This is a genomic window from Antrihabitans auranticaus, assembly GCF_016481275.1.
In the GTDB taxonomy this organism is placed as follows: domain Bacteria; phylum Actinomycetota; class Actinomycetes; order Mycobacteriales; family Mycobacteriaceae; genus Antrihabitans.
This window is the reverse complement of record NZ_JAEMNW010000014.1, coordinates 1-57,671: the sequence shown is the minus strand read 5'-3', so window position 1 is coordinate 57,671 and position 57,671 is coordinate 1. Positions and strand designations below refer to the sequence as shown.

Here is a 57,671-nt window from a genome sequence, read left to right as displayed (position 1 = left end):
GCGGGAGATTGTGCCGATTCGTGTGCCGGGCGGAGTTGTGGAGCGGGACGAGACAATTCGTCCCGGCACCAGCGCAGACTCGATCGGTGGGTTGCGGCCCTCTTTTCGGACTGACGACTATGCGGAACGGTTTCCAGAGCTTGACTGGCAGATCACGCCGGCGAACTCGTCGCAGTTGACGGACGGTGCGAGTGCCGTGCTGATCGCGAGTGAGCGGGCTGCTGACCGTATGGGATGGAAGGCGCGGGCGCGGTTTCGTGGGTTCTATGCGTGCGGCGACGACCCGTTGCTGATGCTGACGGCGCCGATCGCCGCGACACGAGAGATCCTGAAGCGCACTGGGTTGAGCATCGAGCAGATCGACCACTTCGAGGTCAACGAGGCGTTCGCGTCGGTTCCGCTGGCGTGGCAGATCGAGCTTGGAGCGGACAGCGAACGGCTGAACCCGCGTGGGGGAGCGATCGCGCTCGGGCATCCGCTGGGCGCGACGGGGTGCCGGCTGCTGACGACGATGCTGCATGCGATGGAGGACGCCGACCACCGGCTGGGGTTGCAGACGGTGTGCGAGGCCGGGGGAATGGCGAATGCCCTTGTGTTGGAGAGAGATCGGTAAGGAGTTGTGATGAGCGGGATGGTCCGTCTGGACAGCGTGGTGCGGGCGATCGCCGACATCGCTGCTGGTAAAGCAGTTGTCGTGGTCGACGATGAGAATCGCGAGAACGAAGGCGACATCATTTTCGCGGCGGAGATGGCGACGCCGGAGTTGATGGCGTTCACGATCCGGCATTCGAGTGGGGTGATTTGCGTACCGATGACGGGGGAGATCCTCGATCGGCTGGACATTCCACTGATGACGCCGCACAACCAGGACAAGTTGCGGACGGCGTACACCGTCTCGGTGGACGCCCGTGTCGGCGTGAGCACGGGAATTTCGGCGGCGGACCGGGCGCGGACGGCTCGGGTGCTCGCTGATGTTTGTGCAGTGCCAGGGGACCTGACCCGGCCAGGTCATGTGTTCCCGCTGCGGTATCGGGATGGCGGCGTGCTGGTGCGGCGTGGTCACACCGAGGCTGCGGTCGACTTGGCTCGGTTGGCAGGTCTACGGCCGGCGGGGGTGCTCGTCGAACTTGTCAACGACGACGGTTCGATGAAGCGCGCCCCAGAACTACGGCGGTTCGCCGATGAGCACGGGCTGGCGATGATTTCGATTGAGGCATTGGTGCAGTATCGGCAGCGGCACGAGGTTCTGGTCGAGCGGGTGGCCGAGACGTACTTGCCAACGAAGACATGCGATTTCAAGGCGTACGGGTATCGAGGTGCTGTTGATGGTGCGGAGCACATAGCACTAGTCCATGGCGATATCTCGGGTGGTGCGCCTGTGCTGACGCGGGTGCATTCGGAGTGCTTGACTGGCGACGTGTTCGGTTCGTGCCGGTGTGATTGCGGGGCGCAGTTGACCGAGGCGATGGAGCGGATCGCGATGGAGGGCAGGGGAGTGGTCATCTACCTGCGCGGCCACGAAGGTCGCGGGATCGGGTTGGCGGCGAAGCTGCAGGCGTACGGTTTGCAGGACGCCGGCCGTGACACGGTCGATGCGAATCTCGAGCTCGGATTACCTGTTGATTCGCGGCATTATGGTGCGGCGGCGCATATTTTGCGCGATCTCGGCGTCTCGGCGGTGCGGTTGTTGACGAACAATCCGGCGAAGGTTGGTTCGCTGGCGGACATGGGAATTCAGGTGGCCGCCCGCGTTGGGTTGACGCCCTTGCCCAACGGTCACAACGAGGGATATCTCCACACCAAGCGTGAACGCATGGGCCATGAGATTCCTGACCTGCGTTCGCGTATTACTGCCCGGTTTTGACCGGGCTCCCAAACCCCGGTGCGGCCAGGGGATCTGGCCGCACCGGGTTTCCACGTCAGAATCCGGTGCCTAGAGTCGTTCTGGACCGTTGTTGGGCAAAGGGACCGCGGGCTGTCCGAGTGCTATGGGCAGACTCGAAAATTGCGGGAGCCGCCAGTTGATCGGTTGCAATCTGTTGCGGCAGCTCACGGATGTTCGCCATTACGCGGTTCGCGTTGGCTAGGCTCAGCCTCACTGCCAGTCGATCAGTGCGGGAAATGGTGGCTATGGTTGCGGGTGAAATACTTTGACTGATGGGGACTTTGCTGTCCTTTTACTGATTTATCGACCACCGATCTGTATTTGGAGCGTCGTTATCTTGGTGGCATGACCGGCGAAATTAGGGACGATCCGTTGGCCAAACTGCTACCGGTCGGCAACCAGGGCGGGTTTCCGTACAGCGGATCACCATCGCGACGGAAATCAGGCGATTGTTCGACGTTATTGAAGCGTTCGCGTTAACGACTGACCGCAGTTTCGCACTGGAACTTGTCGACTATGTTTCCAAGTTGCCGCCATCGATCGTGCCCGACCCTCAGACGGCGTATGGGGTGTCTGCTCACTGGATCCCGAGTACGACCGTCCCGGCCCGTGTCGTTGATTGTTATCTCGGCACTCTCAGCAATCTCGACAGAGGCGACTACAGGTCCGGCGTCGAAGCTCTCCCCGCACCACCCGGGATGTCTGCCGATGACTTTCGTGATTACGTCGGGTTTGTTCTTCGGCAACGACTTCTTGGCAGGATCTACCGCGAATGTGAAGGGCAGCAGCAATGGCCGGCGATCGAGCACATGCGGCAACTATTGGCCGCTGCTCGGGTCTACACGGTCGAGGATCCACCCATGATCTGGAGCGGGATCAAGAACTGGTTCACGTACCTTCCTTCACGCGTCTGGCAGCCTGTATGGCGGACAGACCGCGGCTCGCTGATTCAACGCCACATCGCGAACGGCACTTCTTCACTGAGAGCTTTGGCTGCCCCTGGTACGGCGAGTTCCTCGATGCGGGGCTCCGGCCGGCCATGAGTTGGTGCGACATCGCCAAGCTGCGCCAGCGCGAGACGTGCCGACGGTAGAGAGGCTCCTGTATCGGCGTTGAGTGTGGCGAGCAATTTTCGCGCTATCTCACGAAAAGGGGCTTTGATCTCGCCGCCCGATGGAGCCCCGTGACCTAGCGAAAACAGTTGCCGAACCTTGCGGCGGGCCGTCCCTGTTCCACCACAGTTTGTGCCGCCAGCGTCAAGTCGTCGTTGTCGAATGGTTCCCCCACGACTGCAATCAAGTTGGCGAGTGGTTGCGGGTAGTACCTGGCCCACGTACCCTCCAGCTGCGTGCGCCTCGCGGCGCGGTCGTCCTTCATCTGATCTCCTCGCGTTCGGTGCGGCCGCCCGCTAGACCGATACTAGGATTCTCATTGGCATCGTTATGATTGCATGTGCCTAGTCAGGAGTTGGTTCGCCAGACGGGCCTGTCGGGCTCATATGCATTCTCGCGGATAACAACGTTAGGACCTAGCGGCGATCGTCACATGGCCCGAACGTGCGTGTCGGTGTTCGCACTCGATGTTGCAGTGAATAGGGTCAAGTCGTGACCGTGTACCTCGACAACAACGCGACAACGCGTCCTGCTCGTGCGGTGGTGGCTGCTGTCGTCGAGATGATGGGCAGCGGGTATGGCAACCCTGCGTCGAGCCACGTCGTGGGTCGCGCGGCACTTGGAGAAATTGATCAAGCGCGAGCCCGCGTGGCGAGTCTGATCGGCGTACGACCCTCCCGATTGGTATGGACGTCGGGCTCGACCGAAGCACTGAATACCGCATTACACGCGGTCGCACGGACGCATCGCCACCTCCTGGTACCGCGCACCGAGCACAAGGCCGTTTTGGATACCTCGGACCGTCTGGCCGCCGTAGGTGTTCCAGTGACATGGGTCGACGTTGATTCCTCTGGAGTCGTAACGACTGAGGCCGTGGAAGCTGCGATACCTGATCGTCCTTTCGCGCTCGCTGTGATGGCAGCAAATAACGAAACTGGAGTCTTGAACGACATTGCAACTCTGGCCGGGGTTGTCCACGAACGAGGCGGCGTAGTAGTTTGTGACGCCACCCAGCAGGTTGGAAAGATTGGGATCGATCTCGCCGCCTGGGACGTGGACTACGCGGCGATCTCGGCGCACAAGTTCTACGGCCCCCCTGGAATCGGCGCGTTAGTGGTTCCTACGGGCAGTTCGCCTGCGCCGCTCATCCACGGTGGAGGTCACCAGGGAGGGTGGCGTTCGGGCACACTGAACGCTCCCGGAATCGTTGGGTTCGGGGTGGCCAGCGCACTGGCAAGCGAGTCGTTGGCAAGCGGTTCCACACAAATTGCTGCCATGCGTGACCAACTTCGTCGTGATCTTGAAGGTTCATTGGGACCCTGCCCGGTGAATGGGGGAACGGCGCCGCGATTGCCGAACACGTTGAACATCCGTATCCCGGGCGTTGACGCCGACGCGTTGATCGTCAACTGCCCTTCTGTCGCGTTTTCGTCAGGATCCGCATGTACGTCTGCAGTTCCAACGCCGTCCCACGTTCTTACAGCCATGGGGCTTTCTCCTGTTCACGCCGAGGAATCGATTCGATTGTCGGTGGGCGCTGATACCACTTGGGATGACGTCAGATCGGCAGCGAAAGACCTTGTCGCGGCGGCTGTCCGAGTGCGCGACCTCACCGACTGGAGCGTTTAGCTATGGCGATTGCGATCAAGGACAGCATCGAGGCTGCGTTCGGCCGTCACGAAACGTTCACAATCCGATACGGGTGGTTGAAACGCGGCTTCGATCATTCGGTTGTAGATCCGCGGCTCTTTTATCTCGACGACGCGCATCATCGCCTCGGTGTTGGCAAGAACATGGCGAAGTCGATACGTTTCTGGTTATCCGCTACGCGGCTAATGGCCGAAGTCCCGGATCCGGAGAACTCGCGGCGAACCATGATGCGTCCGACTCGGTTTGGAATGGCGTTGCTATCCGGTCTGCCTACGGTCGGCGAGCAGAGTTACTCCGACAGCCTGCACGCGTTCATGCCGGCATTCGCTGACGTAGAAGGTCTCGACCCTTACCTTGAGCAACTCGATTCCTGGTGGTTAATACACTGGATGATGTTGTCTCCCAAGGGAAAGCTCCCCGTTTGGTGGACGGCTTTCAATACGTTCTCGCCGGTCGTCTTCACTGTGGAGTCGTTGACAGACCACGTGATGGCGCAGATCGAAGCGACGGCGGCCTGGAATAACCCCACGGCGCCTGCTGCTACGACCGTCAAGAAGGACGTACTCGCGCTGTTGCGGGCATACGCAGGCGCCGCGGGAATTAGAAAAGCAGACAAGTCAGAGGACGACGTCGATGCCCCGATGGTTCCGTTGACTCTGATCAGCGATGTAGGCGGGCGCTACCGGTTTGCTGTTGGACGAAAACCCGGTTTGACGGCTGCCGTTGTCGCATTCGCGAGTCTCGATTTCCTGTCGACAACTAGCGCAACAGCGAAGACTGCGCTGGTGTCCACCCTTGCCTCCGAGGTCGGTGGTCCTGGTCGGGCGTTCAAGCTGTCTGAGCGTGAATTTGGGGAACTACTTGAGGCCGCTGCCTCCGCGTACCCGGATTTGATCCAAATGCGGACTGCGGGTTCATCGCCGGTACTCGCTATTCGGTCCGAGATGCCTATGCGAGAGATCGCGTCGGAGATCCTCTTTCGTCACTATGAGAGTGGCCGGGCTGCAGGCGCCGCTACTCGAAGGTTCGACATTAGCTCCCAAGTAATTACTGAATGCGAGGGTATTAGCGATGGCAGTTCCGACACAGGTGCGGGGTCGGTTCGCTCGGTCAGTCAGACTTGATTCGTCTGGGCCGTCAGCGCTCGATGGCTATCTGCCGACGGCCAGAGCACTCGACGTAGTGCGCCGTGTCGTCCGTGGCATGGAATCAGGGGACGGTTCGCGAGCGTTTTCAATCACCGGGCCGTATGGCTCGGGCAAGTCTTCGCTCGCTGTTTTTCTGGATGCTCTCTGCTCTGGTTCCAGTTCCCCAACGTACAAGGCCGCAGTCAGGCTTCTTCGCGAGCATGATCCGGAAACGGCAGATGGTCTCAAGGCTGCGCGCGCAGCTGCTCACGCCGGGCGCGATGGGTTCGTGCGGGGAATCGTCACAACTCCGCAGCGGGAGGCGATAGCGACCACGGTGCTGCGTGCGCTCCGAACGGCTGCAGAATACTTGGCACAGAAACCACTCACGGAAGAGGTCGAGGCTGCTCTAGACCGGGCCCTTGACCCGAGGTTGGCCACTCCGTCGTATCACGAGATACGCGAACTTATCCGAAAAATCACGTCGATCCGCCCGCTCCTGCTCGTGATAGACGAGTTTGGCAAGAACCTTGAGGCATACGGTGCATCCGGCTCAGACACAGACATTTATTTGTTACAGGAGCTTGCGGAGTGGGCCAGCGACAGATCGAACCACTCCACATTAATTGTGGTGACTATTCAGCACCTTGCCTTTGAGGCGTATGCCGCTTCCGCCAGTCTTGCGCAACGACGTGAGTGGGCGAAGGTGCAGGGAAGGTTCGAAGACATCCCTTATGTTGACTCGGCGAGTGCCACAAGAAGTTTGATTGCATCGGCTTTGAATCAAGGCGATGACGAGAATTTCGACGAGGCGAGAATTCTTGCGGCCGCGCGTGCTGCGGCGGACGCTGCCTCAGTCGGATTGCCAGAGGTCGCATCTGAGACGCTGCTTGGACACTGCTGGCCTCTGCATCCTGTGGTTCTGTTGGCGCTACCAGAGCTATGCGCGCGATATGGGCAAAACGAGCGGACCCTATTCTCATTTCTGGCGTCGGCCGAACCACTTTCAGTGAAGACGTGGCTGAGCCATGTCGATTCGATTGAAGACTTACCCTGGGTGAGGGTCGACCAGATATACGACTACTTCGTGGAGTCAGCCGGAAACTTCCTTGCCACGTCTGCCGAGTCAGGGCGGTGGACAGAGGTATCCACTGCTATTCGAGATGCGTCTGGCTTGACGGATGCACAGATGCGTGTGCTCAAGACAGTGGGAACGCTGAATCTGGTGTCGGCAACTGGCATGCTTCGCGCGTCAGAGGAACTTGTCGGCTTTGCGTCAGCGGATGGCCAAGCCGGAACGGAGAATGTGGTTGCGGTAGCGACGCGATTAGCAGAGTTGAGTTCGATGAGCTTGATCACACATCGCGACTACGCGCACGAGTACCGCATTTGGCGCGGCTCAGACTTCGATATTAACCGTGCGCTTGAAGGGGCGCGGCGGTCAGTTGCAGGTCGTTCGTTGGCCTCTCTGCTCGCCGATGTTCGTCCAATGAAACCGGTCGTCGCAGCCCGCCATTCGACGAAGACGGGAACAATCCGAGCGTTCGAGTGCACATATGGTGACTTTGAGACGCATCGTATAGCGGCGCCGAGCCCCAGGTCTGTTTGCGATGCAGTTCTTGTTTATCGCCTTGAGCCGGCTGACCTTCAGGTCGACGGTGATCAACGTGTCCCGGTCGTTGTGATTGATCCCGTTGATCTCGGGGCCACCATTGCCGCGTCGGTGGAGCTCGGAGCGCTTCTAGAAGTCGCGGAAGATGTAAGACTAGCGCGCGATGATGCCGCGGCGAAGCGAGAGCTCGCCGAAAGAATCGCCTATGCGCGCATCAGCCTTGACCACGCGATATCAGTCGCATTCGACGTAACTGCGAGCTGGACTTGGCTCAACCCCGCTGAGGGTCCAAAAGTTCCTCTCATCGATGGCGTATCAACGTCAAGACTGTCTGAGGTTTTGGATCAGGCATATTCAGCCGGACCCTCCACCGTTTCATACGAAGCAATCAATCGATCGGAGTTGACTAGTACTGGTGCGCGTGCGCGCAGGCTGGTAATTGAAGGATTAGTGGATGTGAGCCGACATTCCACGCCCCAATTTGGGATGGTAGGTGATGGCCCAGAGGCGGCGATGTACCGTGCCGTGATCCTCGACTCTGGGATTCACGATATGAATCGTGGACAGATTCAAGCGCCGTCTGTCAGCGACTGGAGACGAGTTTGGGACGAGACACTAGCAGAGCTGACAAACCTTGAGTCTGCCGTCACCGCCGAGCACCTACTCACGATAATGATGTCACCGCCATTCGGCCTTCGAGAAGGCACGGCCTCACTACTACTTACCGCGATGCTGGTGGTTGAGGCTCCAAATCTTGCGATCTACGAACACGGCACTTTCGTGTCGCGGATCACGGCGCCAGTCATCGAGCGACTTGTGCGTAATCCGCGAAATTACTCAGTCAAGTCAATCGGAATCACGCGTCGCGGAGTGCGATGGCAATTCATCCGCGCACTGCACCGAGTATTGGATGAGAGAGGGATGGGGGAGCCCCCTTCGCAAGTGACGCTACTTTCAGCTGTTCAGCGCATCGCGGCGCTGTATCGCGGTGCACACTCTCGTTACGTGGAGAAGACCCGAACCTTTGCCGCTTCTGCGCAAGATGCTGATTCTGTCCGGCGGGACGCTGTCGCAGTTCGAGACGTTGTCGTGAATGCACGCGAGCCCGACGTCCTCTTGTTCGACGCTCTCCCAGCGGCGTTTGGATTACCGCCGTTGGAAGCTGGAAATAGCCAACTTCCGCAAAGCGTCATCGACGAATTGGTTGGCCGGTTCATCGATGCGCTTGTGGTCATAACATCCGCAAACGACACACTCTCACGCAGGGTTTTCGATTGTGCGGCCGCGGCCGTAGTTCCACTCGCATCCAACGGACAGAAGGTGTCCGACAAGGCTGAATTACGGTCCATGGAGTCAATCGCTGAATCGCTCGCGATGATCGACGCGGTTCCGCAGTCGGTGAGGTCGTTTATTCAGGCATGTCTAATGAATCCGTCCAACCCAGTGGAACTGGGACTGCAGATCGCGACGTCTGTTACCGGGTACTCTCCATTGGATTGGGACGACAACGCGGTCCATCGCTATCTGGCGGAGATAGAGGAAACTGCACGTGCATTTCGACGTATCGCCGACCTGGCACGTGCCAAGGCTTCCTACGCCATGGGCGACCAGAGTTTCTCCGCTTTTGCTGTAACACTGACGTCCGCGGATGGTGTGACGACTGACCGCACTGTCACCCTCAGCTCTGAGCAACAACGATCTGTCAGTGTCGTAGTGCACAATGCGATAGAGGCATTGTCCGAGCTCGCAGGAGATCCCGTACAGCTTCTGCTTGCCGGCATTGCTGCCCGCGAACTTGGGAGCGACCAAGCTTCTGAGTCGAAGGCGCCGAAGCAAGAAAAGGGGAAGGCATATGGCTGATCAGACGAGGCACATCTGCGGGATCTCTGGAGGCAAAGACTCGTCGGCTCTGGCGGTGTACCTTCGGCAGACTCGCCCCGATCTCGACATCGAATACTTCTTCTGCGACACAGGCGCTGAACTTCCTGAGACTTACACCTACTTGAACAAGCTCGAAGGCGTGCTCGGACGAAAGGTCACCCGCCTAAACGCTGAGCGCGGTTTTGATCACTGGTTCGAGGTGTTTCGAGGTGCGCTTCCGTCTCCCCAGATGCGTTGGTGCACCAAGAACTTGAAGATCAAACCGCTTGAGCAGTGGATCGGAGACGACCCAGCGGTGTCCTATGTGGCGATTCGTGCAGACGAGGCGAATCGTAAGGGTTATATCTCCACGAAGCCAAACATAACGACGGAGTTCCCGTTCATTCACGCCGGGATTGATATCGATGGAGTGAACAAGATACTCGACGATGCTGGAATTGGTCTCCCCGAATATTATGAATGGCGGACTCGATCTGGATGTTACTTCTGCTTTTATCAAAGGAAAGCGGAATGGGTAGGGCTTGCGGACCGGCACCCCGAGTTGTTCGATCGAGCACGTCAGATTGAAATGAAAGTCCTCTCCGAGGCGGGTGTCGATGGCGACGCATCATATGTAGATTTCGGAATGAAGGGCAGGGCATACACGTGGTCGCAGGGCGAGACGCTCGACGAGCTGCTAGCGAGGCGTAGTGAAATTATGACGCAACACAACGCTGCTCTCGAGCGAGCAAAGAAATCCCGGCGAAATCTGCCGCTTTTTGTGGCTTTGGACGAAGACGACGACACGATGCCTTGCGCTGTGTGTGCTTTATGAGTCAACCGTGCCGGTTGCGCCGGTCGCCGAGTCGGCTCTGACTAACCGGGCCCCTTTGAAACTCCAGCTCCTCTCTGCGAGGCGAGCCTGCCATTGCTTGCGAGTTCCTATTAAGTGAGATTCATCGAGTAAGCCATGTCGTTCTTCTTGATCGCTGAGTCGCTTGAATCGTTGATGGCGCGGATCGTCGGAAGCGACAAATAGCTCCTTGCGGTGGAGGATCGGTGGATTGTCTCTTTCGCGGTAGTCACATGGACGAACGTCAAGGTGTCGGAAGTCGACGACCCATGATTCAGCCAGCGCCGGGTGAGGATCTCGGTCAAAGTCGGGATACTTCAGCCACGAGACCCTTGGTTTGTCGAAATGAACTTTTACTAGGGTTGCGTCCTGGACTTCACCGATCAGGGTTTCCGCGGCGCCGATGAATACGCGCAATATTGGTGGTAGCAGTTCGATTGCGGTCACGTGCGCGTAGAAGGCATCGGGCGTGCGCTTACCAATGGTACTAACAGCTGCGGCCGACCTTACGGTCTCGGGCGACCCTAAGGAGAATAGAAGACCTTCGGCTTCTGCAACGGCGGCTTTATAGCTGCCGAATAGTTCTTTCACATCAATTCGCAAGTCTACCGGGAGAGCACCGAATTTTGGCATGCGACGTATCCGCTGCAGTGCGAATCGCACCAAAAGCTCCTGGCGCCGATCCTCCGCTGCGTCCTCCCACCATGTGTCATTTGCCACGTGCCGAATGATTTGAAATGCCTTCGCGGTAGAGCCAAAGGAATTGAGAAGTGACTCCTGCCAATCTACTTCGCCGGGCGATGGCAACCTTCCTCGAATCGCAACAAACTCTTCGAGAGGACGCAAAATGTCGCGGTGAGTTTCGTAAGCCTTGTCACGAATCGACATCTTCGGTTCGGTGATCCTGCGCAGTCGTCGAACCCGCCGGCTAATCATCGAACGCTGGTCGAGCCACTCCTGCTCGGCGCCCTCATCGCGAAAGACAACAAAGACTCCTGGTGCAAGCGGAGTGCACTGAGTGGTTAGGGTGTCTTCGATAAGCGTCCTTGCCTCTGCCTGGCTGAAGAATCGCTGGAAAGTGTCGGTACCAGTGAGGATCCCATCTTCGTGAACGGTGGCACTGGCTAAGAACTTCGCCTCGTGAGTGGTTCTAACGGAGACTACGAGCGCGCGCTTAGCCAGTTCAAATGCCTTTTTCAGTGTGCTGACTCGTTCGCTGGGTAGTTCGATGACATTGATGACGTATCCAAGATTGACGACCGCCGCCTCACAAAGCTCGGCGCCCGGACGATGGTGCGGATCCCAGCCATCTGCTGTGTATCCCATGAGTCTGAGGAAGTCGATGTCGCTACCGCGGCCACAGCCGTAATCAAAAACGTCGTCAAAGTCACGAATAACGTCCGACTCGATCGCGAGCTTCATAGGCCTAGATAGCTCGACCCGCCGGATGGCGGTCATTGCGGACCGTGAGGGGGCACCGACGGGCATTCTGGGATTGTAGATCGAGCAGTCAACTGTGTCGCGGTGCCGCGCATGTTCGACATGCCATAGACTCGCCATGCGGATCCAACTGGCGACACAGGTGGCTCGGCGAACCGTGACAATCGGCAAGGGTGAGTATGTATGCGGGGGTAATTTCGCGGTGACTGACTCGAAGTTTCGTACGGCCGTTGGGTTCGCGGAACAACGAAAGCAATTGGATCAGATGATGTCCCTAGTGCCAGAGCGATGACAACGTATCGGTGGCACGAGATTGGTGACGTACCTTCTGAGCCCGGCGTGTACGCGTGGTACTACGTCCCTGAGGTAACAGCATTCGACCTGGACCGCGTTGTTACAACGGTCGAGGCTTTGAAGGCTGGTGGACACTTGGGCGAGGCGAAAGAGGCGCTACGCGCATTCTTAGACACAAGCATATTTCAGTACTTCAGAGAACGGTCCTACGATGCATCGCTTAGCGGGCCTCTGAAGCCCCGGTACAGGGGTCTGGTGGAACATGTGCCCACGCTGTCGGAGTCCCTTCTCGATCGCCTGATCGAGGATACAGGTCGGCTGGCCGTCATCCGCACTGTCCTGGAGACATCCGCGCCGGACTTCGCGAGCCCCATCTATATCGGAATGTCCGAACGACTGAGCACTCGCCTTAAACAGCACAAGTCGCTAATCGAAAAGTACGGAGAGCAAGACGCCGGTCCGAGCACTGAAAATCGAGATCGTAGCTTCGCTCGTGAAATACGGATGAGAAAAATTCCTCCGCAACGCCTCTTCGTAAAAGTGAAGGTCGTCCCGGGCGCCTTCGTCGACATTGAAAACATACTGAACCGAATTCACTATCCGCTTCTCGGGAGGAATTAATATGGTCTTTCAATTGGCTCCAGACTCCGCACTAGACCTCACTTTGCAGGGCACAGTGGGTTCCTTCAGAGTGGGAACGGGCCAAGTTGATGCAAAGTCGCTTGAGGTAAAATATCTCCTCACGCATGTCGGTCTGAACTTTGCAGCGGCCACCAACGATAAATTGCTCAGCGCGCTTGCGCCAGTCCGCGAGATCTTCGATTCGAACAGCCTTGAATTCGACGAAATTATGCAGCGTGATATTGATGATGCACGCGTATCTGCCGATCTTGTGCCGTACCTTCTGGACGACCAAGCGAGGGACATGATCAAGCTCTTCCCTCCTATCGTAATCGTGGTACTTCCGATCAAACAGAACCGGGTACAACCCGATGCATTTTACCCGAAAGTAACAATCGAGGTACTGGAACCGCTTCCAAATCAGGCTCACAACCGCCTAGTCACAAGGTCCGGTTCAGTCGGCAGTGAAGTGTTCGAGTTCGAGCAGCCATTCGTGCAAGACGTATCCTATCAGCACGATTTAGTACGACTTCGACTGAATACATCTCGAACCCGCCTCGTGATTGTGGATGGCCAGCACCGGGCAATGGCTCTGTTAGCGATCTACCGCAATCTCAAGGACGAGTGGTCTGATTCTCGCCGCGCGCCGTTCAGGGAATACTATTCGTCTTGGACAAAGAACTATATCGAGCAGTTTGCTCTCGATGAAATTAACTTGCCCGTGCTTATATGCACTGTCCCCGAATTGGACGCTGCTTACGCTGGAGATTTTGACATGAAGAAGGCGGCGCGGTCAATATTCTTGACACTCAATAAGACTGCTCGAAAAGTTTCCGACTCAAGAAATAAACTACTGGACGATAACGACATCATTAGCGTGATGATGAGGCGGACTCTCTCGCAGATCAAAGCCAAGGATGAGCGTTCGCAGTATTCGCTGCGGATGGAGAATATCGAGCTTGATCAGGAGGGTAGTCGCCAGAAGATTCAAACTCCAGTTGCGATCAGTGGAGTGCCGCATATTTACTACATGACCGAACACATGATGCTCGATAGTGGAACCGATATCCGCGGTGTAAAGCCCCGGTCGGGTACTTTTGCGAATCGCAGGCGTCTCGACGACCTCCTCGATCGGCTTGATGGACGCAATCTGCTTGGCGCAACAGGTGCAGACGCGATTCGACGTGATCTATTTACGGCCTCCGCCGCGAGAGACCTCGGCCGCCAATTCGACCTAAAATATGGCACTCTCATTACCGGGGCTCTCGAAAAGTTTGGTCCCTTCGAACGTCATAATCTTGCAGTGCTTAAAATCGGCCAGGAGTTGGAACGTAATCAGGACCGACAGCTTAAGCCGATTCTTTTGGAGGGGCAAGGAATCGGTCGTGTGTTTGAATCACACCGAGCCGCGTTACGGCAGAGGATTAACGAAGGATACTTTAAGGTCGACGTACCTGAGATTCGGGCGATTCTTGCGAGGTTAGATGCAACGGCCGGTCGAATTGAGGACGCGGTTAAGCAACTGAGGGCTGAACGTGCAACGAATCTTCTGGGCGACATTAGTGATAAACGCGCGCTCCGCGACAAAAACGGCGAACTTCATTCAAAAATGGTCGACTGGTGTAATAAGCTGTACGAGGACGTACTCACAACCGTGGCATTCCAGGTTGCGTTAGTTTGCGGTTTTGTTGGTTTGGTCGAGAAGGCGGAGCTTCGAATAAAGAGTGATCCTGACCCCGAAGCCGTAAATCGCGATGATGCGTACGAAGACTACATCGCCCAGCTTAACGCCTTTTTCACACCGAAGACGACGGCGCAGCTAAAGAAGATGATCCGCGTTTTTAGTGGCGAGCCAGAATCCGATAACATTTGGTCGGTCCGAGTGAACAATCAGACTTTCAGGAGCGTGGTCTTCCGCGCCGAAATGCAACCCGACCAGTGGCCAAAGTATCGCTATCTCCTGTTAGAGGTTTGGGATCCGGCTCATTCTGTCCTCAGCGCAGTTGTGAGAGAAGAGCGAGATCTTTGTCGAAGCGAAGTTTTCTCTGCGCTACACGATCACTACGAGACGATGTTCTGCCGAGAGAATAACAAATCAAAGGAAGACCTTAAGGATAAAGAAAGGGCCGCAATCTTCGATCAGTCATTTCGAGCTCACGATGCCCTTGTGCGTAATCTGGGTGGTTCTGCATTAGACCAGAAAGTAATGCGTGCGGCGATATCGACCGTTTCTGCTGCAGCAGCCACCGAGCCGGACGAAGAGTCTGCGGAACAGGTGAGCGATGAGGCTTGACTTGCGATCGTTGTGGCGTGGATGCATGCTACGGATCGCCGGGGGTGTCTAGAGGCCTGGTGACGAGAATGGACCACGGGGATAGTAGCGGTAATATGGGTCCTGCTCTACGTGACCAAATGCGATTTAATAAACGCTCACGAGGGACGCGAGGGCGACACGGAGGTACCCAATTATGACCTACATCGCTTGGGTCGCGAGTGGTCCAGAGGATTTCGACGTGCGACTTCGACGCGAAGCGATGCAGTTCCTGGCGATTCGTACACACGACGGATCTTCATCAATCACACGAGAAGAGCTGATGGACTTCTCCATCGACGGCGAAGGGTTTCGCCTCATGGATCCGACCCGAGGCATACGAAAACCCCGTCAACCCAAATAACATGGATAATCGCGGGCTTCGCGCTGCCATGGCAGAACGTGTACCACTTATCTGGTTCTATGGAGTTGGGCCAAGTCGGTATCAGCCGATATTCCCGGTGTACATACTGGCCGAAGAACCGGCGGACCATCAGTTCGTGGTGGCTACGGATGTTGGAAGAGATCTCATCGACCAGACACGCCAGTCGAAGCGCAACTAAGACGCTATCTGGTGGCGGAAGCGAAGCAGCGATTACATCAACCAGTGTTTCGTGCGACCGTCATTCGGGCATATGGGATGCGATGCGCGGTCTGTGCCTTGGGGCATGGAGAACTGCTCGACGCAGCGCACATCGTGCCCGATTCACATGAGGCGGGAATTGCTTCCGTGAGAAACGGTCTCGCGCTTTGCAAGATCCATCATGCTGCTTTCGATACTCACATCCTCGGAATAACACCGGATTTGGTTGTCGAAATACGTCAAGATCTACTTGCAGAGATTGACGGGTCAATGCTTCAGCACGGACTCAAGGAACGACACGGAGAAATGCTGATGGTGCCGCCCGGTTTGCGGAACGAACAGCCTGATCGGAAATTGCTCGAAATGACCTACCAGCGCTTTCTATCAGCAGGATAGTTTGCATCGATCGCTGCAGAACGCCTCGTCATCATGCGCGAGGGCGTTATGGCGTTATCGCAAAGGCTGTGTGCACCGTGCCGCGAAGTCGTGGAGCCTGCGAAGCGCAGGACACTCCCACGGCTTAACCGGCGTCGACGAGATGCCGGCCAGCATCTGCGACGGGCAGCAGCGTCACTTAGTGAGCACACGCCGCGGCGCAGAGCGCGCGTTTGGCGAGCGCGGCATCGCTATCCTCGGCCACGGCTTGATGGTGTTGATGTCCTAAGGCCGCTGACTCCGTTGGACACCGCCAGGATGTCAGCCGATTGAGCCACGGAAGCGTTGGAGGTCATCGATTCACAGGTTTCGTGTCGGTGACGTCGCTTACGATTCGGGTTCGGGCAAAACGGGGAGGACGTCATGAGCTCTGTCGAGAAGCCGCTGGTAGAAGTAGTTTTCGACCTCGCGGACGGCGACGCCAGTCTGGACGACGAGGCGAAGTACGCCGTTCTGGCCGCTTTGGACGGCCGACAGGCTCTGCGTGACCACCTCGATCTGCCGCCCACTGGCCGCACGGGCGTGACGGCTCTTCCGACTTTCTCGACCAAGGAACCTGCTGGCGCGTTCCTGACGTCGATAGGCGTCGCAGGGTTTCGCGGCATTGGTCAGAACGCGACGTTGCCTCTACACCCTGGACCTGGCCTGACCGTCGTTAGTGGCCGGAATGGCTCCGGTAAATCCAGCTTTGCGGAGTCTCTCGAGTTCGCGATCACGGGCGGGAGCTATCGCTGGCGCAAGAAGTCGACCCAGTGGACGGGGAACTGGCGAAACCTGCACCACGACAACCCGTGCCAGGTCCGGATCGGCCTCGCAGTAGAAGGTGGCGAGCCAACTGTGCTCGGCGTCGACTGGGCTGCAGACGCGGGGCTCGAAGCCGCCGAAGCCTGGGTTCAGGTCGGTAATAGCAAGCGCCAACCCGGTTGGGATGGTCTCGGTTGGCGGGGCTCGGTCGAAAGTCACCGTCCGTTGCTCTCATACGACGAGGTTGGCGGGCTATTCGAGGAAGGCCCGTCCGCCCTCTATGACGCGCTCGCGAAGTTGTTGGGACTCGAGGCAATCTATGACGCCGAGAAGCTCCTCGCCGATGAACTGTTGATCCGCAAGAAGCCCCGCAAGTTGGCGACCGATGCGCTGAAGGAGCTGCGCGAAGTCGTTGCAGCGGTGGATGACACACGCGCCGCACCTGCAGGTGCGCTGCTGAAAAAGCGAGCGGTCGACCTCGAGGAGCTAAGCAAACTTGCGACCGGAGTGAGTGCTGCACCGGACGCGACGATCGGGGCTTTGCGTGCAATGACTTTGTTGCCGACGCCCGAAGAGGCCGTGGTTGTCGAACGCGTCCAGCGACTCAAAGCAGCTCTCGACGACGAGCGACGACTAACCGACGCGGCGATCGACGCGGGAGAGCGCCGGTCTCGACTACTGACTGCAGCGCTTGCGATTATCGACGCTGATGGCGAGATTGATTGCCCTCTGTGCGGCGAAGGGCGGCTCACAGCTGATTGGAGGCAGCACGCGGCCGAGGAACTCGCCGAAGGCGACAAGCTCCTCAGCGGCGTCCGATCGGCGCAGAGTGAGATCGTCGCGGCACGAGCAGATGTGCGACATCTAATCTCACGCATCCCGAGCGTTGCCGAGATCGAGGGGGCGGCGCTTCCATCACTGGCGCGGTACCGCCAGGCTGTCCGCGCATTCGACGCCGGACAGACAGACGCCTCCCTTGTGTCTGGCGCAGTCGGGCTGTTCAACGAGCTGGACTCGGCAGCAAAAGATCTGAGGTCGGAAGCCGCTGCGGAGTTGGCAACGCGCGAGAACCGTTGGGCTCCAGTCGCAGAGCAAATTGTCGCCTGGATTGCACTCGAACGTGATGCCCGATTGATGGACCCGACTGTGAAGGTGCTGACAGCGGCGAAGAACTGGGTCACGGCGAACGCCGCAGAGCTGCGGAACCAACGGCTTGCACCGATCGCAACACAAGCCAGACGAATCTGGGCGGAGTTGCGCCAGGAGAGCAATGTTGACCTCGGGTCGATCACGCTGTCCGGCGCGCGCACAACGCGAAGGGCGGTGCTCGAGGCGAGCGTCGATGGTCAACCCGCGGGTGCGCTGTCGGTTATGAGCCAGGGCGAGTTGCATGCATTAGCGTTGGCGCTGTTCATCCCCAGGGCGACGACGCCGACGAGCCCGTTCAGATTCCTCGTGCTCGACGACCCTATCCAGGCCATGGATCCAGCAAAGATCGACGGATTCGTGAGAGTGCTTGCAGGCCTGGCGAAAACGCGTCAGGTCATCGTGTTCTCGCACGATGATCGCCTCGCGTCGACAATTCGGCAGATGTCTGTCGACGCTCGATTGGTCGAGGTAACTCGCGGTGCGGCTTCGACGGTCACCGTCCAAGAGACGCTCAACCGCGCCGAGCGTTACTCGAAGGACGCGTTCGCGCTGCTTGTAGATGACAACGTCCCCGACGACGTGAAGAACCGGGTGGCTCCGGGATTGTTCAGGCTGGCGATCGAGTCTGCCGCGCAAGACATCTTCTATTCGAAGCGGTACCGCGCCGGCGTCTCTCGCGCGGACGCCGAAAGCGAGTGGAACTTGATCAAAACGACGCGCAGGCGGATTTCTCTCGCGGTCGGTGAAGTCCCCGGCCGTCAGGGTTGGGCAGATATGCGGCCACACCGGAAGAACACTCTGCGAATCTGCACGAACGGCGTTCACCGGGGTGCTCGGTTGACGAAGATGGACGCCAGCGATCTGCGAAAGTCTGTCGCCGACTTGCGGACAGTGCGATGACAACCCCGATGGTGCTGTTGTGGAATGCTCAGCAACTGCTGGATGGCACATTGCCGACCGGCCAGCCACCAGCCCGGCTTTCTGCATTCCTTGCGCGTCAAGCCCTGGAAATGATGATCACTCAGCGCTGCCAGGAGCTGGGAGCCGAGATTCCTTACGCGACTACGAATTCGAAACTAGTAGTCCTGCGCGCGCTCGCTGACGACGAGATTGCGGACGCTGCCAGCACAGCGTGGAGCGGCTTGAGCAATGCATGCCACCATCACGCATACGAACTTTCGCCGACTGTCGGTGAAGTAAGACATCTGTGTGAACTCGTGGCGGCGCTCGTCTAACTCGAATCGACGAAGCCCTGCTCCGAACTGAACCCCGCGGCCCGAGCCGAGTGCGGGGCCGCGATTGGTCAAGGCAGCTGTTCCGTAGCGGGCGAGTTGATCCGCTCAGCACACCGAAGAACTTCAGCCCAAAACATATCGACATCGATATCGGCGAGACGAAAACCTTTGGCGGACGACTTATGGTCGAGCCCCGCCAGCAAAGCAAGTTTGGCGTATCCATCGTGATGCTGGATCGGCGTGTACTGATTCCACGTCCCGTACGCCATCAAGTGACCAGATTTATTGATCCACAACTGAATCGGCGCATACCGGAGCCCATACGGGTAGATGAATATGCCGCCGCTCGGACGTTTACCAAACAGGAGGTCGTCGTGAGTTCCGCGACGCTCATCGATCGCTTCGAGCTGTTCGAAGATTCGAAGTGCAATGTCGCGATCCGACGTACTGCCAATAGATTCGATGAAAGAGTCCTTCGTCCACGCGCTCGATTGGCCCGATTCGCGAGCCTTGATTGCCGCGATCTCACCGCCATACGTCGAAGGGATCAGTATCTCTAGGGTGCCGTGGCGCGCATACGCCAATTGGACTGCAGTGACAGTGATTTCGTCGCGCGTAATGCGATTCATGTACTCGACGAGGCGACGAAGTTCGCCGTCGATCTGGTCGACTGCAAGGCACAAATGAATTCGACCATCCGCGATGTTTCGTCCGAGCTGCTCGACTGCGCCTTCACCAAAGGCCGCTAGGTCGGCCCCTCGTTGACGGGTCCATTGCTCGCGGAAGGTGGCTTCGCCATCCACACAGATGGCTGACGCGTAGTCGATTACTTGTCCGATGACCATTCGGCGGCGCTCGGAATTCGAAGCGAGTTTGCATTCGACGACGGTGATCGAGCCGTCTGGGCTGACGATGCACACGTCTGCCGGGCCTGCGGATGTGGAAAACTCGCGCACGGTCAGCGCGCCGTCGGGAACACCCGGCACGCGCGACGGGGCGTCCGCGATAATTCCCTGCAGATGATCTTCGTTGTCGTAGGCCACCATTTCCGGCGTCGCCCACGGGGCATTCGAACCCCAGTTTCGCACGAGGAGCCGCATGTCGGCGTCGTTAGTCATGAGCGCTTCCTCGCAAGGGGTGCATAGAAGTACGGTAGCGCTCGACCGGATTGCACGGTGTTAGATCACGTTTGCGGTTTCCGTGACTCCGCGTGCTCGAACTACGGGCGACACAGCGCGTACTCTGCTCCCATGCTGGGGCAGAGGAAAGCCGCAACAGGGGAGCGGTCGGTGGCCAACAACATGCGCGTGGCCGATGTCTGAGAGCAACCCCACCAACCGCTGGACCGGAAGTCGTCGAGAACTAAAACTCCGCCGCGAATCGTGGGGGTTTGCAATAGGCGCAGCCCTCTTCGCCCTCGGGGCCTCCCCGCTCTACGCGTCAGCGGTGGGTGCACGACTGGACAACACCACCTACTTCATCGGTTCCCTGTTCTTCACCACCGCCGGTTTCATCCAGCTCCGGCTCAGCGGCCGACCCGTCCCGCACGCCGAGTCGCACCGCATCGAGAAGTACGACTGGTGGTCCGCCCTGATCCAGTTCGTGGGCACCCTGCTGTTCAACGTCAGCACCGGCGCCGCTCTGATCATCGGTCTCACCGTCGAAGAGTCGGACCAGTGGATCTGGCGGCCCGACGTGCTCGGCTCCATCGGCTTCCTCGCCGCCAGCGCCCTCGCTGTCATCGCCACCACGGAGACCGACAAACTCTGGGATCCGCACGCTCGCAACTGGCGCAGCACCTGGTGGAACATGCTCGGGTCCGTGGCGTTCGGAGTGTCCGCAGTCGCCGCGTTCGTCGTGCCCAGCGGGAAGCTCGAAGATGCCACCGTTGCGAATATGGGCACCCTCATCGGCGCGATTTGTTTCCTCGTCGCCGCCCTCCTGATGCGGGCGCCACGCAAGAAAACTGCCTGATTTCACTCTGTCCCCCAAAGTGCACTGGGTCACACTCCCTCCTGGTTCGTATGTTTTGACCAGCGCTGATGCGCAGTGTCCGAGCCAATGACGCCTTGACGACCACGGGCGGAACGGAGTGAATTATGAGCGGGGACCTGAATCAAGTCGGGACCGGAGTCAATCTTTTCGAAGCAGGTGAGGTGCGGGGAACCGCCCGGTGGTTCAACGACACATCGGACGTGCTGTCCATCGACGACGATGATCTCGAAGACACGATCGCGTTCGTGAACAAGGGCGGCATGACGTTCCTGTCGCCGATCCTTCCCGACCTGCGCGCCATCGTGTGCACCGCCGGCAGCCGCGAGTCGCACCTCGCGATCCTGTCGCGCGAATCCGACGTACCGTGCGTCCTCGCCGCCGAGCTGACCGGCGACATTCAAGACGGCGATCACGTCATCCTCGACCTCGCCAACGGAGAAACCGCACGGCTGGCGGTGTCGGCATGACAGCACAACTGAGCACCAACGTCGAAACCCTCTACACCGAACCGTATTACGAGCCCACGCTCGACGAGTGGAACTGGCTCGTGCACAAGGCCGGCGCCGCCTACAAGTCGGAGCTCTCGGCCCGAACGGTGTTCGAGTCCGAGCTGTTCGGCATGAACACCTACATTCTGATGTCGATGATGGAGGACTACCTCCGCGTCCCCGAGCGCATCCGCACGATCAAGAAGCACGCCACAGCCGCCGAACTCGTGGCGAAAGCCCTGCCGATCGGCAACAAGCGCAGCTTCATCAACCTCGCGGCAATGCCGCTCCACTACCTCACCGGCCGTGAGCTTTTCGTCGATCTCGACGAGAACAGCCTCACCGACGGACTCGAGGACCAGCTCGAAGTCCTCAAATTCTGGCGCGAAGCAACCATCGCCATGCGTACCGACGGCGTGCTGTTCAACATGGACGCCGAACCGCGCAACAGCTCCCACGTCGCCGACGCCGCGCTGCTCGACGAGATCCGCGCCAACCTTGTCAAAGCCGACGACACGGTCAAAACCGGGATCCGCAAGTTCGGCGCCCGACTGACGGGCTACGCCTTCCTCGAGAACTGCGACGCCCGGACTGCCGTCTGCGACACCGGCCCCTACCTGCTCGAAGACGGCACCTTCCTCGCCCTGCGCGAGACCTGCACCGACGGCGACGGCGACTTCCCGTGGGTCGACGGCATCCGCGAAACCCTGCCGTACCACCACTTCGTCATCGCACACCGCCTGCCCGGCAACATCAAGATGGACAACAACGTCTGGGGCACAGCCTGGTTCACACCCACCGACTATCAGGCCGACATCCTCGAGACCCGCGTCTTCTGCACCGACGGGGGCACACTGCGCCCCCTCGGCACCGAAGAAGTCAACGAAGCCACCCAGGCAATCCGCAAGGCTCACCGCGCCCTGTACCAGCGCCTTGCCGAGACCGACCCCGAAGAGCGCAACCTCTACGCGACCGAAATGTACGCGTGGAAGTTGAAGGCCTGGGCTCGTCTCGCCGGCTGCTACGACGAGATCGACTGGACAATCACACCCCGCATCGCCCAGTCCTTCGAAAAGTTCAGCGACCCCAATCTCGCACTCCAGCTCATCGGCGGAGTGTTCGTACCGCAAGACCGTGACGGCTGCTTCCGTCCGCTGGGAGGATAGTCATGAGCGTTCTCGGAAAAGGCGTTCCCTCATATACTTTCGAGCCGGTGACTGGAACCGTTCGACGATTCCGCTCACCCGTCGACGTCATCGAATCGATCGACAGCGACCTCGAATCCACCATCGCACTCGTCGCGTCGGGCGGGACCACGTTCCTGTCACCGATCCTGGGCAGGCTCGGCGGAATCGTCTGCCTCGACGGCACTTTGCGGTCACACCTTGCGATCGTCTCCCGTGAATTCGAGGTTCCGTGCATTGTCGGCGCTGAATTGGTCGAAGACGTCGCTGACGGCGCACAGATCGAACTCGCCATCGAGGACGGCACCGCCGTGCTGAAGGCACCCTCGACGGACGTCAGCGACGGCTGGTGGGACTACATCCGCCGCGTCGGAGACGAGATCGCTGTCAAGGACTTCGACGTCGACGTCACACCCGCTGGGCTCGACCAGCTCGTTGCGGAGAAGCTCACCGACGAGAAACTGGACGACCTCGTCCAGCACATGGGTCGTGCGTTCAAGCCCGAGATGACGCGGCGATCCGGTTTCACCTCCGAGCTCTTCCCGATGCTGCCGTACATGTCGCTCAGCGTCATCGAAGACTTCCACAGCTACGCGAAGCGGGTCGCGATCATCGACTCGGCAACATCGGCCGAGGAACTGGGCCGCCAACTGCGCGAAGGCCCGAACCGCATCAGCCCACTGTGGATCTGGATGATCGGTTACCACTTCCTCTGCGGCCGTGAGTGTTCCATTCACATGGAGAAGATCAGCACCGGCGAGCACAAGGACGACATCCGCACCGTCGTCGACTTCTGGCGCCGCCTGACCCTCGCACACCGCGGCGACGGCACACTGGACTACAAGGACGCCGGGTTCACCGACCGCTATCTCCCGCAGCCCGTTGTCGACGAATTGAACAGTGGGGCAGTCTCGCTCGACGCCGACGCCCGCAAACAACTCAAACGACTCAACGCCACAATCTCTGGCTACTCGTTCCTCTACTTCTGCGACTCGCGCGTCGGCACCTGCGATTCCGGACCCTATCCGCGAGAAGGCAACCGCGAAACGATTGTGCGCGACTACCTGTCGCTCGGACCGAGCTCGTGGGCGTACCCCTGGGCCACCGACCTCGAACCGCCCTACACCGGCTTCACGATGGCCCTCACGTACGACCGCACGAAGTTCGCTGAGTTCGAAATCAACGACTGGGGAACGACATTCACCGAACCCGGTCCGTTGCTGTCAGCAGTCGACGAAGTCGCCGTCTACGGCTACATGGCCGACGGCACCCGCGCACTGCTGTCGCCGGAGCAGTGGCCCACGATTGCTGCCGAACTCAGCAAATGCCACATGACGCTGTACCAGCGCTTCGCAGCCATGGACCGGCGTGAACGCATCTTCGCCGCAACCACCATGTACACCTCGGGTTTACGGCCGTTCGCCGCACTCGCCGGCGTCACCGACCAGATCGACTGGTCGATGTCGCCGAAGACGCTCGCGCTCTACCCGGAGCCTTTCGACGACGACGACAAAGCCGCCGCCATCTTCGGAACCGCGTTGGTGGCCAACGACATGCCCGGCTCGTTCTCGCCGATCAGAGAGGCCTAGACCATGCGCCAAGCCATGCAGAAACTCGTCCCCGCCGACGAACTCCTGTGCCACCAGACACCCGAAACGTTCGCGACGATCAGCCAGGCGGATACGTCGTGGACCGAGAAGTTGTGGGGCTCATTGTTCGCCCGTGACGGCTCACTCCAAATCGATGTCGGCATCGGTAAGTACCACAACCGCAACGTCATTGACATGTTTGCCGGCGTTTCCCGTGGGACCGAACAAATTACGGTCCGTGCCAGCCGTCAGCTCGATCTGGACCCCTACCGAGTCGGTGTCGGACCACTCGACTACGAGGTCATCGAGCCGCTCAAGAAGATACGATTCACGCTGGCAGAAAACGACATTCAGCCGATCAGCTTCGACCTCACCGTCACCGGTGTACTGCCTCCATTCCTGGAGCAGAAGGACTCGCAGCGCGAACCGCAAGGCTTCCGCATCCAGTCCGACTTGCTGCGCTACCACCAGGCGTCGACCATCAGCGGTGAGGTCTGGATCGACGGCGAACGGATCGAGGTACGCGACGAAGAGTGGTTCGGCTTCCGTGATCACTCGTGGGGAGTGCGGATGGACGTCGGCGAACCCGCGCCGGACATCTTCAAACCACAGCGACTCAACGGCGACTTCATCCTCACGTGGAGCCCAATGTGGTTGCAGCGCCCGGACGGATCGAGCTACGAGATCCATCACTACCTGCAGTCCGTCGACGGCGCAGTGACCTACTTCTCCGGCTTCGAGAATCTGCCGGATGGCACACAGCGACCGCTGCTGGGTTTACGCGACGAACTCAAGTACGACCCCGTCAACCGGCGACTGCTCGGCGGCAAGCTGACCTTCGACGCCGGTTGGGGCGAGACCCGCACCATCGAGATCGAAGCCGCGAGTGACACCGGCTTCCACCTCGGGACCGGTCTGTACTTCGGCTTCAAGGGACACCGGCACGGCCAATGGCACGGACCGTCACACCTCGACGGTGAGCGTTACGCCGATGTCTCGCAACCGGATACAGCCCGGGAAGTGCACCAGCTTCGCGACTGCGTGATCCGCTGTCGCGAGGGTGACGCCGTCGGCTACGGCATTTTCGAGTCGATGGTTATCGGCGACCACCCCCGGTATGGATTGACCAGGGAGACATCGTTCCTCTAGAAGATTGACAAGGGCCGCGGACGAACCGTCCGCGGCCCTTCGTCATATCCGCTGCGAGCGTGCGAGGAGCGCCAGCTCCATCCGGGATTGGCAGCCGGTCGCCGTAAGGACCCGGCTGACGTACTTCTTCACGCTGTCTTCGGCGAGTGACAGGGTCTCGCCGATCTCGGCGTTCGACAACCCGTCCGCAACAAGCTGAACGACCTGGCGCTGCCGGTCGGACAGCTTGGTCAAGGTGGCCGCAGGGCGGGAAACGGGAAGTCCTCGGCACGTCGCCGACAATTGCCTGCTGAGCAGTCGCAACGTCGAAACTTCGTGCACACCGATCTTGTCCGGCGCCGGGTCGAACATCCCCACCAGCGCCGTGTGTCCGCCTGGCAGCACGAGCCGCATCGCCGCCGCTGTCTCCATCTGCCACGTCGACACGAGAAAGTGCCGCACATAAGCGTCGGCGGCTGCGGGCAGCGGACCGTACGACGCCAGCTCCGAGAGCGACGACACCCCGCTTCCGACGAGCTGGCGCATTGCGACGGGCGTGCCGAAGACGTCGTAGCGTGCCCACCGCTCCTGGTACTCCGGGAGCATCCGCGCCGTCTTGCCTTCGGTCACCGGCGCCGAATCACCGAACACGTTGTGGAAGGTTGCGCCGGCAAAGAACGACACGTGCTTGAGCGCAAACGTGTCTTCCAATGCCTCGATCAGCAATTCCTTGAAGTCCGGTAGGGACGCGGCGTTGTCGCAGCGCTCCAGGACATCGAAGGCGCGTTCGTAGTCGCTTCGCTGTAGTGATTCGCGCAGCGGAGAACGAGTGCGGTGCTGCGGAGACTGACTGATCATCACACTTCCGAACTGTCCACCAACGTGGACTGGGTCACATTCCTGATCGTACATAGATTCGTGACAGAGCCAAAGAACACACCCGGCACAGGGCGAATCCAAGCAGGTCGGCCCCGGTCCGGACCCGACACAGCGAGGTGAGTATGACCAGCTCCACCCATACCGGGCCGAAGTGGGGATCTACCGAAATGCTGCCGCTCCCAGGCCGCTTCAACAGCGCGGTTCGAGCGTTGGCGGCCGAGCGTTTCGCCGCTCTCGACGCGAACTGGAAGGACGTCGTCTTCGAGCGCGAACTAGAACTGTTCACCGTCGACGACGCACTCGCAGTCGAGAAGGAGGTGCTCGATTCGGGCTACCGCTTCGACTACTCGGCAACGGCGTCGCTCGAATCCGAACCCGACAAATACAAGAGTCCGGAGCGTGAAGCGCCGGCCTTCGCGGAAGGGGCGTCGACCAACGGCCGCAAGCAGGTGGGCATCGGTGACAACGTCATTCGCAAGACCCAGTCCGTGACCGGTCCCGTCGCCCTGATTTCGAAGGTCGAGCAGGTGATGGACTACCTGACCGAGGGGATCCCGGCCGGCACCATCGCGGTGATCGACGATTCCGGCGGCACCCTGACGGCACCGATCATCGAGGACTTCGCTGGCGTCATCTGCCTCGGCGGCACGGTCCGCAGCCACCTCGGCATCCTCGCTCGCGAGTACGACGTGCCCACGCTGATGAACTGCAAGATCGACCACCTCGTAGACGGCGACATCGTCGAAATCGAGGTCACCGCGGCGCCACCGGCGGCCGACGCATACGAAACGGGAAACACCGGGCACGCCCGGATCTGGCTGATCGAAAACGAGGGCTGACATCATGGCGCAATTGAGCTACCGGTCCCTGCTGGAGACCAACAACTACCTGCGGAATCTCTCCGACACCACCTACTGGCTGTGCATCACGCGCACCGTGCAGGAGTCGAAGTTGTTCCCGATGAACCCCTACATGCTGCTGAGCTACCTCAACTCGTTCTACCGGTTGCCGACGCTGCTGCGCGAAATCGACGCTGCCACATCGGCTGAGGAGCTCGGTGACCGTGCCCGCGAGGTCAGCCTCAAGGTCGACACGGTCAACGCCGCGTGGGGCATGCCGGCGTTTTACCTCATCGGCCGCGAGATGCTGATGAACTGGGGACTCGTGCGTCCGGGCGACGCCGTCGAAGACGTTGTCGACGTGCTCGACTTCTCCCGCCGCTTCAACCTCGCCTACCACCGCAACGACGGGCACATCACCAACAAGGAATTCGGCGACCGCAGCCAGTTCCTGCCCGAGCGGACCCTTCAAGTGTTCCAGGCAGACCTCCACGGCGTCGTCCCTGGCGACCGTCTCCACACTGCGGCCACGAAACTCGTTGCGCAACTGAGCCAGTACGCGTTCTTGGCGCATTGCGAGTGCCGGATCGGCCTGCACAACAGCGGTCCGTACAACTTCGGCGACAATCGCCAGTTGATGGTCCGGGACTTCTTCGAATTGACCGAAGGTGACTATCCCTGGCTCGACGGCATCGCCACGCAACTGCCGTTCAACAATCTGACGATCCCGATCGTCTTCAAGGACACCAACTTCCACCTGATGGACGACTGGGCATCCTTCGAGGCCGAGCCGAGCTACGACGCGAGCAACATCGTCGCGGTCGGCATGTATACCTCGGACGCGCTGACCGACGGCTACGTTCCCGTCGGCATGGAGAACGCCGAGAACCTCGCAGAGACTATGGAGCAGTACCGCGAAATCCTCAACGAGGCGACCGCGGACCTTTGGAAGCGCATCGCTAGCTGGTCGCGTGAGCAGATGATCGACGCCGGCGCACTGGTGTACTCCTCTGTGGCAAAGGATTTCGCGCATCTTGCGGGAACCTACCGGCAGGACGACTGGTTCCAGCTCGACGAGCGTGTGCAGCGTTTCAAGCCGTTGATGAACGACGAGTACGGCCGCGACAACCTCGGCGAGATGGTCGGATTGCTCGGTCTGCCGCATCAGAAGGCGAACGAGTACACGATGGCCCGTTACTCCGGTCTGAACCAGAACATGCTGACCGGAATCCCGTACTCGGTGCTCACCGACGACGATTTCGCACCGACCGTCGGCAACCGCTTCAGCGGTTCTAGCAGCTTGCCCGCAAAGAACGGACTGTGGACCACGAGTGCCGGTCGGATCGACATCGACGAATACAACCGTCTGGCACAGGGATTCAAGCCGGCCGTGTTGAGTGGCGACCACCGCTACCTCGACGAGGAATGGGTGAAGTGGAACTACGGCTCCGAGCGCGCCGACGACCTGTACCGCCTCGCGCAGCGCGGGTCGCGGAACCTGGAAGGCCGTGGCGCCGGACTGCGGCGTGCAGACGTCAGCGCAATTGTCGAAGGGTCGAGCGGTGCAGATAGCTGACCTGATCCGCCGGGCCGGACGCCAGTTCGGCTCGGCGCCTGCACTGATCGACGGTGACCGGGTCGTCAGCTTCGCCGAGTTCGACGAACTGACCGACCGCCTCGGCAACGCCCTCGTCGCGCGCGGGCTCGAGCCGGGCGACCGAGTCGCCGTGCTCATGCCGAACGGCATCGACGGAGTCGTCGTCTATTACGCGCTGGCGAAGGCCGGGCTGGTTCGGGTTCCGCTGAACGTCCGCGAAACCCCGCACGAGCACGCGTACAAGATCGACGACTCGCAGGCGCGGGCACTGGTTTACGCCGGCGAACCGTCGGCGCAGGTTGAAATAATGATCAGTGCGGACGAGTTGCCGGGGCTGATCGCCGATGCCTCGGCGGACGTATGCGACATCCGGCGAGACCAGGACGCGCCGTTCCGCCTCGCCTACACCGGCGGCACGACCGGTCGACCCAAGGCCGTGGTGCTCACCACTCGCAGCGAACTGGCCGAAGTCGCAAACTTCTTGGTCGACCTCCTGCCGAACCTCCGGCCGGACTCGGTGATGCTGCATGCCGCACCGATCACGCACGGCAGCGGTGCGTTCTTCTTGCCGCACCTCGTGAAAGGTGCTGCAAACGTCGTCGTGCAGAAGTTCTCGCCGCAGGCCTTCTTGGCAGCGGCCGAGAAGTACCGTGCGACGTCGACTTTCATGGTGCCCACGATGATCGCGATGCTGCTCGAGGAACCCGCGACGGCGACAGCAGACCTTTCACTCGAGCGGCTCTGCTACGGCGGAGCGCCGATCGCGACCTCGGTGTTGCAGCGTGGCATCGACGTGCTGGGACCGGTCTTCGCCCAGCTCTACGGACAAGCCGAAGCGCCGCTGGCGATTACGTGCCTGCAGCCGTGGGAGCACACACCGGACCGGCTGACCGCGGCCGGCAAGCCCTACACCTTCGTCGAGGTGCAGATCCGCGACACCGAGGGGAACGTGCTGAGCAACGGAGAGGTCGGCGAGGTGCTCACTCGCGGACCGCACACCATGAACCGCTACTGGCGACGCCCCGAGGCAACCGCCGAGACGATCGAACCGGACGGCTGGCTGCACACCGGCGACATCGGCCACTGGGATGCGGACGGCTACCTGCACCTGCTCGACCGGCGGCACGACGTGATCATCTCCGGTGGTTTCAACGTCTACCCGCGTGAGGTCGAAGATGCGTTGCTCAGCCACCCGGCGGTGGTCGAGGCTGCAGTCGTCGGCATTCCCGACGAGAAGTGGGGCGAACGCGTCGCGGCCGCCGTCGTCACACGGTTTGCGGCAGAACCAGAAGAGATCCTCGGCTTCTGCGCCGATCGACTCGCCGGCTTCAAACGACCTCGGGCACTGGAGATCTGGCCCGCCATTCCCACCAGCCCAGTAGGCAAATCACTGCGTCGCGAAGTACGTGACCGCATGGTTGCCGCGAGCGCATGACAACGATCGGAAGGACCATCATGCTCGACGAATACGAACTCACAGTCCACTCGCTGACCTTGCGCCAGCTGGGATCCGCCGAGCAGCTGGCCGAGGTCAACGGCCTCGCCACCGCCGACGTCGAGGCGGCCCTCGAGAAGGCAGCCGCTGACGGAGCCGTCATCTCGCGGCGCGGCAACGCCATGATCACTCCCGCGGGGCGGCAGTTCCTGGACGAGGTTTACGCACGTGCGTTCGCCTCGGTGCGTGAAGATCAGGACGTGAGCGCAGCGATGGATAGCTTCGAGACCGGGGTCAACAAGCAGATCCTTTCTCTCACAACCGATTGGCAGACCGTCGAGGTCAACGGTGAGCGGGTCACGAACGATCACGGCGACGCCGAGTACGACGCGAAGATCATCGCGAAGCTCGGCCGGGTTGTCGACAAGACCCAGAAAGTACTGCAGCCGTTGGTGAATGCGGATCCGCTCGTAGACCGATTCCTCGACCGGATCGGCTCTGCGCTCACTCGCGCCGAAGGCGGCGAGACGGACTACATCAGCGGTGTCCGAGTCGACTCGGTCCACACCGTGTGGTTCCAGATGCACGAGCACATCCTGCGACTCACCGGACGGGAGCGTCCCGAATGAGCACGGCAATCGGAATGCGCTGGCTCGTAATACCGGACGGGCCGGTTGAGCCGAGCCGCGATCTGGTCGGCGGCAAGGCTTGGAGCCTGTGGCGTATGCGGTCACTCGGCCTGCGCGTGCCGCCGGCGTTCGTCGTGACGACCGAGGCGTGCGCCGCATTCTTCGAAACCGGCGGTCTGCCTGAAGGTTTGGTCGAGGAACTCGAAGCCGGAATCCGACTGCTGGAGAAAGAACTCGGACGGACCTTCGGTGGCAGCGAGCGCCCCTTGCTGGTCTCGGTGCGGTCCGGTGCGGCCGTCAGTATGCCGGGCATGATGGACACCATTCTCGATCTCGGTTGCAACGACGCCGTTGAGTCAGCGTTGGCTGCCGAGAGTGGCGACGCGGCATTCGCGGCGGAGGTGCATCGTCGATTCGCCGGCTTCTACGGCCGCCTCGTGCTCGGATGCGTCGAGGACCTGGAAGACCTGCCCGATCTGGTGGCCGTTCAGGCCGCTATTGCAGACGATGTCGACGAGTCGGTGCCGGCGGATCCATGGGAGCAGCTGCGGAATGCGGTTGCCTCGGTGTTCCAATCGAGCCGGTCGCGGCGCGCCGTGGCATATCGCAAGCATTACGGAATTCCCGACGACCTCGGTACTGCCGTCACGATCCAGGCGATGGTGTTCGGCAACCTCGACGACGACTCCGGCACCGGAGTTCTGTTCACCCGCAACCCTGTTGACGGAACGCGCGAGGTGTATGGCGAGTACCTGCAGCGCGGGCAGGGGGAAGACGTGGTGTCCGGACGAGTGACACCACGCCCGCTCTCGCACTTGGCCGAGCAGTGGCCGTCGGTTCACGCTGAACTGCTGGATGCGGCAGAGCGGCTCGATCGTGAGGGACGCGACGCCCAGGACATCGAGTTCACGGTCCAGCAGGGCCAGCTGTTTCTGCTGCAATCACGCCCGGCGAAGCGAACCGCACGCGCGGCTGTGCGGATCGCGGTCGAACTCGTCGACGAGGGCGTCATCGAGCCTGTCGATGCGTTGACGCGCGTGAGCGCAGACCAGATCCGTACGTTGTTGCGGCCCGAGTTGGGTGATATCGGTGACGCCGAGGTACTCGTCTCCGGAGTCGCGGCAAGTCCGGGCGTTGCGACGGGCGTCGTCGTCGACACTCCCGAAGCGGCACAGGCGAATCCGGGCAGCATCCTGGTTCGTCGGTCCACCAGCCCCGAAGACGTGCACGGCATGATCGCCGCCGCAGCGGTCGTCACCGAGCAGGGTGGCGCTACGTCGCACGCGGCGGTCGTGAGCCGCGCGCTGGATACTCCGTGCGTAGTCGGTTGCGGTGCGGGCGCGGTCGAGCGTTTGGTCGGTCGGGTCGTCACAGTTGATGCGACGAGTGGGAGGGTCTTTGCAGGCTCGTTGGAGACCTCAGTCGTCGACGAGAGTGAAGACGACGACCTGCGACGCCTGACCGAGTGGGCGGAGTTGCATTCGCCCGTGCAGGTCGCGACGTCGGGAGCTGTGGAGCCGGTATTCGACGCCGACGCGGTGTCGGGCGATGAGCTCGGCGAGCAACTCCCACCAATTCCGCCGGGCACCAAAACCGTTCGCGGAGCTGTGTTTGCTACTCCTGACGGCGTTCGAGCGGCAGTCGACGCAGGCGTCGAGGTCATCGTCGCCGCACACCGGCTGCCGGTTCTGCTGGCAGCCATCGCACACGTGAGGAAGACATCGTGACCACACCGGACAGCATGACCCGCCGCGAGGTTCGCGAGATTCTGCGCACCTTCAACGATTCCACGTGGACGGCCATGACGCTGGAAGTCAATGGCATGCGCATCACCGTCGGCAAGAACGGTCCGCCGGCGCAGGCTGCGGCTCCACGGACTCCCGAAGCGCCTGCCAAGACCGTAGCGCCCGTCGTGAACGACGCGCCTCCTGTAGCCGTCGAACCTGCCCGTCCGGTCGCAACCCCAGCTGCACAGGTCGATACCGCCGGCTGCGTCGAGGTGCGATCGCCGACGGTCGGAGCTTTCTGGACGGCACCGAGCCCGGGGGAGCCGCCGTTCGTCCAGGTCGGTCAGAAGGTCGAGGCCGGACAGCAACTCGCCATCGTCGAGGTGATGAAGTTGATGAACCCGGTGCTTGCCGCGCAAGCCGGCGAGGTCGTGCAGGTGTGCGCCGAGAACGCCGCACTTGTCGAGTTCGAACAGCCGCTGTTTCTGATCAGGCCGTCCGATGGCTAGCCCTGTGCTGACCCGCACGGCCCTACGCAAGGTCCTCGTCGCCAATCGTGGCGAGATCGCGGTTCGCGTGATCAAGGCCTGCCGGGCGCTCGGCATCGAGACCGTCGTCGTCACGTCGACGGCGGACCGAGACGGAATGCCCGCCCGACTCGCGGATCGTGCCGTATGCATCGGACCCCCTCCGGCGGGAAAGAGTTACCTTGCGATTCCGTTGATTCTGAGCGCGGCCCTCGGAACAGGCTGCGATGCAGTACATCCCGGCTACGGGTTTCTGTCGGAGAATCCTGACTTTGCTGCGGCCTGTGTTGCCGAGGGGCTGGTGTTCGTCGGCCCTCGGCCCGAGGCGGTAGCCCAGGCCGGCGACAAGGCGCGTGCGCGCGAGCTTGCCCGCTCGGCGGGAATTCCAGTGCTGGTCGGTTCGCCGATCCTCGACACCGCAGAGGCGGCAGTGCAGGCGGCCTCCGACATCGGCTACCCCGTGCTTGTCAAAGCGGCAGCCGGTGGCGGTGGCCGCGGAATGTCGGTGGTGGAGAACGAAGCCGAGCTTCGCAATCGCTGGCATGCGGCTGCGGCGGAAGCGCAGTCCGCGTTCGGTGACGGACGTCTCTACGTCGAACAGTTCATTCGGAACGCGCGACACATCGAGGTCCAGGTGCTGGGCGACAAGCACGGGTCCGTCGTTCATCTCGGCGAACGTGATTGCACGTTGCAACGGCGCCATCAGAAGGTCGTCGAGGAGTCGCCGGCACCGAACTTGCCTGACGCGATCCGCCAGCAAATTCGCAGTAGTGGAGTGGCTTTCGCCGAGGCGCTCGGGCTGGACAGCGCGGGAACCGTCGAGTTCATCTACGACGCAGACAAGCAGCGGTACGCATTTCTGGAGTTCAACGCCCGGATCCAGGTCGAACACCCGGTCACCGAGATGGTGACCGGCGTCGACCTGGTCGCCGAGCAATTGCGCTCTGCTGCAGGCGAACCACTCCGGTTCACCCAGGGCGACATCTCGCTGACCGGTCATGCGATCGAGGTGCGGATCACCACCGAAGACCCTGCGCGCGGGTTCATTCCGAACCCCGGCACGGTGCAGGTCTGGGAACCGCCTGTCGGGGAGGGCATTCGGGTCGATTCCCACTGCGAACCGGGCTACGTCGTCACTCCGTATTACGACTCACTGCTGGCCAAGATCGTCGCGTACGGACCCAGCCGCGACGCAGCCATCGACAGAATGATCGCTGCGTTAGGACGTTTACGCGTCGAGGGTGTGCCGACGACCGCGGACTTCGCACGAATCGCACTGGATCACCCCGACTTTCGAGCAGGCACCGTAACCACCGACTGGATTGCCTCACGCGGGCTACCGGACTATCTGGAGAAGATCTCATGAGCTACCTGGACTGCGCCCCGCGCAACGCCGACGGCACTCGCCGCAAGATCGACGTCATCGACCAGACCCTGCGAGACGGTCCGCAGAGTTGGTGGGGCATGCGGCTTCGCAAGGACATGGGCCTGCCGATGGCCGCAGAGCTGGACCGTACCGGCTTTCACACCATCGACCTCGTCGGCAGCTCGATCTTCGAAGTGCTGGTGCGGCACTGCAAGGAAGATCCCTGGGAGCAGCTGAAGTCGCTATCCAAGGCGATGCCGAAGACGACGGTGCGCGCCGGCACGCGGAGCAACGGCATCGTGACGTTCGGGCTGACTGCCGACAGCGTGATGGATCTCTGGGTGCAGCGACTGTGCGCACATGGCATCGGCAGCTTCTGGATCTACGACGGACTGTTCAACATCGACAAGATCGGCCGGTTGGTGAAGACGGTGCAAGCGCATGGGGCGCAGGCACTCCCGTGCATCCTCTACGCCGACAGCCCGTACCACACCGACGAGTACTACGCGGAGCGCACGCGTGAACTGGTTGCGACCGGCGCCGACGGCATCGAACTCGAGGACGCGGCAGGTCTCCTCACTCCCGAGCGGACCCGTTCGCTCGTCGGTGCTATCAAGAAGGCGGCGGGTGACCTACCGGTCGAGATCCACTTCCACAGCAACAACGCCCTCGCGCCGGTCAACTACCTCGAGGGCATCCTCGCGGGCGCGGACCGCGTCCACACCGCGAGTCGTCCGTTGGCAGCGGGTGTTTCCCTACCGTCGACGGAGAACACGGTCGCCAACCTGCGCTATGCCGGCTTCGAGGTCGATCTCGACGACTCACGCTTCGCGGCGGTCGAGCAGCATCTGCTGCGCGTCGCCGAATACGAGGACCTCCCGGTCGGTCAGCCTGCAGAGTATTCCCTGTTCCAGTACCGCCACCAACTTCCCGGCGGCATGGCGGGAACGTTCAAAGCGCAGCTGAAGGATCGCGGGATGGAGGACCGATTCGAAGAGGTGCTCGACGAAATGTCGCGCGTTCGTGAAGAACTCGGTTACCCGGTGATGGCCACGCCGTTCTCGCAACTCGTCGGCACTCAGGCGGTGCTCAACGTGGTGACGGGGGATCGCTACGCTGTCGTCCCCGACGAAGTGATGATCTACGCCAACGGATTCTACGGAAAGCCCGTCGCACCAATGGATCCCGACGTGCTCGACAAGATCATGAGCTCGCCCAAGGCGAAGACCTACGTGGACTGGGAGCCGCCTCAGCCGAGCTTGGCCGAGCTGCGCAAGAAGTTCGGTGAGTCGATCACCGACGACGAGCTGATTCTTCGATTCCTCGTCCCCGAGCGCGATATCGACGTCATGCGGGCGACACCGCAACGCAACCGCGATTTCGCGCCGACGAGCAGCCAGGCGCGCTATATCCGCGAACTCGTGGAGACCTCGGTCGGCGCGTATCTGCACATCGAGGCGGACGACTTTGCGCTGACCCTCGAAGGTGACCACTGATGACGGAACTCGGCGTCGGGCGGCCGACCAAACGGCGTGCCGGGTCGGCGGTCGGCGGGCTGCCTGTCGCGGATTCTCGGCCGGTTCTCGCCGACGCCGGCCTCCTCGGTTCGCGCTGTACAGAATGCCGGTATCCGGCCGCGCAACAGGGACTTCCGTGGTGTCCGGTGTGCTATTCGCCGGTCGAGCCGGCGACTTTCCGTCGGAGTGGTTCGGCGTGGTCGTCGACGGTTGTCGCTATTCCGGTCGGCAAGCGCAGGCCGCCCTTCGGGCTGGCGTATCTCGATTTGGACGACGGCCCCCGGGTGTTGGTTTATCTGGATGAGCCTGTGCTGCTCGCACTGGGTGAACGGCTCGAGATCTGCGGGGTCGACGACGGTGACTTGATCGCAAAGAAGGAGGAGGCGTGAGCGGCCCGACGCCGGTTGGACTGACGAGCGAGGGAGCGCAGCGACGGAGTCGAGGAGGGAAACCGGTGTCGAATGAGCCCGGAGCGAAGCGGAGGAAAGTGTTACAGCAAGTGACTGAGCAAGCCATGCTGTGGGGCGTCGGAACCTCCGCGTACGGACGCTTTCCGGAGCAGCGCGTCGAGTCGCTCGCCTGGACTGCGATCGCCGAAGCGGTGCGGGACGCGGGAATTCGGCCGGATGAGATCGAGGCCATCGTGGTCGGGTCCGTATTCGGTCCGCCCGGTGTGGCGACGCGGATTCAACGCGGGCTCGGCATTCCGGGTGTCCCGATGTGGACGATCGAAAATGCCTGCGCAAGTGGAACAAGCGCGTATCACGAGGCTGTCGAGGCGGTGCGTGTCGGACGATTCCGGTGTGTCCTCGTTCTCGGCGTGGAGCAGATGTCGACGCTGTTCTCCGGTGCGATCGTGCCCGAGGCAACCGACCCCGAAGGTGCCGCGTCGCTGCCGTTGCCCGGGCTGTACGCCCTGCAGGCGCAGCGGTATGTCGGCGAATTCGGCGTCACACCTGAGCAACTCGCAGCGGTTGCCGTGAAGAACAAGCGCAACGGCATGGACAACCCACGCGCCCAATTGCGGACGTCCGTACCGACTGTGCAGGAGGTGCTGGACTCGCGGATGATCGCCGAACCGTTGACCTTCCTGCAGTGCTGCCCGACGAGCGACGGCGCAGGGGCGGCGATCGTCGGCGTCGACCGGGGCGAGCAGAACGATCTTCGAATCGAGGCGTCCGCAATGGTTTCCGGTGCACTGTGGGACCACCGCAGTGACGACGTGTGGGGTTTCGCAAGTGTCGCGCGCGCTGCTGCGCTGGCGTTCGAACAGGCCGACCGGACGCCGCAGGAGATCGACGTCCTGGAGGTGCACGACGCCTTCACCATCGGCGAGATCATCACGCTCGAAGCGCTCGGAATCGCGCCCCGCGGCAAAGGGGCCGAGCTTGCGGCGTCGGGTCATACTGCGCGAGATGGTGCGCAGCCGGTGAACCCGAGCGGTGGCCTGCTTTCCCGCGGACATCCCTTGGGCGCAACGGGCATGGCGCAGCTGGCCGAGATCGCTTGGCAGTTGCGTGGTGTCGCGGGGGATCGGCAGGTCGCGCGGCATCGAGTTGGGCTGGTCGAGACGATGGGCGGGGGAGCAGCGGGCATGGACGGCAACGCGTGTGTGGTGACGATTCTGTCGGTGCAGCCGTGACCTACAGCGGTCTGCTCGGGTTCCGAGATGTCGGTGGACTGCGCGCGACGGACGGCCGAGTGCGAAACGGCGTCCTGTATCGCAGTGGAACACCGCAGTTCTTGAGTGTCGATGCGGCTCAGGCGTTGGTTGCCGACACCGGGATCAGGTCGACGATCGATCTGCGGCTGCCGCACGAGATCGAGCGCGAAGGTCGGGGACCGCTGGACGAACTCGGTGTTCGTTTGGTTCCGAATTCGTTCACACTCCGGGCACGGGTGGCCGAAGACTCCGCTGTCGCGCCAATGCCCGAGGACGATCCGCTCGTCGGCACCTACCTGGGCTATCTCGCCGAGGATGCTCGCGGCGTTGTCGCGCTTGTTTCCCGGTTGCTCGAACCGGAAGTGCTTCCAGCGCTGGTGCATTGCACGGTTGGCAAGGATCGGACGGGTGTCGCCGTCGCGCTGGTTCTTGATGCGATCGGGGTGCGGCGCGAGGACATCGTCGCTGATTACGCCACGAATCCTGACGACGTCGTCGCGTCGATGACGCGGCTGCGTGAGATGGCGTCCTACGGCGCGGCCGCCGACATCTATCCGCCGCAGGCGTGGACCGCACCGCCCGACGTCATGGAGCGCTTCCTGAACGAGGTCGACCGGCGGTATGGCGGAGTTCTCGCTCTGTTGGGTGCGCACGGCGTGGGACCTGAGGAGGTCCGCAGGCTGAAAGATCTACTGATCGAACGAACGGAAGGGAAACCGATGCAGGTCAACGAATCTCGCGTCATCTCCGCAACACCGGCTGCTGTCTGGGCAATCGGTGGCGACACGGCCAACGTCTCCACATGGGTGCCGGCAATCGAAAAGTCATATCAGGAAGGCGATCTCCGCTACGCGACGTTCGCGGACAACGGTGGTGACGCGACCGAGCGGATCGTCGAACACAGCGATGATCAGCGGCGCTATGTCTACGAATACCTTTCGGGACCGTTGCCGCTGCGGCTCTACAGGTCGGAGTTCGCCGTCAACGAGCACGCGGACGGCAGCGAAGTCGTCTGGGGCGCAGAGTTCCAGGCGGAGGCGCCAGAAGCCGAACCCGCTCTTGCCGAGGCTATTTCACAGATCTACAGCTCTGCACTGGAGGAGCTCGCACGGCTCGTCGAGGCGCGTTAAGCCTGCCCGAGGATGACATCGACCGCACGAGCGGCGCTTTGGCAGGCGCCTTCCATGGTCGTTGTCCAGTCGGTTCGGGTCCAGTCGCCGGCGAGTGCCAGGCCTGTGACGGAGGTGCGCTGATCGGGACGGATTCCGGCGGTGCCGGGACGTTGCGCGAACGTCGCACGTGGCATTTTGACGACGTGGCTGTGGACGACCTGCGCGTCAGCGGCTTCCGGGTAGTACTGCCGAAGCGTGGCCATTTGCAACTCGGTGATGTCGTTGGGCGTTTGCTCGACCAGCTCGTAGGCAGCAGAGACGGTCGTCGAGTAGAGCCAGCCGCGCTCGGTGTCGCGGCCGTGCATGAGCTGTCTGTCCCACACCTGCTCGAGGACTCCTTCACCACCGAGCAGGATCTCACCCCAGTCGGTCATGCCGATCGAGCGATCGAGGTAGAGATTGACGCTGACGATCGGGACGGGCGTCAATGCGTCGACTGTGGCCTTGATGCGGTCGTTCTCGGGAAGTTGGACGAGGAGGTCGCCCAGACTCCACACCGGCACGGCACAGATGACGGCGTCGGATTCGAGCAGTGTGCCGTCGTTGAGGCGTACTCCGACCACCTTGCCGTCCGCTACCTCGATGGTCTTTGCAACGCAGCGCGTCTCGATCTCCACGCCGTGGTCGGCGAAGACTTTCTCGGCGCCGTCGATGAAGAGGGTGTCCAGGTCGACGGTCGGGTAGCCGATGGATATCGGTGTGCGATGGCGGATGGCTTGCCGAAGGCCGGTGCGCAGGAGGTCGGCGGGGACCTTGGCGGACGTGATTGTTGTCTTGTCGCCGGTCAGGCCGATGACGATGCCGTCCCATAGCGATGCTCGCGCCGACGCGGGGAGTCCGATACGGCGGAACCACTCGTCCGCGGTGATTGTGTCGAGGTCGGCTGGTTGCCGGAGGACGTCCTTGATCAATCGCGCTTGCGCGAGGGCCGTGGCTGGACGGTCGCGCAGTGGCACGCCGGCGAGGTCGCCGAAAGCTGTTCGGGCGCCGGCGATTCCCGAGAAGGACGACCGGCGCGTTCTGCCGCCGGGTTCCCGGACGGTCATGTGTCCGGGGAAGGCGACGAGGTTTCGCGTGCCGACGCTCTCGAGATATCTGAAGAGGTGCTCGTAGCCGCTCGCGAAGACGTGCTGGCCGTTGTCGGGTACGTCGTCCATCGCCGAAACCGGCATGGCGACCGTGCGTCCGCCGAGGGAGCCGCGTCTTTCGAGCAGTGTCACGCGTTGGCCTGCCTCGGCGAGCCACACCGCCGACGCCAGTCCCGCGAGACCGCCGCCGATGACGATGCAGCGCCGTCGCACGTCAGCGGGAGAGTTGGTCGTCGAGTTGGACATAGTCGATTCCTAGCTCGTTGTGGAGGATTCCGGGCGCGCTTTCGTGAACCGGCCGAATCGCGTCGAGCACTCCGACGCAGGTCAGGTGGTCCGCCGGATGTACGCCCGAGCCGGAGTTGAAGCGGATAGTGGCATGGCCGACGGCGTCGTCGGTTGTGGTCGTCAGCCGATAACGCAGAAGAGCCGAGTCGGTGGCGATGTCTTGCGATATCGACTCGAAACGAACATCGTCCGACTCCGGCACAGCCTCTCCCAGGACGCGTAATGCGTTCTGGTGGGCACTATCCGAGAAAGAGGTATCGATTCCATCGACTTCCTCGGTGAGTTCCACGCGGCGTATGTTGCGTGAGATTCGGGAGAACGCACGCGAGAAACGCGTGACCAGGACGGTGTGGAATCCGCCTGTCGCGTGGAAGGTCGAACCGCCGGCTTTGCATGCTTCGAGGAGATCCGCACGAGTGAAAGCGTCGAGTGGAGCGGTGCAGATCGTGTCGATACCTGCGTTGAGGAACGACGTGACCTGGTCCGTCGCGTCGTCGCTCGAGCCAGGGATGTAGATGACGCACCGGCCATCTGCGCTGAGTTCGAGATCTTTTCGCCGACTTATTTTTTGGGTAAGCAGCGCGCCGACTCGTTCGTCGCCGTGGATCGAAACCGAGATTGTCACGCTTCCTCCAACCGGTACCGCGGGGTGAGATCGGGGAGTACGACGCCCGGCCGCGCCGCGCAGACAGCCGGTATCGAGTCGAGGATTGCGTTGACGGAGATGTCGGTGACGGCTGACCAGTCGGCTTTGAACGAGCCGTCCTCAGGTTCGGAACGGAATTCGAGTCGGCCGGGAAGTCCGTCGACCGAGATCAAGTGCCCGCCGGACAGGCTGTTCGGATGGTCCGGTCCCAGGTGCGCGTTGCCGGCACCGACGTGCCAGCATTCCTCGTTGGTCATGAACAGACGGTCGCCGAGGTAGCCCCGGTACGTCATGTGAATCGCGCCGACGGTGCCAGGGCGGATCACTGTTCCGCCGGCGCGCACCTCCACTCGCGCGGGGACCGGATACACATGTCGTTCTACGCGAACATCTTTCGCTTGCGCGCCGAAGAGCGTATGAGCGACGTTCCCGAGCACGGCGTCGAAATAAAAATGCTGCATGAGCGCGATGGCATGGTTGGAGTCGACGGCGCTGAGGTCCGTACCGAAGCCGAGGCTCGCGAGGCCGCCCCACATGCCGTCAGGCGCGGCTGACAGATCACCTACCTCGAGGAACCGAACCTCGTGCACGTCGTCGAGCAGACTCGCGAGGCGGAGGAGCACCTGCTCGACCATCAAGCCTGGGTGTAAACCGGTGCCGTGCAGGGAGACTCCTCCCTTCAGGCAGGCCGACTGGAGTCGCTCGCCGGTGAGGCGTCGTGGAATGACGCGGTCGATGACGGCGCTGGCTGCTGCTTCCAACGGTCGCTGGAGCGGTCGAGCCGAATCGACGGCTTTCATCGTCCAATGCAGCGCTGATAGGGCTTGTCGTTCGCGGGCGCCGAATACGTCGCCGGTGACCTTCATGTCGCCGATGGTGCGCAGGACCGAGAGTGCAGGCTGCGAGGAGGAGAGCCACGTCGGCATCGCCGGGTTGTGGTAGGACGCACCGGAAACCACGTTCTTGCCGGATTCGAGCAGTTCGACGACGTCGTTGTCGGCGCCTTGTAGCAGCGCCGGAGTGGTCGGCGTGTGGATGACGCAGTCGGCGTCGAGAGCGAGGATCGCAGCTTTGGAGGTCGTGGCTGAGACCCCGACGGGCGGGAGGCCGACCAGTGTCCCGATGTCTACGCCGTCTTTGTGTGGGCTGAAGACTTTGACCCCGACGACGTCGAAATCGGGGGAGTTGAGCGCGGTGTGGAGTGCTCGACCGCCCATATCGCCAGGGCCCCATACGATTACCCGGATCGGGTGTGCCACCAGAGTCTCCTCCATTCGTTTGTACCTCTAGTAGACCGGTTGGCCGGCCGTTGACGTAAGGGAAACAGGCCAGTTTCTTTCGATTTTCCGCCACGGGGTGGGACGATCAGGGCGTGCCGACGAATTTGCCACGATCGACGACCAGTGCTGCCGCTATGGTCGGCCTGGCGAGTGAGTACGGGGTGGGTGCGGAGCTTGTGTTGCGTGGTACGGGAATTTCTTGTGCCGATCTTGCCGACCCGGCTGCCGAGATTGCGGCCGCTAGCGAGCTTGCTTTAGTTCGTAATGTGGTCGGCCTGCTGGGAAATGTTCCTGGTCTGGGGCTGATTGCTGGCGCTCGTTACCATGTTGGGCTGCATGGTATTTGGGGATTTGCTCTGCTTGCCAGTGCGACGACGCGTGCGGCTCTGGAGCTGGCGTTGCGGTACTTCGATCTGACGTTCTCCTTTTCTCGCGTGCGCGTCGTCGAGCGCGATGCCGAACTGCATATCGAGATCGATGATTCGCATGTGCCGCAGCAGCTTCGACGCTTCTTGCTCGAACGAGACGCTGCGGCGGCGATGCGAGTGCAGTACGACCTGGTACAGACACGCATTCCGCCGTTGCGCGTGGAGTTGGCTGTGCCCGAGCCTGCCTGGGCTGACTTGTACGAGGAGGCAATCGGCGTTCGGCCGGTGTTCGATGCGCCGCGGAGCCTGATCGTCGGATCGTTGTCTTCGCTGGATTTGTCGCTGCCGCAGGCAAATCCGTTGATCGCTTCGACCGCGCAGCAGCAGTGCAGTGACCTGCTCCGTGCCCGACGGGAACGGCTTGGCACCGCCGCCCGGGTACGTGAGGTGCTGATCGCGGGGCCGATGCGTCTGGAATCTGTTGCAGCAGAGTTGGGTCTCAGTGAGCGGACTTTGCATCGCCGACTCGCGTCTGAAGAAACCAGCTTCAGGGAGATCGTCACTGAGACAACGGTTCTGCTGGCCCAGGAGATGCTTGCTGCGGGGCTGACGGTTGAAGATGTTGCAAGTCGGGTTGGCTACGGCGGTGCACCGGCATTTGTTGTGGCGTTCAAAAAGTGGACCGGGGTCACGCCGGGGGCTTGGGCTCGGGCGGCGTGTCAGGACTTGGTGCGGCCGCCCACGTAGCCCGGTCGTCGCGATTCGGCGTCTCGTGACGCGCCCGTTTCAGCCAAACGCGACGACTGCAGTCGGTGTGTTTGGCTGAAGACGTTGCGGTTGTGGATCGCTGAATCCTGTGCGATCCGGCTGCCGAGTGGGCTCACCTGGCGGCGACACGCGGGGCGTGCCGCCCACATAGCCCGCTCGTCGCGATTCGGCGTCTCGTGACGCGCCCGTTTCAGCCAAGCGCAACGACTGCAGTCGGTGTGTTTGGCTGAAGACGTTGCGGATCGCTGAATCCCGTGCGATCCGGCTGCCGAGTGGGCCTTCCTGGCGGCGGCACGCGGGGCGTGCCGCCCACGTAGCCCGGTCGTCGCGATTCGGCGTCTCGTGACGCGCCCGTTTCAGCCAAACGCAACGTCTGCAGTCGGTGCGTTTGGCTGAAGACGTTGCGGTTGCGGATCGCTGAATCCCGTGCGATCCGGCTGCCGAGTGGGCTCACCTGGCGCACCGGCGACGACGGGTCACACGTCAATGCTTGAAGGCGAGGGGTTCTCCGGGCTCGGTCTCGAGGACCTCGCGTTTGAAGAAGAACATCCACGTCAGGTATGCCGCGCCTACCACGAGTATGCCGATCGAAATCAGCACGGCGGTAAACGCTTCCGCTGGAGAGATGACGACGAACAGCACGACGGCCGACCAGATGAGCGCACCGACGGCGATGGGCATCTCGAACCGCCCGAGATCGAAGGCGTCCTCTTGACGGCCGAGCCGCTTTCGAACAGCAATGTAGAGAATGACTATCCCTCCGTAAAGGCACGAGGCCATCACGGTGCCGACCGTCAACAACTCGAGCAATGCGCTGCCCGGCAGAACTGCCATAAGCACGATACCGACGATGACGATCATGATCGTCGCCGGAATTGGTGTCTGCGTGCGCGGGTCGACTCGTCGCATCAGCCGATGTGCAGGGAACCGGTCGTCACGCGACATCGCAAACACGATGCGCGAACAGGTTGCCAACGTCACCAGGCCGGCACCGAAGAAGGCAAACGCTATGGCAACCAACAGAGTCCGCTCCATGACCGGACCCAGCTGATCGCGCAGAATCGCGGCAACCGGTGTATCGCTCGCGCTGATCTGGGCCATGTTGTTGATAGCGATCGTCAATGCGATCAGGAACACCAGTCCCAGAACTGCAGCAGCGAGGACGGATCCAACGATCGCGCGGGGGACTGTTCGGAACGGATTCTTTGCTTCTTCCGCCATATTCGCGGCGGAATCGAAACCGACGAGTGTGGCGAGACCCAGAATCATCGCTGCCATCAACCCGCCGCCGATGGCGTAGTAGTTGGGTGCGCCTTCCGTGATTCCGCGCGACGTCAGATTGCCGACCGAGCCCTTACCGCTCACCCCGACTGCGATGAAGAGCGCAATCGCGAGAATTACGACGATCGCCAGCTCGAGTCCCACGGCGGCAGTCGTGATCCACCCGACGATCTTCGTCGACGCAATGGCAAGAACCGCTTGTATGAACACGACCGCGAGGGTCAGCAACCGCGCGTTCGTCTCGTCCGGTGCCATGCCGAACAGTGGCATGAGCGCCGTCTTCGACAGTGCGATGCCGACGGTCACGACACCGATTGCCAAGTAGCAGAACGTCAACCAACCGAACATCCAACCGATCTTCGGATTCGCCAACCGGGACGCCCACTGATACGACGACCCGCTCAGCGGGATCCGCGCGGCGAACTGTGCAATCACCAGTGCCACAAGGGTTTGCCCGACCGCGACGATGACCCACAGCCAAATCCCGACGGGTCCGGAGTTCTGCAGCACATCGTTGTAGGTGCCGAAGATTCCGACGGCGACCGAAATGAACGCGAAAGACACCGCGAACACTTGGAAGGAACCGAGGGTGCGTTTCAGCTCCTGGTGGTAGCCGCTCTGCTCTACAGAGGCGTCACCAGCCGGTTCGTCAATCACATTCGCTTTTGTCACTTCGGGAACCACACCTTCGTCGCAGGGACGTACTCGGCACTGTCGAGGACAAGGAAGTGTGCGCCGAAAATCTCTGCGGGGAAAGGGGACAAAGGCCTCGAATGTCAATGTTTACAAAGCGGTCTCGCGCAACGCTCGATAGCCTGCATCAATGACGGGACTTGCGGTCGTTGCTGTTGCAACCGCGAACGACTACGTGGTCGACCCCGCGCGGTGGGGTAGTCCCGAAGTGGCGGCGCACTTTCCAGGCTTCGAGCACGTCGATGTCCGGACGTCGGGCGCCACGATCCGCCTTCGGCACGGCGGAACCGGGCCGCCTCTGCTACTCGTGCACGGCAATCCGCAGAACCACACCTGCTGGTACAAGGTTGCTGCGCGACTTGCCGAGCGGTACCACGTGATCCTGCCGGACCTGCGGGGTTACGGCGACAGTTCGCTGCCCGAGCCCGGGTTCGACCACGCCAACTTCACGTTCCGCGCGATGGCTCAGGATCTGCTCGATGTCATGGATCAGCTCGGGTACTCGAAGTTCTTTGTCGCGGGCCACGATCGGGGCGCCCGAACAGTTCACCGCCTATGCATCGATCATCCCGAGCGAGTGCTCAAGGTCTGCCTGATGGACATCGTCCCGAACCACTACGTATGGACCCACATCACCAAGGAATGGGTGATCGGGACCTGGCACTGGGCGTTCATGGCCCAGCCCGAGCCGTTCCCCGAAACGCTCATCGGCGCCGTGCCGCCGGAGTACTTTCTTCGCTCTCGCATGACGATCAGAGGCGGGACCGGGCTGGGCTTCCTGACCGAAGGGGCGCTCGCCGAGTACGTGCGGTGTTACACGACGAAGACGATCACGGGTTCGTGCCGGGACTATCGAGCGACCGCAACGAGTGATTTCGTCATGGACACCGCAGATGCGGCGACGAAGCTGACGATACCGACCCTTCTGCTGTGGGGTGCTCGCGGCCACCCACCCGAAAGATCGCGCGAGTTTCTCGACATCTGGCGCCGATACGCGAGCAACGTCGAGGCATGGGACCCCATGCAGTGCGGTCACTACATCCAGGAAGAACTGCCCGAACGAGTCATCGTGCACTTCGTCGAGTTCTTCGCATAGGTACGGTTGACAGATGGGCCTGCTCGATCGATATCGCGCTACTGGCGCGGACCTGCCGTTCGGTGATCCCCGGCGCGCCCACGGCGTTGCGATGGAGGGCTACTTCTGGCGGTTCAGCCAGCCCGAGTCGGGTCGGTCCGTGATCGCGCTCATCGGGGTCAATCGGTCGGACACGGGACCGTGGTCGACGCTCGGGCTTGGGTCCTATCCGGCCGGATTTCTGCGGACGATGGTGCATCCGGAAGGTTCGGCCGTCGGCGACGCCCTCGGCGCCGCGGCGGGGTCGGCCTTCCGCGGTTCGGCGGACCGACTGCAGGTCGACCTCGGACCCGACGCTTTGCTCGACGTGCGAATCTCGGACCGGATCGAGTGGCCACGTCGGTCTTTCGGCGGGTCGAGCGTCTTTCAGTCCGTCCCTGCGCTCAATCAGTACTGGCACCCGTGGCTGCTCGGCGGGAAGGTCGAGGGCACCGCGCAGCTCGGTGGCGAATCGTGGAGCCTGGACGGCGCGCAGGTGTACGGCGAAAAGAACTGGGGCAAAGGCGGATTCCCCGATTCGTGGTGGTGGGGCCAGGCGCAGGGTTTCGCTGAACCTGACGCCTGCGTCGCGTTTGCGGGTGGTGAAGTCAGCGCCGGTCCCTTGCGCACGGAGGTGACGGCACTGGTCGTGCGGTTGCCTGGAGGGAAGCTGATCCGGCTCGGAAATCCGGGTGTTTCGCCCGTGAGCGCCGACGTCGGCGACGAGACGTGGTCGCTGCGCGGGCGCCGCGGAACGCTGACTGTGACGGTCGAGGGAAGTGCGCCGTTGGGTGACGCCCACGTGTTGCCCGTGCCGCTACCGCGCGAGCGCCGCAATATCGCCGGTGCGATCGAGCATCTGGGTGGCCGTCTGGCAGTCGAGGTCCGACGGCGCGGAAAGCTCGTGTGGAGCGGGGAATCGGAGCTGGCCGGCCTCGAGCATGGCGGCATCGAACGGGCCCGGGCCGAGGTCCTACGCCGCGGCGGAAGTGCCGACGACGCAGACGCCGGGCCGGTCAGCGCACGCTGAAGCTGCTGACCGGGGCGCCGGTTCGTTCTGTCAGTTCTCGGCGAGCGTCTTGATCGATGCCAGGCCCTCGTCGAAGTCCTTGGCGATCGCCTTGTCGAAGAAGAGCTTTCCCATGAGGTTCCACAGGAAGTTGCGCTCGCCGGTCATGGTCCAGTCGAGCTTGGTGCCGCTGGGCGCCGGGGTCAGTTCGAAGATCGTCTTGTTGGAGGCCTTGAACGGCTTGATGAACTCCAGGTCGATGTCGACACGCTGCGGCGTCGAGCCGGTGATCTCCATGCGGCCGGTGCCGACCTGCTTGTTGCCCTCCCACGCGTATTTCGCGCCGGTGCCCTGCTCGGCACCCGTGAAAGTGCGCTTCAGCTCCGGGTCCTTCTTCTCCCACGGCGACCATGCACTCCAGTGGTGGAAGTCGTTGAGCAGAGCGTGAACTGCTGCCGAATCGGCGTTGACGACGGTGCTGCGCGTCTGAGTGAACTTTGGCATGCGTGAGAGGTTACATGGACTCGGGGGCCGGTTCGTCGTGTCCGAACTACAGTCGGACAGATGCAGTATCGACCGACGGCGTCCGAACTACTGGCCACGCTTGCTGAATTGCTCGAGGACACGTTGCTGCCGGCGCTTCCGCCGTCGTTGCAGCACCAGGCACGCGTGGGCGCCAATCTGGCCCGCATCGTGCAGCGCGAGGTCGAACTCCGCGCCGAGTCCGCGAAGCGCGAGAGCGACGTCCTCGCGGCGCTCCCCGAAGGCGACGAACGCGCCGAATGGGAGGCGCTCGTAGCCGTCGTCCGCGGCGACCTCGCGATTGCGAAGCCTGGCTACGACGAATGGGAAGCCGAGTGAACGACCTCGCTGCCGGTTTCGCACGTTTCCTGACCGGTGAATGGGGCCGGCCGGTGCAGGTCGGGAACGTCGTACCCGTCTCGGCCGGTGCGCGAAGGCGGAACGTGCTGCTGGACGCGGACACCGGCGACACCACTCACGCCCTGGTCGCCACCATTGTCCCGAGCGCGGTCGGGATCGTCTCCGTCTCGACGGAGGCAGCGGTTCGCGAGCTTGCGCGGGCACACGGCGTGCCGGTCCCCGCGGTCATCGCGACCTGTGACGACGCGGCTTTCGTCGGCGGACCGTTCCTGCTGTCGGAGCGCGTCGACGGTGAGACCGTGCCGCGCAAAGTGTTACGACTCGTCCAGCAGGAGGGAATCGGTGACCTGGTCGCTGCGCAACTGGGCGCCGCGATGGCCGCGTTGCACAGCATCGATCCTGCGTTGGCGCCAGAAAGTCTCCCCGGATCGCCCGATGTCGATCCGGCGGCACAGTTGCTCGCGGAGCTGACGGCGGCTGTCGGAACCTTGCTCGCGGATCGGCGCGTCTTCACCTATGCGCTGCGCTGGCTGGAACGACACCGGCCCGAACCGTTGCAACGGCCTGCCCTGGTACACACGGACATCCGTAACGGGAACATCATCGTCGGCCCCGACGGCCTGCGTGCCGTACTGGACTGGGAGGGTGCACACCGGTTCGGCGACCCGATGCGCGATGCCGCGTGGTCGGCCCTGCGGATGTGGCGATTTCGCGAAGACGACCGTGAGATAGGTGGATTCGCGAACCGCGACGTGTTCGTGTCCGCGTACGAGAAGGCAGGCGGCACCTTCGATGAGGATCGATTCCGCTGGTGGAAGGTGCTGGTCACACTGTGGTGGGGTGTGGGTTTGGCGAGCCAAGCCGCCGCGCATCTGGACGGCACCGTGCGCAATGTGGTCATGGCGGCAAGTGGCCGCCGGATCCACGAAATCGAGTGGGATCTGTTGATGCTGCTGCGGCCCACATCCCCTGAAATCGAGGAGTAGCAATGGATTTCGACCTTCCCGCCGAGCTCGTCGCCTACCTGGCTGAGCTGGACGAGTTCATCGAGTCGGAGATCGTTCCCCTCGAGCAGGAGGACGACAACATCCGTTTCTTCGACCACAGGCGGGAAGACGCGCGCACCGACTGGGAACGCGGGGGATTGCCGAACGCGGAATGGGAGGCGCTGCTCGCGGAAGCCCGCCGTCGGGCAGACGTCGCCGGGCATTTGCGCTACCCGTTCCCACAGGAATACGGCGGACGCGACGGCACCAACCTCGGTATGGCGGTGATTCGCGAGCACCTGGCGCGGCGCGGCCTCGGGCTACACTGCGATCTGCAGAACGAGCATGCGATCGTCGGCAATAACGTCGGTCTGCTGCTTATGCTCGAATATGGTTCTCCCGCACAGCAATCCGAATGGGTCGACGATCTGGCAGCCGGGCGGCGGTTCTTCGCGTTCGGCATCACCGAACCCGAGCACGGGTCCGACGCCACGCACATGGAGACCACCGCGGTCCGTGACGGTGACGACTGGATCATCAACGGCACCAAGACATGGAACACCGGCGTCCATACCGCGGCCGCAGATCTGATCTTTGCCCGCACGTCGGGAAACGCGGGGGACGGTGCGGGGATCACGGCATTCCTGGTACCAATGGGCACGGCGGGGTTCGTCGTCGAGGAGTATCTCTGGACGTTCAACATGCCGACCGACCACGCGCGTGTGTCGCTGACCGGCGTGCGAGTGCCGGACACGGCGATACTCGGCACGGAGGGGCGCGGCCTGGCAGTCGTCCAGCACTTCTTCAACGAGAACCGGATTCGGCAGGCCGCGTCGAGTCTCGGTGCGGCTCAGTACTGTATCGACCAATCTGTAGAGTTTGCCAAGCAGCGCAAGCCTTTCGGGAAGCCGCTCGCGTCGAATCAGGCGATTCAATTTCCGCTTGTCGAATTGCACACGCAATGCACGATGCTGCGCGTCTTGATTCACAAGACCGCGTGGTCGATGGACCGCGACGGCCCGTTTTCGGTGTCCGATCAAGTCTCGATGTGCAATTACTGGGCGAACCGGCTCTGCTGCGAGGCGGCCGACCGCGCAATGCAGGTCCATGGCGGGCTCGGCTACTCACGCCACAAGCCGTTCGAGCACATCTACCGCCACCACCGTCGCTACCGAATCACCGAGGGCGCCGAAGAGATTCAGTTGCGCCGCGTCGCGGGTTACCTGTTCGGCTTCATGGCGCAGGCAGCGCCGAAGGGCGTGTGATCCGGCTATCCGTTGCCGATGAAGTCGGCGATGAGGGCATTGACCTCCTGCGGCTGCTCTAGCTGGAGGAAGTGCCCGGCACCGCTGATCCGCTCGACAGCGCTGCCCTCCGGTAGTACCCCCGCTGCCCGATCCGCAAAGTCGACGGAGATGCAGCCGTCGTCGACGCCGTGCAGGTAGAGCGTGGGTACGCGGGTCGCCTGGGTCCAGGCTGCTTGCGCGGCGCGGTAGGCGGCCGGCGGCTTGCTTGGTCGCAACGCGGCTCGGTAGTAACTCAATGCGGCGGTACGGTTTTCGCTCGGATACAGCGAGTCCGCAACGTGGCGGAGATCTTCTGTCGCATCGAAACCGGGCGACCACCGGCGCCAGAGGAAAGGCACCAATCGTTCCAGGCGATCTTCCGAGACTCCCGGCAGCTGGACGAACATCATGTACCAACTCATGGGCAACTGCGTCGCGAGCAGCCGCGGCATGGCGATCAGATCGGCCACCGAGCGGGACGGTGTGAACGCCGGAATGGGAGGCACCGCAAGCGAAACCACTTTCCGGAACGGCGACGTGCGAAACGCGCCGAGCCCGTTCGCAGTGACCGCACCCCAGTCGTGCCCGATGACGACTGCACGGTCGTCACCGCCCAGGGCTTCGTGAATCCCCAGGACGTCCTGCATCAGGGCGCCGACGTGAAAGCTGCCGTCGTCCGGGATCGACGTCGGCGCATAGCCGCGGGAGAACGGGGCAACGACCCGCCAACCGCGTTCGGCAAGCATCGGCCCCAGGAATCGCCACGTCCACGCCGTATCGGGGAAGCCGTGCAGGCAGAGCGCGAGCGGGCCGTCCACCGGACCCCACTCCAAGGCTGCGACCGCGATTGCGGGCAGCTCGACGCGAGTGTCGCGGGGCTCGGTCACGCGCGTGACCTAACGGCCCGAGGTGTCGGAATCGACGTGATCCACGACGGCCGCGTAGGCCTCGGCCAAGTGCTTCAGGCCTTCGCTCGTTACGAGTCCCGAATCGGCAGACTTCTTGATCGCGCTGAGAATCGCTACCGCGGTCTCTTGCTTCAACGACATGCCAACCTCCTGGTGAACAGCACAGCGACACGGTGTCCTGTGCTTCGGTGTTCTGTGGTTCGGTGTTCTGTGGTTCATTGAAGCTGCCGGTCGTTTCCGCGCGGCAGTCGGGTGCCCCGCGCGATTATGATGACGACGCGATCCGACGAAGGGCGGCCGGTGTGCAGCAGAGACCATTCACAGTTGGTGTCGCAAGTGGCGACGGCCTGATCGCGCGTTTCGGCGACGTGGTCGCATACGCCGGTGGCGACGACGAAACCGTGCGGCAACTACTCGTGGCGGTCGACGCCGCCGCTCGCACGCAGCACCCTGGCGCCGGATTGCCCGAGCGCCTGGCGCCGATCGCATTCGGCCCTGCCAGGGGGCTCAGATTCGGTGTTCTCGCCCCGACCGCCGACGGAGTTCTCGTTCTTCTGAAGGGCGCGGTCACGGCCGACATTCGAGCGCGTGAAGGCGGCCGAACCCTGTCGGGTGTCGACGGTCCGCGCTGGGCGAGCGCGCCCGTTCCCGACACCGCGCAGAGTGTCGGCATCTACGAAGGTGGCCGCCCCGCGGCACCGCCGCGCGCGCTCACGGACCTACGGGCAGGTGTCGTGCCAGGCAGCGGATTCGTCATGGTTCGTGGCGGTGTAGCTGTCTCCTCGCCGGATCACATGGAAACTGTTGCAACGGTACGGATTCCGTCTAAAGCAGCCGCGACACCGGCGTTCCGGACGCCGGTCGAGACAGCCGCTGCGACACCGGTGATCGGTGTGCTGACGACATCCGACGGCGCCGTGTACCCGTTGGATCGGCCCTACGTCATCGGGCGTGCGCCGCTTTCGGACGACCTCGTCGCGAACGCGTCGGCGTCACCGATCGTCGTCGAGTACGACCCGTACGTGTCGCGGGTGCACGCATACGTCACGGTGGACCGGGGCGGTGTGTTCGTGCGCGACGCAGGCACCCCCGCGGGGACCTTTATCGCACCGACCGGTGCGGAGACGTGGACCCAGATCGGCTCCACCCCAGCCCGATTGGAACCGGGGTGGAACCTGCGGGTCGGCGACTGGATCGTTACCCATGTCGCAGGTGGTATGCGCTAGCGGGTGAGTGCTAGCGCGCTGCGGACCGTTCCGCCGCCAGCACACTCCAGTCCCCGGCGCGGAGCGCGTTGACCGCGGTCGGGGCGACCTGGGTCCGGCTTTTCACCGCCTTCTGCGCGGCCGTCACATCAGCGGGATGGTGGCCCAGAACCGTCGCGCCCACGACCCGGCCGTGCGTCAGTATCAAACGCCGATACGAACGTCGCGCCGGCCGGTCGATGACGATGACCTCGTCCGTCGCCGCCGGCGTCACCTTGCCGATCGAGAAAAGCTCGAGGTCAACGCCTTTCAGAATCGTCGCGGGGGTCTCCGAGGTCAGGACCATCTCGCCGCCGAGCGCATTCACGGCTGCCGCTTCCGCCTGCTCGACCGCAACAGGCCAGAGCCCCCAGACGTGTCCGTCGTGTTCGGCGACATCACCGGCGGCATAGACCCAGCGCGTCCGTGTGCGCATCCGGTCGTCGACAAGAACGCCCTTGCCGACCGGGATTCCCGCCTCGCGGGCGAGGTCGGCATTGGGTCGAACGCCGACGGCGGTGAGGAAGACGTCGCACGGTAGTTCGCGACCGTCCTTCAGCAGAGCCCCGGTTACACCCGGCGCACCGACGACGCGGTCGGTCTCGGCGCGTCGCAGTATCTCGATGCCCTGGTTCTTGAAGTGCTGCGCGACATGCTCGGAGCAGCGCGGATCGATCTGCCTGCTCAGCAGTCTGTCGCCACGTTCGAGTACGGTCACCTGCAACCCGAGCAGGTGCAACGAGTACGCGGCTTCGAGCCCGAGCAGCCCACCGCCGGCCACGACGGCTCGGCGGCAGTCGTGCTGCTGGGCGTATGCGCGGATCCGCATCGCGTCACCGGCTTCGCGCAGGACGAAACTTCCCTCCCGGTCCAGGCCAGGAGTCGGCGGTACGGTCGCGCTCGAGCCCATCGCAAGAATCAAGCGGTCGTATGGCAGGGCTTCACCAGTGCCGAGCAGAACGCGTTGCGACGGTACGTCGATGCGTCGTGCCATCGTGTTGAGCCATGCATGGACACCGTGGTCGTCGTACCACTGCTCGGGAAGCAGGTAGAGGCCCTGCATCGCGGACCGGCCGTAGACGAGCCGCGAGATCCCCATCCGGTTGTAGAGCGCATGCGACTCCCGCCCGACGAGGTGAATCTCGCAGTCGGGATGCCCGCGTCGCACGAAATCGGCTGCAGTCACCGCGGCAATTCCGCCGCCGATAACGACGACGCTGACGATCGAACGGTCGTACCTTGTCGGCTTCGCGCCCGCGCCGTCGCCGGGCTCCGGAGTGAGCGACATCGTGACGGTGCCGGACTCGATCCGTGCGCAGCAGGCCATGCGCGTGGTCTTGCCGAGACCGAGGCGTCGCAGTGTGTTCTGTTCGTCCTGTTCCGGCGCGGACAGACAAGACATCCCGTCCAGGACGGCGACCGGGTCGGCGCCGCACACGCCCATCCGGCAACCGGCCTCGATGGGTTGCTTGTTCTTCTCGGCAATCTCGAGCAAGCTCGTGCCGACTTCGGCGGCAACGGGAACACCGTCGGTTCCGAAGCGGACCCGCGCCGCCCCCTCGCCGCCGGCCGCGGCGACGGGCTCGAGTGGCAACAACCGAACGGGGTCGGTCCGCGTGCCCGACGTCCACGCGAATTGCAGTTCGGTGACCCGAGTTCGGGCGATCCATAGCAGCGTCACCACGGCGACCGCGGTACTGATCAACCAGCGCAGCCACGCAACCTCGATACCGGTCACCTCGGCGAAAGACGACGCGACGACGGGCCCGACGAACCAGTAGAAGATATTGAGCGCCGCTGCCGCGTACCCGATCGCCACCATGGCCGGGCTGAGAGGCGACACCGCCTCGATCGCGAAGTAGGACCCGACGCTGACGAGAACGAAAAGCCCTAGCAGACCGTACTTTTCCAGCGCGGGGAGATCCTGGCCCACCGCGGTGAAGAACCCGAGGATGAAGCCCGGTAGCGCGGCGACGAACAGCTTGCGCTGCGCGGTCCAGCTTCGGTCCGGATCGACAAGGTCGGCTTGATAGGCCGCCCGCGGCTTGAAGTCGTAGCAATTCTTCGCGCACCCGACGCAGGACGGGCAGTGGCTGTTCGGGACGGTGACGAACGGGGTTTGTGCGTAGGCGCGCTGCAGGGGAAAGAGCGGGCAGATGCTGCTGCACCAGCCACTCTTGCCCTTGAAGACATAGCCGCCTGTAAACGCAACTGTGGCAACAAGTGCGAGGACCACACCGGTCGCCGCAGCGCTCTGGTCGAGCCCCGCGAGCCGCGAACCCGCAATCCCGAAGAACAGCGCCATCGCAACCAGGTAGCCGCGATTGCGCACCCAGTCGGGCGGGTTCAACGCGCGAGTGAAACCGAGCACGCGGGGAATCTGGTTGGTCGCGGCGAGCGGACAGATGTTGCGCCACAGTCCAGGTGCGACGAGGAAGAGGGCAGGCAGGACCGGGACGATGACGCCGAAGAAGATGAACAGCCCTGCCGCAGGACGAACGAAGAGCAGCACGATCACGAAGAGGTAGGTCAGGATGCTGACCACCCGGATCGCCTGCCACGCCAGCAGAGGCAGCTTCTTCGGTAGATCGGTGTAAGCCGGGAACAATTCACGCTTGCCGGTCGGGTCGATGCCGAGCACTCGCTCTGCCAGAGCGACCATTCGCGTCGGTTCGACAGCCGCGCGCGGCGGCGGGGGAGCGCCGACTCTGATGCCGAGGCGGGTCGAGTCGTGATCTGACTCCGGCTCGGGCGCGGCTTTTTCGGCGCCGCGGACGGTCGGTACCGAAATCACGATGATCTCGGAATGCCCTAGGCGCAGAACATCTCCCAGGCGCAGATCCGCGCGGCCATGCAGTGCGACGCCGTTGAGCGTCGTCCCGTTGCGGCTGCCCAAATCAACGACGGACAGCGCTGTCGGGCTCGGCACGATGCGCAGGTGTTCGCGAGACACTTCTGTGTCGGCGAGGTTCTCGCCGGCGCAATCGCGGCCGACGAGGATCGGACCACTCAACTCGATTCGGCGGGGACGGCGGCCCCATTCCCGAATTTCCACTACGGGGTTGCTCGGGTTCATTGCGGCCGCTCGCTCTCTCACGCCGGGTTTGCGTGGCTTATCGTACGCGTGGCAGGCCGCCGTAGCGCCCCGGAAAACCCTGGAGCGATGCGGTTTGGTTGTACACTTTCGCGCATGCCGCTGCCCGCCGGTTCCGTGTTCGCAGGCTTCACCATCGTGCGCATGCTTGGTTCCGGCGGTATGGGTGAGGTCTACCTCGTCGATCATCCTCGGCTGCCACGCCGCGAGGCTCTGAAGATCCTGCCCGCCGCGCTTACTGCGGACAACGAGTTCCGGCAGCGATTCGTCCGCGAAGCCGACCTCGCAGCGGGCATGTGGCACCCGCATATCGTCGCGGTGCACGATCGCGGCGAATTCGACGGTCAGCTGTGGATCACGATGGATTACGTCGAGGGAACTGACGCGGCGGTTCTGCTCCGCGGGCGCTTCCCGGCAGGTCTGCCGCCGCACTTCGCCGCCGAGATCGTCACCGGGGTCGCCGACGCGCTCGATCACGCGCACGAGCGGGGCCTGCTTCATCGTGACGTGAAGCCGGCCAACATTCTGCTCAGCGATTCGGAGCCGGAGTCGCGGCGTCGTCGAGTCTTGTTGTCCGACTTCGGTATTGCGCGCAAGATGGACGACGCCAGTGGGCTGACGGCGACGAACATGACCGTTGGCTCGATCGCTTACGCGGCGCCGGAGCAGCTCATGGGGGCAACGCTGGACGGGCAGGCCGATCAATACGCCCTGGCGACGACTGCCTTTCACCTGCTGACCGGAAAACCACCGTTCGACAACTCGAATGCGGCAGTGATCATCAGCAACCATCTGACGTCGCCCCCACCGAGAATGGCGGACCGTCGCCCAGATCTTGCGGTCCTGGACGCCGTCATCTCCAAAGGCATGGCAAAAGACCCCGCCGACCGCTACGGATCCTGTTCCGAATTTGCGCAGGCTCTCGCCGATGTCGTGGCTGCGCAACCACGTACCGACCACGCGACGATGATCGGTCAGCCCGCCGCGAAGACGCCTGCCGCGCAGCCATCGCGGGTCGCACCACCACCTAGGCAGGCTGCCAAGGCTCCGGTAGTTGCGCCGACACCGGCTGACGTAGGAACGCGGGAGGCGAAACCTGCGCGAAGCCGTCGGACCTGGGTGATTGCCGCAGTGGCGGCAATACTCGTTGCCGCCGCAGTTGCAGTCGGAGTTGTGTTGTCGCAACGTTCGTCGGACTCGGGTGGGTCCGCAGCGCCGGGTGCGAGTCCCGGCGCGAGTTCGGGGGAAGTAGCTCCTGATTCGTCCCTCGTGCCGGCATCCCGGGCGAACGGCCTGCTGGTGAGCGCGGAGCAACTCGCAACAATGACGGGTCAGCCACTGGAAGCTGCGTCGACGTCGGCCGCCCTGCTCGATGCCTCGGGAGACTTCAGGCGACCGGAATGCGTCGGTTCCATCTATCCGCTCGAGAGTCAGGTCTACGCCGACACCGGTTACACCGCGCTGCGGCAAAGTCTGTCTTCGACGTCCGAGTCGGCAGCGGTGTACTACATCGTCGACCAATCGGTGGCTCTCCTGCCGTCGGCCGATCGGGCGACGAAGGTGCTCGACGACTCGAAAGCGCAGTGGCAGAGCTGCGCCGGATCGATCCAGTTCGACAACCAGGACGGAAGCACCGTCAACGCGACATTGGCCGCGGTCGAAAGCCGCGACAACGTGATCGTCCAGAACAGGACCGTTCCCGAGGGCGTGACGACCGGATACGTCTGCCAGCACACCATGGGCGTGCAGTCGAACGTCGTCGCCGAGGCGGTCGTGTGCGGTGACACCGACATCGGAAACAAATCGCAGGAAATCGTCGCGGCGATTCTGGCGAATTCTGCGGGGTAGATCCCGTCGTCGGCCCCGGATCCATTCCGTCGGAAGCCATTCCGCTCCTGGCGCCCGCCGCCCCTCCCGTCCCACGCCGCACCCCGGCTAGGGAGTCGCACCAGCTTTCGGGCCCTATTCTCGGGCGGATTCAAGCGGTGGTTGCAACAGCGGGTGGATTTGGTGGATTGGACAGTAGCTCGTCGAGGACTTCGGCCGGCTTTTTCCAGCCGAGAGTTTTGCGGGGGCGGTTGTTGAGTTGC

The 57,671-nt window shown here is 62.3% G+C and carries 48 protein-coding genes (1 of these 48 running past the window's edge); 36 read left to right on the top strand and 12 right to left on the bottom strand.

Annotation, left to right across the window (positions count from 1 at the left end; all coding sequences use genetic code 11):
- The 3 genes from JGU72_RS29635 to JGU72_RS29625 form a co-directional block, all read left to right on the top strand.
- A protein-coding gene (locus tag JGU72_RS29635) for a thiolase family protein (protein ID WP_199687904.1) crosses the window boundary here: on the top strand, nt 1–613 show its 3' portion. Its footprint begins 569 nt before the window's first position; 613 of the gene's 1,182 nt are visible here — the last part of the coding sequence; the start codon falls outside the window, past its left edge; the stop codon is at nt 611–613.
- Between the two features lie 9 nt (nt 614–622).
- Nucleotides 623–1,864, top strand: a complete 1,242-nt coding sequence (locus JGU72_RS29630; protein ID WP_199687892.1) for a bifunctional 3,4-dihydroxy-2-butanone-4-phosphate synthase/GTP cyclohydrolase II — start codon at nt 623–625, stop codon at nt 1,862–1,864.
- A gap of 470 nt (nt 1,865–2,334) precedes the next feature.
- Complete coding sequence (locus JGU72_RS29625; RefSeq protein ID WP_199687891.1) at nt 2,335–2,928, top strand: hypothetical protein; 594 nt, start codon at nt 2,335–2,337, stop codon at nt 2,926–2,928.
- Between the two features lie 145 nt (nt 2,929–3,073).
- Here JGU72_RS29625 and JGU72_RS29620 read toward each other — a convergent pair whose 3' ends face one another.
- Nucleotides 3,074–3,262: a hypothetical protein gene (locus JGU72_RS29620; RefSeq protein WP_199687890.1), complete on the bottom strand. Its 189-nt coding sequence runs from the start codon at nt 3,260–3,262 to the stop codon at nt 3,074–3,076.
- Nucleotides 3,263–3,489: 227 nt separating this feature from the next.
- Here JGU72_RS29620 and JGU72_RS29615 point away from each other — a divergent pair, with 227 nt between their 5' ends.
- The 4 genes from JGU72_RS29615 (at nt 3,490) to JGU72_RS29600 (ending at nt 10,081) form a co-directional block, all read left to right on the top strand.
- Nucleotides 3,490–4,626 carry a cysteine desulfurase family protein gene (locus tag JGU72_RS29615; RefSeq protein ID WP_199687889.1) on the top strand — a complete coding sequence of 379 codons (1,137 nt, stop codon included), beginning with the start codon at nt 3,490–3,492 and terminating at the stop codon, nt 4,624–4,626.
- A 2-nt stretch (nt 4,627–4,628) separates the two neighbouring features.
- Complete coding sequence (locus JGU72_RS29610; protein WP_199687888.1) at nt 4,629–5,771, top strand: DUF4007 family protein; 1,143 nt, start codon at nt 4,629–4,631, stop codon at nt 5,769–5,771.
- 79 nt (nt 5,772–5,850) lie between these two features.
- On the top strand, nt 5,851–9,246 hold the full coding sequence (locus tag JGU72_RS29605) for a hypothetical protein (protein WP_199687887.1): 3,396 nt from the start codon (nt 5,851–5,853) through the stop codon (nt 9,244–9,246).
- The gene (locus JGU72_RS29600; RefSeq protein WP_199687886.1) at nt 9,239–10,081 is read left to right on the top strand and encodes a phosphoadenosine phosphosulfate reductase family protein; all 843 of its coding nucleotides are present in this window, start codon (nt 9,239–9,241) and stop codon (nt 10,079–10,081) included. The genes JGU72_RS29605 and JGU72_RS29600 overlap by 8 nt, the downstream gene beginning before the upstream one ends.
- On the opposite strand, the gene JGU72_RS29595 is transcribed toward JGU72_RS29600, so the two are convergent.
- Nucleotides 10,076–11,557: a DNA phosphorothioation-associated putative methyltransferase gene (locus tag JGU72_RS29595; RefSeq protein ID WP_267909307.1), complete on the bottom strand. Its 1,482-nt coding sequence runs from the start codon at nt 11,555–11,557 to the stop codon at nt 10,076–10,078. The two genes, JGU72_RS29600 and JGU72_RS29595, sit on opposite strands and share 6 nt — an antisense overlap.
- 270 nt (nt 11,558–11,827) lie before the next feature.
- On the opposite strand from JGU72_RS29595, the gene JGU72_RS29590 reads away from it, so the two are divergent.
- The 5 genes from JGU72_RS29590 (at nt 11,828) to JGU72_RS29570 (ending at nt 18,911) form a co-directional block, all read left to right on the top strand.
- Nucleotides 11,828–12,454, top strand: a complete 627-nt coding sequence (locus JGU72_RS29590) for a hypothetical protein (RefSeq protein WP_199687884.1) — start codon at nt 11,828–11,830, stop codon at nt 12,452–12,454.
- Between the two features lies 1 nt (nt 12,455).
- On the top strand, nt 12,456–14,747 hold the full coding sequence (locus tag JGU72_RS29585; protein WP_199687883.1) for a ParB N-terminal domain-containing protein: 2,292 nt from the start codon (nt 12,456–12,458) through the stop codon (nt 14,745–14,747).
- 592 nt (nt 14,748–15,339) lie between these two features.
- Nucleotides 15,340–15,744, top strand: coding sequence for an HNH endonuclease (locus JGU72_RS30940; RefSeq protein WP_307828666.1), 405 nt, complete (start codon nt 15,340–15,342; stop codon nt 15,742–15,744).
- 402 nt (nt 15,745–16,146) lie between these two features.
- Nucleotides 16,147–18,576 carry an AAA family ATPase gene (locus JGU72_RS29575; RefSeq protein ID WP_199687882.1) on the top strand — a complete coding sequence of 810 codons (2,430 nt, stop codon included), beginning with the start codon at nt 16,147–16,149 and terminating at the stop codon, nt 18,574–18,576.
- The gene (locus JGU72_RS29570) at nt 18,573–18,911 is read left to right on the top strand and encodes a hypothetical protein (RefSeq protein ID WP_199687881.1); all 339 of its coding nucleotides are present in this window, start codon (nt 18,573–18,575) and stop codon (nt 18,909–18,911) included. Before JGU72_RS29575 ends, JGU72_RS29570 begins: the two co-directional genes overlap by 4 nt.
- Before the next feature lie 68 nt (nt 18,912–18,979).
- On the opposite strand, the gene JGU72_RS29565 is transcribed toward JGU72_RS29570, so the two are convergent.
- Nucleotides 18,980–19,957 carry a PDDEXK family nuclease gene (locus JGU72_RS29565; protein WP_199687880.1) on the bottom strand — a complete coding sequence of 326 codons (978 nt, stop codon included), beginning with the start codon at nt 19,955–19,957 and terminating at the stop codon, nt 18,980–18,982.
- A 268-nt stretch (nt 19,958–20,225) separates the two neighbouring features.
- Between JGU72_RS29565 and JGU72_RS29560 the strand changes: the two genes are divergently transcribed.
- The 5 genes from JGU72_RS29560 (at nt 20,226) to JGU72_RS29540 (ending at nt 25,316) form a co-directional block, all read left to right on the top strand.
- The gene (locus JGU72_RS29560) at nt 20,226–20,885 is read left to right on the top strand and encodes a hypothetical protein (protein ID WP_199687879.1); all 660 of its coding nucleotides are present in this window, start codon (nt 20,226–20,228) and stop codon (nt 20,883–20,885) included.
- A gap of 125 nt (nt 20,886–21,010) precedes the next feature.
- Nucleotides 21,011–21,373 (top strand): PEP-utilizing enzyme, encoded by a 363-nt coding sequence (locus JGU72_RS29555; RefSeq protein WP_199687878.1) that lies wholly within the window; start codon nt 21,011–21,013, stop codon nt 21,371–21,373.
- Nucleotides 21,370–22,560 carry a hypothetical protein gene (locus JGU72_RS29550; protein ID WP_199687877.1) on the top strand — a complete coding sequence of 397 codons (1,191 nt, stop codon included), beginning with the start codon at nt 21,370–21,372 and terminating at the stop codon, nt 22,558–22,560. The genes JGU72_RS29555 and JGU72_RS29550 overlap by 4 nt, the downstream gene beginning before the upstream one ends.
- A gap of 47 nt (nt 22,561–22,607) precedes the next feature.
- On the top strand, nt 22,608–24,167 hold the full coding sequence (locus JGU72_RS29545) for a PEP-utilizing enzyme (protein WP_307828665.1): 1,560 nt from the start codon (nt 22,608–22,610) through the stop codon (nt 24,165–24,167).
- 15 nt (nt 24,168–24,182) lie between these two features.
- Complete coding sequence (locus tag JGU72_RS29540; RefSeq protein ID WP_199687875.1) at nt 24,183–25,316, top strand: Rv3169 family protein; 1,134 nt, start codon at nt 24,183–24,185, stop codon at nt 25,314–25,316.
- 42 nt (nt 25,317–25,358) lie between these two features.
- Here the strand turns inward: JGU72_RS29540 and JGU72_RS29535 are convergent, their stop codons facing one another.
- Entirely contained in the window at nt 25,359–26,153 is a 795-nt protein-coding gene (locus JGU72_RS29535) for a helix-turn-helix transcriptional regulator (protein ID WP_199687874.1), read from the bottom strand.
- Between the two features lie 143 nt (nt 26,154–26,296).
- Between JGU72_RS29535 and JGU72_RS29530 the strand changes: the two genes are divergently transcribed.
- From JGU72_RS29530 to JGU72_RS30935, 11 genes are all read left to right on the top strand, one after another.
- Nucleotides 26,297–27,013 (top strand): PEP-utilizing enzyme, encoded by a 717-nt coding sequence (locus JGU72_RS29530; protein ID WP_199687873.1) that lies wholly within the window; start codon nt 26,297–26,299, stop codon nt 27,011–27,013.
- 4 nt (nt 27,014–27,017) lie between these two features.
- Entirely contained in the window at nt 27,018–28,589 is a 1,572-nt protein-coding gene (locus JGU72_RS29525; protein ID WP_199687872.1) for a hypothetical protein, read from the top strand.
- On the top strand, nt 28,576–30,045 hold the full coding sequence (locus JGU72_RS29520; RefSeq protein WP_199687871.1) for a class I adenylate-forming enzyme family protein: 1,470 nt from the start codon (nt 28,576–28,578) through the stop codon (nt 30,043–30,045). Before JGU72_RS29525 ends, JGU72_RS29520 begins: the two co-directional genes overlap by 14 nt.
- Entirely contained in the window at nt 30,042–30,674 is a 633-nt protein-coding gene (locus tag JGU72_RS29515) for a hypothetical protein (protein ID WP_233533212.1), read from the top strand. Before JGU72_RS29520 ends, JGU72_RS29515 begins: the two co-directional genes overlap by 4 nt.
- Nucleotides 30,671–32,401: a pyruvate, phosphate dikinase gene (locus JGU72_RS29510; RefSeq protein WP_199687870.1), complete on the top strand. Its 1,731-nt coding sequence runs from the start codon at nt 30,671–30,673 to the stop codon at nt 32,399–32,401. The genes JGU72_RS29515 and JGU72_RS29510 overlap by 4 nt, the downstream gene beginning before the upstream one ends.
- The gene (gene accB / locus JGU72_RS29505) at nt 32,398–32,910 is read left to right on the top strand and encodes an acetyl-CoA carboxylase biotin carboxyl carrier protein (RefSeq protein ID WP_199687869.1); all 513 of its coding nucleotides are present in this window, start codon (nt 32,398–32,400) and stop codon (nt 32,908–32,910) included. The genes JGU72_RS29510 and accB overlap by 4 nt, the downstream gene beginning before the upstream one ends.
- A complete protein-coding gene (locus tag JGU72_RS29500; RefSeq protein ID WP_199687868.1) occupies nt 32,903–34,294 on the top strand; it encodes an acetyl-CoA carboxylase biotin carboxylase subunit in 1,392 nt (463 codons plus the stop codon). Before accB ends, JGU72_RS29500 begins: the two co-directional genes overlap by 8 nt.
- On the top strand, nt 34,291–35,790 hold the full coding sequence (locus JGU72_RS29495) for a carboxyltransferase (RefSeq protein WP_199687867.1): 1,500 nt from the start codon (nt 34,291–34,293) through the stop codon (nt 35,788–35,790). Before JGU72_RS29500 ends, JGU72_RS29495 begins: the two co-directional genes overlap by 4 nt.
- Entirely contained in the window at nt 35,790–36,200 is a 411-nt protein-coding gene (locus tag JGU72_RS29490) for a Zn-ribbon domain-containing OB-fold protein (RefSeq protein WP_199687866.1), read from the top strand. The genes JGU72_RS29495 and JGU72_RS29490 overlap by 1 nt, the downstream gene beginning before the upstream one ends.
- Before the next feature lie 125 nt (nt 36,201–36,325).
- Nucleotides 36,326–37,453 (top strand): thiolase family protein, encoded by a 1,128-nt coding sequence (locus tag JGU72_RS29485; protein ID WP_199687902.1) that lies wholly within the window; start codon nt 36,326–36,328, stop codon nt 37,451–37,453.
- Nucleotides 37,450–38,604 carry a tyrosine-protein phosphatase gene (locus JGU72_RS30935; protein WP_307828663.1) on the top strand — a complete coding sequence of 385 codons (1,155 nt, stop codon included), beginning with the start codon at nt 37,450–37,452 and terminating at the stop codon, nt 38,602–38,604. The genes JGU72_RS29485 and JGU72_RS30935 overlap by 4 nt, the downstream gene beginning before the upstream one ends.
- On the opposite strand, the gene JGU72_RS29470 is transcribed toward JGU72_RS30935, so the two are convergent.
- From JGU72_RS29470 to JGU72_RS29460, 3 genes are read right to left on the bottom strand one after another with little or no spacing between them, the layout of a single operon-like run.
- Complete coding sequence (locus JGU72_RS29470; protein WP_199687865.1) at nt 38,601–39,980, bottom strand: hydroxysqualene dehydroxylase; 1,380 nt, start codon at nt 39,978–39,980, stop codon at nt 38,601–38,603. The two genes, JGU72_RS30935 and JGU72_RS29470, sit on opposite strands and share 4 nt — an antisense overlap.
- Nucleotides 39,949–40,647, bottom strand: coding sequence for a hypothetical protein (locus tag JGU72_RS29465; RefSeq protein ID WP_199687864.1), 699 nt, complete (start codon nt 40,645–40,647; stop codon nt 39,949–39,951). Before JGU72_RS29465 ends, JGU72_RS29470 begins: the two co-directional genes overlap by 32 nt.
- Complete coding sequence (locus tag JGU72_RS29460; RefSeq protein WP_199687863.1) at nt 40,644–41,927, bottom strand: hypothetical protein; 1,284 nt, start codon at nt 41,925–41,927, stop codon at nt 40,644–40,646. The genes JGU72_RS29465 and JGU72_RS29460 overlap by 4 nt, the downstream gene beginning before the upstream one ends.
- Before the next feature lie 113 nt (nt 41,928–42,040).
- Here JGU72_RS29460 and JGU72_RS29455 point away from each other — a divergent pair, with 113 nt between their 5' ends.
- Nucleotides 42,041–43,063 (top strand): AraC family transcriptional regulator, encoded by a 1,023-nt coding sequence (locus tag JGU72_RS29455; RefSeq protein ID WP_307828662.1) that lies wholly within the window; start codon nt 42,041–42,043, stop codon nt 43,061–43,063.
- A 504-nt stretch (nt 43,064–43,567) separates the two neighbouring features.
- Here JGU72_RS29455 and JGU72_RS29450 read toward each other — a convergent pair.
- Complete coding sequence (locus JGU72_RS29450) at nt 43,568–45,022, bottom strand: APC family permease (RefSeq protein ID WP_307828661.1); 1,455 nt, start codon at nt 45,020–45,022, stop codon at nt 43,568–43,570.
- Nucleotides 45,023–45,188: 166 nt separating this feature from the next.
- Here JGU72_RS29450 and JGU72_RS29445 point away from each other — a divergent pair, with 166 nt between their 5' ends.
- Complete coding sequence (locus JGU72_RS29445) at nt 45,189–46,154, top strand: alpha/beta fold hydrolase (protein WP_199687861.1); 966 nt, start codon at nt 45,189–45,191, stop codon at nt 46,152–46,154.
- 13 nt (nt 46,155–46,167) lie between these two features.
- Nucleotides 46,168–47,202 carry a tocopherol cyclase family protein gene (locus tag JGU72_RS29440; RefSeq protein WP_199687860.1) on the top strand — a complete coding sequence of 345 codons (1,035 nt, stop codon included), beginning with the start codon at nt 46,168–46,170 and terminating at the stop codon, nt 47,200–47,202.
- A 30-nt stretch (nt 47,203–47,232) separates the two neighbouring features.
- On the opposite strand, the gene JGU72_RS29435 is transcribed toward JGU72_RS29440, so the two are convergent.
- Nucleotides 47,233–47,685, bottom strand: a complete 453-nt coding sequence (locus JGU72_RS29435) for an SRPBCC family protein (RefSeq protein WP_199687859.1) — start codon at nt 47,683–47,685, stop codon at nt 47,233–47,235.
- A gap of 60 nt (nt 47,686–47,745) precedes the next feature.
- Between JGU72_RS29435 and JGU72_RS29430 the strand changes: the two genes are divergently transcribed.
- Genes JGU72_RS29430 through JGU72_RS29420 form a run of 3 tightly spaced genes read left to right on the top strand, consistent with a single transcriptional unit; the run spans nt 47,746 to nt 50,314 of the window.
- The gene (locus tag JGU72_RS29430) at nt 47,746–48,042 is read left to right on the top strand and encodes a DUF6285 domain-containing protein (protein WP_199687858.1); all 297 of its coding nucleotides are present in this window, start codon (nt 47,746–47,748) and stop codon (nt 48,040–48,042) included.
- Nucleotides 48,039–49,049, top strand: coding sequence for a phosphotransferase family protein (locus JGU72_RS29425; protein ID WP_199687857.1), 1,011 nt, complete (start codon nt 48,039–48,041; stop codon nt 49,047–49,049). The genes JGU72_RS29430 and JGU72_RS29425 overlap by 4 nt, the downstream gene beginning before the upstream one ends.
- Before the next feature lie 2 nt (nt 49,050–49,051).
- The gene (locus JGU72_RS29420; protein WP_199687856.1) at nt 49,052–50,314 is read left to right on the top strand and encodes an acyl-CoA dehydrogenase family protein; all 1,263 of its coding nucleotides are present in this window, start codon (nt 49,052–49,054) and stop codon (nt 50,312–50,314) included.
- Nucleotides 50,315–50,319: 5 nt separating this feature from the next.
- Here JGU72_RS29420 and JGU72_RS29415 read toward each other — a convergent pair whose 3' ends face one another.
- The gene (locus JGU72_RS29415; RefSeq protein ID WP_199687855.1) at nt 50,320–51,222 is read right to left on the bottom strand and encodes an alpha/beta fold hydrolase; all 903 of its coding nucleotides are present in this window, start codon (nt 51,220–51,222) and stop codon (nt 50,320–50,322) included.
- 9 nt (nt 51,223–51,231) lie between these two features.
- The gene (locus JGU72_RS29410) at nt 51,232–51,384 is read right to left on the bottom strand and encodes a hypothetical protein (protein ID WP_199687854.1); all 153 of its coding nucleotides are present in this window, start codon (nt 51,382–51,384) and stop codon (nt 51,232–51,234) included.
- A 161-nt stretch (nt 51,385–51,545) separates the two neighbouring features.
- Here JGU72_RS29410 and JGU72_RS31370 point away from each other — a divergent pair, with 161 nt between their 5' ends.
- Nucleotides 51,546–52,469: an FHA domain-containing protein gene (locus tag JGU72_RS31370; RefSeq protein WP_199687853.1), complete on the top strand. Its 924-nt coding sequence runs from the start codon at nt 51,546–51,548 to the stop codon at nt 52,467–52,469.
- A 10-nt stretch (nt 52,470–52,479) separates the two neighbouring features.
- On the opposite strand, the gene JGU72_RS29400 is transcribed toward JGU72_RS31370, so the two are convergent.
- Entirely contained in the window at nt 52,480–55,563 is a 3,084-nt protein-coding gene (locus tag JGU72_RS29400) for an FAD-dependent oxidoreductase (RefSeq protein WP_199687852.1), read from the bottom strand.
- A gap of 114 nt (nt 55,564–55,677) precedes the next feature.
- Between JGU72_RS29400 and JGU72_RS31365 the strand changes: the two genes are divergently transcribed.
- A complete protein-coding gene (locus JGU72_RS31365) occupies nt 55,678–57,429 on the top strand; it encodes a serine/threonine-protein kinase PknH/PknJ (protein WP_199687851.1) in 1,752 nt (583 codons plus the stop codon).
- Nucleotides 57,430–57,671 lie beyond the last annotated feature (242 nt).

Coding starts and splice junctions, on each gene's coding strand:
- JGU72_RS29630 (WP_199687892.1), top strand. CDS start 623: ATGAGCGGGATGGTCCGTCTGGACAGCGTGGTGCGGGCGATCGCCGAC.
- JGU72_RS29620 (WP_199687890.1), bottom strand. CDS start 3,262: ATGAAGGACGACCGCGCCGCGAGGCGCACGCAGCTGGAGGGTACGTGG.
- JGU72_RS29610 (WP_199687888.1), top strand. CDS start 4,629: ATGGCGATTGCGATCAAGGACAGCATCGAGGCTGCGTTCGGCCGTCAC.
- JGU72_RS29605 (WP_199687887.1), top strand. CDS start 5,851: ATGGAATCAGGGGACGGTTCGCGAGCGTTTTCAATCACCGGGCCGTAT.
- JGU72_RS29600 (WP_199687886.1), top strand. CDS start 9,239: ATGGCTGATCAGACGAGGCACATCTGCGGGATCTCTGGAGGCAAAGAC.
- JGU72_RS29595 (WP_267909307.1), bottom strand. CDS start 11,557: ATGACCGCCATCCGGCGGGTCGAGCTATCTAGGCCTATGAAGCTCGCG.
- JGU72_RS29590 (WP_199687884.1), top strand. CDS start 11,828: ATGACAACGTATCGGTGGCACGAGATTGGTGACGTACCTTCTGAGCCC.
- JGU72_RS29585 (WP_199687883.1), top strand. CDS start 12,456: ATGGTCTTTCAATTGGCTCCAGACTCCGCACTAGACCTCACTTTGCAG.
- JGU72_RS29575 (WP_199687882.1), top strand. CDS start 16,147: ATGAGCTCTGTCGAGAAGCCGCTGGTAGAAGTAGTTTTCGACCTCGCG.
- JGU72_RS29570 (WP_199687881.1), top strand. CDS start 18,573: ATGACAACCCCGATGGTGCTGTTGTGGAATGCTCAGCAACTGCTGGAT.
- JGU72_RS29565 (WP_199687880.1), bottom strand. CDS start 19,957: ATGGTGGCCTACGACAACGAAGATCATCTGCAGGGAATTATCGCGGAC.
- JGU72_RS29560 (WP_199687879.1), top strand. CDS start 20,226: ATGTCTGAGAGCAACCCCACCAACCGCTGGACCGGAAGTCGTCGAGAA.
- JGU72_RS29555 (WP_199687878.1), top strand. CDS start 21,011: ATGAGCGGGGACCTGAATCAAGTCGGGACCGGAGTCAATCTTTTCGAA.
- JGU72_RS29550 (WP_199687877.1), top strand. CDS start 21,370: ATGACAGCACAACTGAGCACCAACGTCGAAACCCTCTACACCGAACCG.
- JGU72_RS29540 (WP_199687875.1), top strand. CDS start 24,183: ATGCAGAAACTCGTCCCCGCCGACGAACTCCTGTGCCACCAGACACCC.
- JGU72_RS29535 (WP_199687874.1), bottom strand. CDS start 26,153: ATGATCAGTCAGTCTCCGCAGCACCGCACTCGTTCTCCGCTGCGCGAA.
- JGU72_RS29530 (WP_199687873.1), top strand. CDS start 26,297: ATGACCAGCTCCACCCATACCGGGCCGAAGTGGGGATCTACCGAAATG.
- JGU72_RS29525 (WP_199687872.1), top strand. CDS start 27,018: ATGGCGCAATTGAGCTACCGGTCCCTGCTGGAGACCAACAACTACCTG.
- JGU72_RS29515 (WP_233533212.1), top strand. CDS start 30,042: ATGACAACGATCGGAAGGACCATCATGCTCGACGAATACGAACTCACA.
- JGU72_RS29510 (WP_199687870.1), top strand. CDS start 30,671: ATGAGCACGGCAATCGGAATGCGCTGGCTCGTAATACCGGACGGGCCG.
- JGU72_RS29500 (WP_199687868.1), top strand. CDS start 32,903: ATGGCTAGCCCTGTGCTGACCCGCACGGCCCTACGCAAGGTCCTCGTC.
- JGU72_RS29495 (WP_199687867.1), top strand. CDS start 34,291: ATGAGCTACCTGGACTGCGCCCCGCGCAACGCCGACGGCACTCGCCGC.
- JGU72_RS29490 (WP_199687866.1), top strand. CDS start 35,790: ATGACGGAACTCGGCGTCGGGCGGCCGACCAAACGGCGTGCCGGGTCG.
- JGU72_RS29485 (WP_199687902.1), top strand. CDS start 36,326: ATGCTGTGGGGCGTCGGAACCTCCGCGTACGGACGCTTTCCGGAGCAG.
- JGU72_RS29470 (WP_199687865.1), bottom strand. CDS start 39,980: ATGTCCAACTCGACGACCAACTCTCCCGCTGACGTGCGACGGCGCTGC.
- JGU72_RS29445 (WP_199687861.1), top strand. CDS start 45,189: ATGACGGGACTTGCGGTCGTTGCTGTTGCAACCGCGAACGACTACGTG.
- JGU72_RS29440 (WP_199687860.1), top strand. CDS start 46,168: ATGGGCCTGCTCGATCGATATCGCGCTACTGGCGCGGACCTGCCGTTC.
- JGU72_RS29435 (WP_199687859.1), bottom strand. CDS start 47,685: ATGCCAAAGTTCACTCAGACGCGCAGCACCGTCGTCAACGCCGATTCG.
- JGU72_RS29430 (WP_199687858.1), top strand. CDS start 47,746: ATGCAGTATCGACCGACGGCGTCCGAACTACTGGCCACGCTTGCTGAA.
- JGU72_RS29420 (WP_199687856.1), top strand. CDS start 49,052: ATGGATTTCGACCTTCCCGCCGAGCTCGTCGCCTACCTGGCTGAGCTG.
- JGU72_RS29410 (WP_199687854.1), bottom strand. CDS start 51,384: ATGTCGTTGAAGCAAGAGACCGCGGTAGCGATTCTCAGCGCGATCAAG.
- JGU72_RS29400 (WP_199687852.1), bottom strand. CDS start 55,563: ATGAACCCGAGCAACCCCGTAGTGGAAATTCGGGAATGGGGCCGCCGT.
- JGU72_RS31365 (WP_199687851.1), top strand. CDS start 55,678: ATGCCGCTGCCCGCCGGTTCCGTGTTCGCAGGCTTCACCATCGTGCGC.